Origin of the sequence: Lysinibacillus sp. NPDC059133 (assembly GCF_042755925.1) — a bacterium.
Lineage (GTDB): Bacteria > Bacillota > Bacilli > Bacillales_A > Planococcaceae > Lysinibacillus.
Genome location: NZ_JBHZDH010000016.1, coordinates 1 through 57671 on the forward strand (window position 1 = coordinate 1; position 57671 = coordinate 57671).

At 35.1% G+C, this 57671-nt stretch carries 55 protein-coding genes and 4 pseudogenes; 17 read left to right on the forward strand and 42 right to left on the reverse strand.

The window, feature by feature from the left end; genetic code table 11:
- Positions 1-48: 48 nt before the first annotated feature.
- From ACFXN8_RS10735 to ACFXN8_RS10750, 4 genes are all read right to left on the reverse strand, one after another.
- Entirely contained in the window at positions 49-711 is a 663-nt protein-coding gene (locus ACFXN8_RS10735) for a DUF2785 domain-containing protein (RefSeq protein ID WP_376078893.1), read from the reverse strand.
- 26 nt (positions 712-737) lie between these two features.
- Positions 738-1394, reverse strand: a complete 657-nt coding sequence (locus tag ACFXN8_RS10740) for a hypothetical protein (protein WP_386844949.1) — start codon at positions 1392-1394, stop codon at positions 738-740.
- A gap of 356 nt (positions 1395-1750) precedes the next feature.
- Positions 1751-1873 (reverse strand): sigma factor, encoded by a 123-nt coding sequence (locus tag ACFXN8_RS10745; RefSeq protein WP_386845109.1) that lies wholly within the window; start codon positions 1871-1873, stop codon positions 1751-1753.
- A 305-nt stretch (positions 1874-2178) separates the two neighbouring features.
- Complete coding sequence (locus ACFXN8_RS10750; RefSeq protein WP_386844951.1) at positions 2179-2622, reverse strand: Lrp/AsnC family transcriptional regulator; 444 nt, start codon at positions 2620-2622, stop codon at positions 2179-2181.
- A 140-nt stretch (positions 2623-2762) separates the two neighbouring features.
- Here ACFXN8_RS10750 and ACFXN8_RS10755 point away from each other — a divergent pair, with 140 nt between their 5' ends.
- A complete protein-coding gene (locus ACFXN8_RS10755; RefSeq protein ID WP_386844953.1) occupies positions 2763-3347 on the forward strand; it encodes a DJ-1/PfpI family protein in 585 nt (194 codons plus the stop codon).
- Between the two features lie 48 nt (positions 3348-3395).
- Here ACFXN8_RS10755 and ACFXN8_RS10760 read toward each other — a convergent pair whose 3' ends face one another.
- Positions 3396-4247: a LysR family transcriptional regulator gene (locus tag ACFXN8_RS10760; protein ID WP_386844955.1), complete on the reverse strand. Its 852-nt coding sequence runs from the start codon at positions 4245-4247 to the stop codon at positions 3396-3398.
- Positions 4248-4404: 157 nt separating this feature from the next.
- On the opposite strand from ACFXN8_RS10760, the gene ACFXN8_RS10765 reads away from it, so the two are divergent.
- Positions 4405-5547: an MFS transporter gene (locus ACFXN8_RS10765; RefSeq protein WP_386844957.1), complete on the forward strand. Its 1143-nt coding sequence runs from the start codon at positions 4405-4407 to the stop codon at positions 5545-5547.
- A 606-nt stretch (positions 5548-6153) separates the two neighbouring features.
- Here ACFXN8_RS10765 and ACFXN8_RS10770 read toward each other — a convergent pair.
- The 11 genes and pseudogenes from ACFXN8_RS10770 to ACFXN8_RS10820 form a co-directional block, all read right to left on the reverse strand.
- Complete coding sequence (locus tag ACFXN8_RS10770; protein WP_386844959.1) at positions 6154-6297, reverse strand: hypothetical protein; 144 nt, start codon at positions 6295-6297, stop codon at positions 6154-6156.
- Between the two features lie 39 nt (positions 6298-6336).
- Positions 6337-9042, reverse strand: a complete 2706-nt coding sequence (acnA, locus tag ACFXN8_RS10775) for an aconitate hydratase AcnA (RefSeq protein ID WP_376078876.1) — start codon at positions 9040-9042, stop codon at positions 6337-6339.
- Between the two features lie 586 nt (positions 9043-9628).
- Complete coding sequence (locus ACFXN8_RS10780) at positions 9629-11704, reverse strand: serine hydrolase domain-containing protein (protein WP_386844962.1); 2076 nt, start codon at positions 11702-11704, stop codon at positions 9629-9631.
- 409 nt (positions 11705-12113) lie between these two features.
- Entirely contained in the window at positions 12114-13124 is a 1011-nt protein-coding gene (locus ACFXN8_RS10785) for a serine hydrolase domain-containing protein (protein WP_386844964.1), read from the reverse strand.
- 84 nt (positions 13125-13208) lie between these two features.
- A complete protein-coding gene (locus tag ACFXN8_RS10790; RefSeq protein WP_376078657.1) occupies positions 13209-13775 on the reverse strand; it encodes a MarR family winged helix-turn-helix transcriptional regulator in 567 nt (188 codons plus the stop codon).
- A 778-nt stretch (positions 13776-14553) separates the two neighbouring features.
- Complete coding sequence (locus ACFXN8_RS10795) at positions 14554-14607, reverse strand: hypothetical protein (protein ID WP_386845111.1); 54 nt, start codon at positions 14605-14607, stop codon at positions 14554-14556.
- 444 nt (positions 14608-15051) lie between these two features.
- Complete coding sequence (locus tag ACFXN8_RS10800; RefSeq protein ID WP_386844966.1) at positions 15052-15501, reverse strand: HTH domain-containing protein; 450 nt, start codon at positions 15499-15501, stop codon at positions 15052-15054.
- A gap of 200 nt (positions 15502-15701) precedes the next feature.
- Positions 15702-15833 (reverse strand): annotated as a pseudogene (locus ACFXN8_RS10805) (PBSX family phage terminase large subunit); the annotation flags it as partial.
- A gap of 61 nt (positions 15834-15894) precedes the next feature.
- A complete protein-coding gene (locus ACFXN8_RS10810) occupies positions 15895-16008 on the reverse strand; it encodes a hypothetical protein (RefSeq protein WP_386845113.1) in 114 nt (37 codons plus the stop codon).
- A complete protein-coding gene (locus ACFXN8_RS10815; RefSeq protein WP_386845115.1) occupies positions 15996-16121 on the reverse strand; it encodes a hypothetical protein in 126 nt (41 codons plus the stop codon). The genes ACFXN8_RS10810 and ACFXN8_RS10815 overlap by 13 nt, the downstream gene beginning before the upstream one ends.
- A gap of 334 nt (positions 16122-16455) precedes the next feature.
- Positions 16456-16774: pseudogene (locus ACFXN8_RS10820) on the reverse strand (cytochrome C biogenesis protein).
- A 1633-nt stretch (positions 16775-18407) separates the two neighbouring features.
- On the opposite strand from ACFXN8_RS10820, the gene ACFXN8_RS10825 reads away from it, so the two are divergent.
- Both ACFXN8_RS10825 and ACFXN8_RS10830 read left to right on the forward strand, forming a co-directional pair.
- Complete coding sequence (locus ACFXN8_RS10825; RefSeq protein ID WP_386844968.1) at positions 18408-19124, forward strand: copper amine oxidase N-terminal domain-containing protein; 717 nt, start codon at positions 18408-18410, stop codon at positions 19122-19124.
- Positions 19125-19820: 696 nt separating this feature from the next.
- Positions 19821-20756, forward strand: coding sequence for a bile acid:sodium symporter family protein (locus ACFXN8_RS10830; protein ID WP_376078664.1), 936 nt, complete (start codon positions 19821-19823; stop codon positions 20754-20756).
- 120 nt (positions 20757-20876) lie between these two features.
- Here the strand turns inward: ACFXN8_RS10830 and ACFXN8_RS10835 are convergent.
- The 5 genes and pseudogenes from ACFXN8_RS10835 to ACFXN8_RS10855 all read right to left on the reverse strand — a co-directional run.
- Positions 20877-20993 (reverse strand): annotated as a pseudogene (locus ACFXN8_RS10835) (IS6 family transposase); the annotation flags it as partial.
- Between the two features lie 27 nt (positions 20994-21020).
- Entirely contained in the window at positions 21021-22319 is a 1299-nt protein-coding gene (locus tag ACFXN8_RS10840) for an MFS transporter (RefSeq protein ID WP_386844970.1), read from the reverse strand.
- Between the two features lie 797 nt (positions 22320-23116).
- Positions 23117-23815, reverse strand: coding sequence for an SRPBCC domain-containing protein (locus tag ACFXN8_RS10845; protein WP_386844972.1), 699 nt, complete (start codon positions 23813-23815; stop codon positions 23117-23119).
- Entirely contained in the window at positions 23802-24128 is a 327-nt protein-coding gene (locus tag ACFXN8_RS10850) for a metalloregulator ArsR/SmtB family transcription factor (RefSeq protein ID WP_386844974.1), read from the reverse strand. Before ACFXN8_RS10850 ends, ACFXN8_RS10845 begins: the two co-directional genes overlap by 14 nt.
- A gap of 738 nt (positions 24129-24866) precedes the next feature.
- Entirely contained in the window at positions 24867-25079 is a 213-nt protein-coding gene (locus tag ACFXN8_RS10855; RefSeq protein ID WP_386845117.1) for a hypothetical protein, read from the reverse strand.
- Between the two features lie 429 nt (positions 25080-25508).
- On the opposite strand from ACFXN8_RS10855, the gene ACFXN8_RS10860 reads away from it, so the two are divergent.
- The gene (locus ACFXN8_RS10860; protein ID WP_386844976.1) at positions 25509-26753 is read left to right on the forward strand and encodes a nucleoside permease; all 1245 of its coding nucleotides are present in this window, start codon (positions 25509-25511) and stop codon (positions 26751-26753) included.
- A gap of 260 nt (positions 26754-27013) precedes the next feature.
- Positions 27014-27970, forward strand: a complete 957-nt coding sequence (locus ACFXN8_RS10865) for an MBL fold metallo-hydrolase (RefSeq protein WP_386844978.1) — start codon at positions 27014-27016, stop codon at positions 27968-27970.
- A 248-nt stretch (positions 27971-28218) separates the two neighbouring features.
- On the opposite strand, the gene ACFXN8_RS10870 is transcribed toward ACFXN8_RS10865, so the two are convergent.
- The 4 genes from ACFXN8_RS10870 to ACFXN8_RS10885 all read right to left on the reverse strand — a co-directional run bounded on the left by ACFXN8_RS10870 (position 28219) and on the right by ACFXN8_RS10885 (position 31936).
- A complete protein-coding gene (locus ACFXN8_RS10870; protein ID WP_376078672.1) occupies positions 28219-28662 on the reverse strand; it encodes a PH domain-containing protein in 444 nt (147 codons plus the stop codon).
- 151 nt (positions 28663-28813) lie between these two features.
- Positions 28814-29275, reverse strand: a complete 462-nt coding sequence (locus ACFXN8_RS10875; RefSeq protein WP_386844981.1) for a hypothetical protein — start codon at positions 29273-29275, stop codon at positions 28814-28816.
- A gap of 20 nt (positions 29276-29295) precedes the next feature.
- Complete coding sequence (locus ACFXN8_RS10880; protein ID WP_386844983.1) at positions 29296-29859, reverse strand: TetR/AcrR family transcriptional regulator; 564 nt, start codon at positions 29857-29859, stop codon at positions 29296-29298.
- 253 nt (positions 29860-30112) lie between these two features.
- On the reverse strand, positions 30113-31936 hold the full coding sequence (locus ACFXN8_RS10885; protein WP_386844985.1) for a DNA ligase D: 1824 nt from the start codon (positions 31934-31936) through the stop codon (positions 30113-30115).
- Positions 31937-32040: 104 nt separating this feature from the next.
- Here ACFXN8_RS10885 and ku point away from each other — a divergent pair, with 104 nt between their 5' ends.
- Positions 32041-32859: a non-homologous end joining protein Ku gene (gene ku / locus ACFXN8_RS10890; RefSeq protein ID WP_386844987.1), complete on the forward strand. Its 819-nt coding sequence runs from the start codon at positions 32041-32043 to the stop codon at positions 32857-32859.
- Between the two features lie 30 nt (positions 32860-32889).
- On the opposite strand, the gene ACFXN8_RS10895 is transcribed toward ku, so the two are convergent.
- A complete protein-coding gene (locus ACFXN8_RS10895; protein ID WP_386844989.1) occupies positions 32890-33411 on the reverse strand; it encodes an AAA family ATPase in 522 nt (173 codons plus the stop codon).
- Between the two features lie 340 nt (positions 33412-33751).
- Between ACFXN8_RS10895 and ACFXN8_RS10900 the strand changes: the two genes are divergently transcribed.
- The gene (locus ACFXN8_RS10900; RefSeq protein WP_386844991.1) at positions 33752-34507 is read left to right on the forward strand and encodes a class I SAM-dependent methyltransferase; all 756 of its coding nucleotides are present in this window, start codon (positions 33752-33754) and stop codon (positions 34505-34507) included.
- A 68-nt stretch (positions 34508-34575) separates the two neighbouring features.
- Entirely contained in the window at positions 34576-35598 is a 1023-nt protein-coding gene (locus tag ACFXN8_RS10905; protein WP_386844993.1) for a serine hydrolase domain-containing protein, read from the forward strand.
- A 430-nt stretch (positions 35599-36028) separates the two neighbouring features.
- On the opposite strand, the gene ACFXN8_RS10910 is transcribed toward ACFXN8_RS10905, so the two are convergent.
- Positions 36029-36559, reverse strand: a complete 531-nt coding sequence (locus ACFXN8_RS10910; protein ID WP_386844995.1) for a dihydrofolate reductase family protein — start codon at positions 36557-36559, stop codon at positions 36029-36031.
- Between the two features lie 101 nt (positions 36560-36660).
- On the opposite strand from ACFXN8_RS10910, the gene ACFXN8_RS10915 reads away from it, so the two are divergent.
- Positions 36661-37605 (forward strand): helix-turn-helix transcriptional regulator, encoded by a 945-nt coding sequence (locus ACFXN8_RS10915; protein WP_386844997.1) that lies wholly within the window; start codon positions 36661-36663, stop codon positions 37603-37605.
- 93 nt (positions 37606-37698) lie between these two features.
- A complete protein-coding gene (locus ACFXN8_RS10920; protein ID WP_386844999.1) occupies positions 37699-38751 on the forward strand; it encodes a DUF418 domain-containing protein in 1053 nt (350 codons plus the stop codon).
- 250 nt (positions 38752-39001) lie between these two features.
- Here the strand turns inward: ACFXN8_RS10920 and ACFXN8_RS10925 are convergent, their stop codons facing one another.
- The 3 genes from ACFXN8_RS10925 to ACFXN8_RS10935 form a co-directional block, all read right to left on the reverse strand.
- Complete coding sequence (locus ACFXN8_RS10925; protein WP_386845001.1) at positions 39002-39394, reverse strand: RidA family protein; 393 nt, start codon at positions 39392-39394, stop codon at positions 39002-39004.
- Positions 39395-39590: 196 nt separating this feature from the next.
- Entirely contained in the window at positions 39591-41093 is a 1503-nt protein-coding gene (locus tag ACFXN8_RS10930) for a serine hydrolase domain-containing protein (protein ID WP_386845003.1), read from the reverse strand.
- 304 nt (positions 41094-41397) lie between these two features.
- Positions 41398-42090, reverse strand: coding sequence for an SDR family oxidoreductase (locus ACFXN8_RS10935; RefSeq protein ID WP_376078744.1), 693 nt, complete (start codon positions 42088-42090; stop codon positions 41398-41400).
- Positions 42091-42618: 528 nt separating this feature from the next.
- Between ACFXN8_RS10935 and ACFXN8_RS10940 the strand changes: the two genes are divergently transcribed.
- The 4 genes from ACFXN8_RS10940 (at position 42619) to ACFXN8_RS10955 (ending at position 45653) form a co-directional block, all read left to right on the forward strand.
- The gene (locus tag ACFXN8_RS10940; RefSeq protein ID WP_376078746.1) at positions 42619-43707 is read left to right on the forward strand and encodes a hypothetical protein; all 1089 of its coding nucleotides are present in this window, start codon (positions 42619-42621) and stop codon (positions 43705-43707) included.
- A gap of 5 nt (positions 43708-43712) precedes the next feature.
- Positions 43713-44102 (forward strand): hypothetical protein, encoded by a 390-nt coding sequence (locus ACFXN8_RS10945; RefSeq protein WP_386845006.1) that lies wholly within the window; start codon positions 43713-43715, stop codon positions 44100-44102.
- Between the two features lie 125 nt (positions 44103-44227).
- Positions 44228-44560, forward strand: a complete 333-nt coding sequence (locus ACFXN8_RS10950) for a hypothetical protein (protein WP_386845008.1) — start codon at positions 44228-44230, stop codon at positions 44558-44560.
- A gap of 793 nt (positions 44561-45353) precedes the next feature.
- Positions 45354-45653: a hypothetical protein gene (locus ACFXN8_RS10955; RefSeq protein ID WP_376078751.1), complete on the forward strand. Its 300-nt coding sequence runs from the start codon at positions 45354-45356 to the stop codon at positions 45651-45653.
- Between the two features lie 313 nt (positions 45654-45966).
- On the opposite strand, the gene ACFXN8_RS10960 is transcribed toward ACFXN8_RS10955, so the two are convergent.
- The 11 genes and pseudogenes from ACFXN8_RS10960 to ACFXN8_RS11010 form a co-directional block, all read right to left on the reverse strand.
- Positions 45967-46581: a hypothetical protein gene (locus ACFXN8_RS10960; protein WP_376078753.1), complete on the reverse strand. Its 615-nt coding sequence runs from the start codon at positions 46579-46581 to the stop codon at positions 45967-45969.
- 370 nt (positions 46582-46951) lie between these two features.
- A complete protein-coding gene (locus tag ACFXN8_RS10965; protein ID WP_386845011.1) occupies positions 46952-48157 on the reverse strand; it encodes an EAL domain-containing protein in 1206 nt (401 codons plus the stop codon).
- 689 nt (positions 48158-48846) lie between these two features.
- Entirely contained in the window at positions 48847-49953 is a 1107-nt protein-coding gene (locus ACFXN8_RS10970; RefSeq protein ID WP_386845013.1) for a TFIIB-type zinc ribbon-containing protein, read from the reverse strand.
- A gap of 11 nt (positions 49954-49964) precedes the next feature.
- Positions 49965-51281, reverse strand: a complete 1317-nt coding sequence (locus tag ACFXN8_RS10975; protein WP_376078756.1) for an SPFH domain-containing protein — start codon at positions 51279-51281, stop codon at positions 49965-49967.
- Positions 51282-51486: 205 nt separating this feature from the next.
- Positions 51487-51861 carry a DUF423 domain-containing protein gene (locus tag ACFXN8_RS10980; RefSeq protein ID WP_376078757.1) on the reverse strand — a complete coding sequence of 125 codons (375 nt, stop codon included), beginning with the start codon at positions 51859-51861 and terminating at the stop codon, positions 51487-51489.
- Positions 51862-51872: 11 nt separating this feature from the next.
- Positions 51873-52298, reverse strand: a complete 426-nt coding sequence (locus tag ACFXN8_RS10985) for an acyl-CoA thioesterase (protein ID WP_134024032.1) — start codon at positions 52296-52298, stop codon at positions 51873-51875.
- Between the two features lie 534 nt (positions 52299-52832).
- Positions 52833-52946, reverse strand: a complete 114-nt coding sequence (locus ACFXN8_RS10990; protein WP_376078760.1) for a phage terminase small subunit-related protein — start codon at positions 52944-52946, stop codon at positions 52833-52835.
- 105 nt (positions 52947-53051) lie between these two features.
- Entirely contained in the window at positions 53052-53276 is a 225-nt protein-coding gene (locus tag ACFXN8_RS10995) for a hypothetical protein (protein WP_386845017.1), read from the reverse strand.
- 768 nt (positions 53277-54044) lie between these two features.
- Positions 54045-54341: pseudogene (locus ACFXN8_RS11000) on the reverse strand (cytochrome C biogenesis protein); the annotation flags it as partial.
- A gap of 558 nt (positions 54342-54899) precedes the next feature.
- Positions 54900-55121 (reverse strand): hypothetical protein, encoded by a 222-nt coding sequence (locus tag ACFXN8_RS11005; protein ID WP_386845019.1) that lies wholly within the window; start codon positions 55119-55121, stop codon positions 54900-54902.
- A 117-nt stretch (positions 55122-55238) separates the two neighbouring features.
- Entirely contained in the window at positions 55239-55451 is a 213-nt protein-coding gene (locus tag ACFXN8_RS11010; RefSeq protein ID WP_376078766.1) for a hypothetical protein, read from the reverse strand.
- Between the two features lie 427 nt (positions 55452-55878).
- On the opposite strand from ACFXN8_RS11010, the gene ACFXN8_RS11015 reads away from it, so the two are divergent.
- Positions 55879-56526 carry a pentapeptide repeat-containing protein gene (locus ACFXN8_RS11015; protein WP_386845021.1) on the forward strand — a complete coding sequence of 216 codons (648 nt, stop codon included), beginning with the start codon at positions 55879-55881 and terminating at the stop codon, positions 56524-56526.
- A 248-nt stretch (positions 56527-56774) separates the two neighbouring features.
- On the opposite strand, the gene ACFXN8_RS11020 is transcribed toward ACFXN8_RS11015, so the two are convergent.
- Positions 56775-57110, reverse strand: coding sequence for a hypothetical protein (locus ACFXN8_RS11020; RefSeq protein ID WP_386845023.1), 336 nt, complete (start codon positions 57108-57110; stop codon positions 56775-56777).
- Positions 57111-57296: 186 nt separating this feature from the next.
- Here ACFXN8_RS11020 and ACFXN8_RS11025 point away from each other — a divergent pair, with 186 nt between their 5' ends.
- Positions 57297-57494 carry a hypothetical protein gene (locus ACFXN8_RS11025; protein ID WP_386845025.1) on the forward strand — a complete coding sequence of 66 codons (198 nt, stop codon included), beginning with the start codon at positions 57297-57299 and terminating at the stop codon, positions 57492-57494.
- The last annotated feature ends 177 nt before the right edge of the window (positions 57495-57671 follow it).

Genomic DNA, 57671 nt, shown 5'->3' on the forward strand with positions numbered 1-57671 from the left:
CCCCTTTCTTTTTTTGATTATTCACAATATACAACATAAACATATGTTCTATAAAGAAAAAAGCACTTCATTCCTCCCACCTCTGAAGAAGTGGGAGGAATGAAGCTCAATTCTGTGAATGAAAGCATAATTTTCTTGTAAAACGGCGTTGTATAATGCACTTGCAATTTCAATATAAGAGGCTTTATTTAATTTTTGATTTTTCACCAACTGTTCGATTGCATCAGCCATATGGGCAACACTATGAGCCCACCCTTTCCCTGGCACGTAGCCTCTTACATCCGTTTCAGCTGATAAATAAGCTAGTAATTGATCTTTACAATCATTTATTTTGTCCTCAGATAAAAAATCGTCTTCATGATCCCTATGTAAAATAAGTGCAATTAGAAGCGACGTAAATGTTCGAGTAAAAACTAAATCTGATTCGCTTTCAGTAATACCTTTAAAAAGCGGATTTTTCAGACTATAATCTAAAAGCTCCGTTAAAAGTGAATGCTCAAGTAAGTTTTTTTCTAAAATTAATTCATAAAACGACCCATATATTAAGTCATCTCTCAGTTCGCTATCTAATGAACCGATATGTAGCATCATTGACTGTATGATATATGTTCGGTCCTCTTGTTGCCAGTTTCTACCTCCACAATTTAATTCTCTGAGTATTTCTTTTAAGTCATCTTCCTTCAATAAGTTTTCATTTTGTAACATACGCATTGTTTTTCTCCTTTTCACAGTTGTTTTTATTCAGAATAATCAGAACTATTTTCATGATAAATACCATCAAGCTTCCATCCCTCATTAAACCGTACATAAGTAAACTCCTTCTGCTCGTTGTCCATTACAACAATTACTTTGCTTTTCCAAGGAAAGGTCGCCGCACGCACCTTTCCATTTCTAACCTCATTGATTTGGTCAGACAAAGAGAGCAGAGTAGATGGCGTAACACTATTTTGTATTAAATATTGCGGACGGTCAGAGCTATCTTCTAATTCCTTCATAACTTGTTCATGAAAGGAAATCACTTTTTGGTTAGTATCATACATACAAATCCCAAGTGAACTAATGCATAAAACGATTAAACTTCCCATTAAAATGACATGCTTTTTCTTTAACCCTATATAAAATCCCCATTTATCTTCCTTTTTGTATAAATAATAATATATACCTATACATATTGGCCAAACAAAAAGAAATTGCCACATTAACACCACCCAAAAGATATCACCAAAAGACACTAAATATCGAATCATATGATGATTTAAAAGCCAAATGGGCAAAGTCCAACGCCAAGCTGAATTTTCCTGGGATAGGCTTTTAAAATAGATAAGTATGAGTGGTAAAGATAGAATAAATGCTAACGCATTGTCCATTATTACAGTTATCAATGCTTTATTCACTCCCCAGTACCTATTTTTCGAGAAAATACCATCATACAAATAATTACAATAACTGTACCCTAATCCAAATATATAAAACAGCTAATAAAAAAGCTAGACATTCTTGAAATTTTTAACTGTCTAGCCTTGATTTATTTATACTCTTCTAGTATTTTTATGCTGTCTATATCCGCAAATCTTTAATAACAGGTATTTTCCTCAAAATAAAAATAAATAAGGACCTCACGCTGTTTTAATGGCAATGCTAAGATGGCATTTTCAACTAAGGTTTGTTCATCCAGCTGCACTAACATGTCCCTTTTCGTTACAGCCTGCTTGGCAAAAATCTTCTGTTGAATTTGTATTTTACGGTATGTTCAGCTACGTAAATAGTCTTTACTTTTGTTAATGACAAGCCTCGATAAATATACTCGTAATTCTCCTCTTTCCTCATAGTTTTGTTGATTATCGTAAAATTTAATAAATACATCTTGAACGATATCTTCAGCACTTTATAAATCTTTGACGTAATAAAAGGCAAGTCGGATGAGCCTTTCTGTATGCTGCTGCATTATTTCTTCGAGTTCTTTAATTTCAAGCAACATCTCTCCCCCCTCTCTGCTCTATAAACGACGCTCACAATATAGAGGTTTGCTTTTTGGGAAATTATCATTAGAAAATATCTGATTTAAGTTTTTCTTAATGGCCCTGTACGATAGAGAGCTTGGATTTTGAGGTTTCCTTTGAGATGTCTTTCTCCGTAAGCTATTCTCCTCTTTTCTCGAGTCGAGCAAATCCGGACTCATTATTCTATATTTTCATCAGAAAAAGGCGCAATGACCGATTTTTTATTTGAAGAAAGCACAATATTTGTTGAAGGCGTTCCATAAGGCATGGCCTCATCTATAAACTGCTCCAATGTTTCTACTGAATTAGTTGCAATTTTTACAATATAACTGATTTCACCCGCTACACGATAGCATTTGAGGACATCGGGATGTGCATTACAAAAATCTGAAAGACTTTTACAATCAATTGATTTAAATAAAATAATAGCTTGAATGTCACGATTGATCTTTTTTAAATTAACCCTAGCTCCGTAACCTTCAATAATCCTCTGCTCTTCCAGTTTTCTTACACGTTCAATAACAGCTGGAGAAGATAAATGAACCGTCGCTGCTAATTCCTTCATCGACATTTTTGCATTTTGTTGTAATTGCTGTAAAATTTCACGATCTATATGATCCATAAGTATCCACCTTTTTATATAAATTAGATTTAATAAAATTCCTTTTATTATAAAGCAAATCATCTAAAATACATTATACAGATTCTGTCATTGAATTGCCTTATTCATTACAATTAAACGATAAAGGAGGCATTAACAACATGAAAAAAATATTATTACTATTAGCAAATGGATTTGAGGCTGTTGAAGCGAGTGTTTTTACAGATGTACTTGGCTGGAATAAATGGGAGGGCGATGGCACAACAGAGGTCGTGACTGTAGGATTGCATCAGCAACTGCAATGTACATGGAATTTTAACGTAGCACCCGAAAAGTTGCTTCATGAAATATCATTAGAGGATTTTGATGCACTTGCGATTCCTGGAGGCTTTGAGGAAGCTGGATTTTATGAGGATGCCTTTAGCGAGGAATTCCAGGCGGTTGTTCGTCATTTCGATGAACACAAAAAACCGATTGCGACGATTTGTGTAGCTTCCCTCATTTTAGGTCATAGCGGCGTACTACAAAATCGAAAAGCTACTACTTATAATCACCCAACAAGTAAACGAATAGCACAACTTCAATCCTATGGTGCAGACATCATCAATGAACGAGTTGTTCAAACTGAACATATTATTACATCATCAAATCCTGGCACTGCATTCGACGTTGCATTTAGCTTATTAGAAATACTGACATCTGTGGAAAATACAAAAAAGGTAAAGGATTTTATGGGGTTTAATTAATTTAATGAAGCTGTCTCCACTAAACGCTTGGAGACAGCTTCATTCCATTTAATTTGATATTAATTGATATAATTTCGAACCTAACTCTTTATTTTTAGTAACCAATGAAATCGTTCTGGATCTTCCAAAATTATTAATCGGTAAGGCCAAAAGTTGAAGATGACCGATATTTTTAGCCATTAGCTCTGGTACAATCGTAATCCCCATTCCAGAAGTTACAGCTCCAAAGACAAAATCACCAAAGTTCACTTCACTTATAATATTTGGCGTGTAGCCAAGTGATTGTATTTGTTCTACTATATCCTTCCTTGAATCACAAGGAGCTTGATGAACAATAAGTGGCTCCTCACACAATTCTGCAAGCTCAACTTCTGTTCTTGAATTAAAACGATGATTCAAAGGTAACACAGCATAGTAAGGTTCCGTAAACAATTCTTTATTCCACAAAGATTTTCTCGTATATTTTGCATCTACAAAGACTGCATCAAGTCTACCTTTTTCCAAAGATTGTAGCAGTTCATTTGAAGTATTTTGAATCATTAATGTTATAGGTCGACCAAGTTGCTGAAGTTCTTTCATTTTGTTTGGCAAATAGTAAGTGGCTAAGCTAGGCAGACCACCGATTGCAACAGGGTTACTCTGACTAAATTGCTGTAATTCCTCTCGAATGGCGGCAATTTCAGTCATAACTGGTGTAATTCGAGTATAGAAACGTTCGCCAGCTTCTGTTAATTCAATGCCAATGGATGTTCTATGAAATAGCTCGATGCCAAGATTATTCTCTAAGTTTCGTATATGTTTACTTAGTGCAGGTTGGGAAAGATTCGTGATTTGAGCAGCTTTAGAAAAACTTTTTTGTTTGGCAGCAGCAATAAAACTGTGTAACCATTCTACATTCATTGTATTCCTCCATACCCTATAACGATTTGTTATACCCTTATAAAATAGTGATTGTTCCATATTCAACGTTTTTTAGTAACCTATTAAATATAGAAGGCGCTTCGATTATAACATAACGTTATAGGTTAGCATTTTTAATTTTATGGAGGTTCACTATATGAAAAATGTTTTATTATTATCCTTCGGCATGTTTGCCTTAGGTTTTGATGCTTATGTTATCGCAGGACTTCTCCCAGGAATTAGCGATACCTATCAAAAAAGTACATCGCAAGTTGGCCAAGCTGTGAGTATTTTTACTTTATTTTACGCTATATCAGCACCGTTATTTTCTTCTTTACTTGCAGGAAAACCAATCAAAAAAATCTTAATATGGTCAATGCTTATCTTCACAATAGCGAATAGTATTACAGCTTTAGCGCCCACTTTTTCTATTCTTCTTCTATCGAGAGCAATTGCGGGGACAGGGGCTGGTTTATTCTCACCTTTAGCTGTAGCAGCTTCTACAAAGTTCGTTTCTAGTGAAAAGAAAGGAAGAGCTCTAGGGTTAACTATAGGAGGAATGAGTATGGGAACAGTGCTTGGCGTTCCTTTAGGCATTTATATATCGAACTTATTCGATTGGAAAGTAACACTTTTGCTATTAGTCATGATCGGTGTCATTTCTGTTTTATGTATGTATATTTTTTTGCCCGATTTCCCAACAACGCCTCCCCCTGCACTTAACGAACGATTAAAAATGTTCCTGGATAAAAGAGTAACTATTACTGTATGTATAACATTCTTCGCGAGTATTGCTAGCCTAGGATTGTACACATATCTATTTCCCCTTTTAGAAGAAATGACAAGCTCTAGTAATTTAACAATGTACCTTTGGGCATGGGGATTCGGTGGCTTGGTGGGAAGTATAATGATTGGTTACATAATCGACTACTTCGGAAAACCAAAAACTTTAGTTACAATCATTTTATTCACTTTAACTTTATCCATTATTTGTATACCATTAATGATTAACTTACCTATAATAAAGTACTTACCATTCTTTGTCTGGGGAGCAATGGGTTGGGCAAGCCAAGCACCTCAACAACATATTTTACTCTCATATCAGCCCAACAACGGAAGCTCCGCAGTGGCCTTAAACAGTTCTGTAAATTATTTAGGCAGTGCAATCGGTGCAAGCTTAGGTGGCATTGTACTGTCCTTACAGATTGGAACAATAACATTGATTTATTTCGCGGTTATCTCTATGCTAATCGCCATTTGTTTACAGTTTTATAGTTTGAGGAAGAAATTTAGCGTTTAAAAAGTATAAATTTATATAATTGCGATTCTAACTGTTGATTTGATGATCTTATTCGTCATTTTGATGGCTAGAATGGCAAATTTGACTGGGTTACCTTCTTTTAGGATGGCGCTTTCCGTCGCTTTGACCGTTCTTTCCGTCGTTTCGATGGTTCCATCCGGCGCTCTGACGATTCTTTCCGTCACTTCGGCGGGACCTTCCGTCGTCGGAGATTCTTTCCGTCGCTTTGGCCGTTCTTTCCGTCGTTTCGATGGTTCCATCCGTCGCTGTGGCGATCCTTTCCGTCACTTTGGAGGGAACTTCCGTCGTCGGAGATTCTTTCCGTCGCTTTGGCCGTTCTTTCCGTCGTTTCGATGGTTCCATCCGTCGCTGTGGCGATTCTTTCCGTCGCTTTGACAGTTCTATCCGCCATTTCAAGGGTTCTATCCATCACTTTGACATTTCTATCCATTGTTTTGAGGTTCTATCCGCAATTTTGACCATCCTATCCACAATTCCGGAGGCTCTATCCACGATTTTGACGTTTCTATCCACGATTTCGAAGGTTCTATCCGTCACTTTGATATTTCTATCCATTGTTTTGAGCTATCCGCAATTTTGACGATCCTATCCGCCTCTTTCGTCTTCAGAATACTCTTCTATGATTAGCTCATAGTGACTTGGTAATGGAACAATGGATAAAGCTCGTTCTTTCAGTTCATCTTTTTGCAAACAAATGCCTCCAATACAATTTTTTCTATGTATAGACAAAAACCGACCTCCTAAGAGATCGGTTTTTTATTTAAATGATTATTGAGCAGCTTTTGCGCGAAGAACCATTTGTAGGATACCACCGTGACGGTAGTAGTCTACTTCTACTTCTGAGTCGAAACGAGCTAAAGCTTGGAAAGTTTTAACTGAACCGTCTTCAGATTTAGCAGTAACTGTTAAGATTTCACGTGGTTTCACGTTGTCAGTAATGTTAACAGAGATTTCTTCTTTACCAGTTAAGCCTAATGTATCAGCTGATTCACCTGGCATGAATTGAAGTGGAAGAACACCCATCATTACTAAGTTAGAACGGTGGATACGCTCGTAAGATTGTGCGATAACTGTTTTGATACCAAGTAAGTTAGTACCTTTAGCAGCCCAGTCACGAGAAGAACCCATACCGTAGTCGTTACCAGCAAGTACTACTAAGCCAGTACCTTGCTCTTGGTATTTCATACATGCGTCATAGATGTACTCTACTTCACCTGTTGGCCAGTAAGTAGTGAAACCACCTTCTGTACCTGGAGCAACTTGGTTACGGATACGGATGTTTGCAAATGTACCACGCATCATAACTTCGTGGTTACCACGACGAGAACCGTATGAGTTGAAGTCACGGATTGCAACACCGTTTTCGATTAAATATTTACCTGCAGGTGTTTCTTTACCGATTGCACCAGCTGGAGAAATATGGTCAGTTGTAATTGAGTCACCGAACTTCGCCATAATGCGTAAGCCTTCTAAGCCTTTGATAGCTTCTGGCTCTTTTGCAAGACCTTGGAAGAATGGTGGGTTTTGGATGTAAGTTGATTTGTCATCAAATGTGTATAGAGACTCAGTTGATGTTTCAATTGCATTCCATTTTTCGTTCGCTGTGAATACAGTTTCGTATTCTTTTTGGAATAATTCACGGTTAACTACAGTACCTAATACTGCGTTAACTTCTTCAGTTGTAGGCCAGATATCAGCGAAGAATACTTCGTTGCCATCTTTGTCTTTACCGAATGAATCTTTTTGTAGGTCAACATCCACAGTACCAGCAAGTGCATAAGCAACAACAAGTGGTGGTGAAGCTAAGTAGTTAGCTTTTACAAGTGGGTGTACACGACCTTCGAAGTTACGGTTACCAGAAAGAACTGAAGTTACGAATAAGTCGTTCTCTTTGATAGCGTCTTCGATTTCAGGAAGTAATGGACCTGAGTTACCGATACATGTTGTACAACCGTAACCTACAGTGTTGAAACCGATTTGGTCAAGGTAAGTTTGTAAACCTGAATCTTCAAGGTAACCAGTTACTACTTTAGAACCTGGTGCTAAAGAAGTTTTTACCCATTTAGGTACAGTTAGACCTTTTTCTACAGCTTTTTTCGCAACTAAGCCCGCAGCGATTAATACGTATGGGTTAGATGTATTTGTACAAGAAGTGATAGCAGCGATTGCTACAGCACCTGTTGGGATTTCTACATCACCTTCAGCGAATTTAGCTACAGAAGTTTTTGCGAATTCATCTTCAGTTAAACCGAAACCTTGTGTACCTTGTGGTGCCACTACTGCTTCTTTGTAACGAGAACGCATTTGAGATAGTGGAATTAAGTCTTGTGGACGTTTTGGACCAGAAAGGTTTGGTTCGATTTCATCTAAGTTTACTTCTAATACGTCAGTGTAAACTGGCTCTAAAGTTGGATCGAAGAACATGTGGTTAGCTTTTAAGTAAGATTCTACAACCGCGATGTGCTCTTCGTCACGACCAGTTAAACGCATGTAGTTTAATGATTCTTCGTCAATTGCGAAGAAACCACATGTAGCACCATATTCAGGAGCCATGTTAGAGATTGTCGCACGGTCAGCTAGTGGTAATTTAGTTACGCCAGGTCCGAAGAACTCAACGAATTTACCAACTACGCCACGTTGACGTAATACTTGAGTTACTTTTAATGCTAAGTCAGTAGCAGTAGTTCCGTTTGGAAGATCGCCAACTAATTTAACACCGATAACTTCTGGAATTGGGAAGTATGAAGGTTGACCAAGCATACCTGCTTCAGCTTCGATACCACCAACGCCCCATCCAAGAACGCCAATACCGTTGATCATTGTTGTATGTGAGTCAGTACCTACTACTGAATCTGGGAAAGTTTCGAATGTACCGTCAGCATTTTCGTTTACGTGTACAACTGGAGCTAAATACTCTAAGTTTACTTGGTGAACGATACCAGTTGCTGGTGGTACAGCACGGAAGTTATTGTAAGCAGTTTGAGCCCATTTTAAGAAGTTATAACGCTCAGCGTTACGTTCGAATTCTAGGTCCATGTTTGCTGCTAATGCAGATGCATTACCGTATTTGTCAACTTGTACTGAGTGGTCAATTACAAGGTCAACTGGAATAGCAGGGTTGATTTTGCTTGGGTCGCCGCCCATTTCTTTCATAGCAGAACGTAGAGAAGCAAGGTCAACTACTACTGGTACACCAGTGAAGTCTTGTAATACTACGCGTGAAGGTTTGAATGGTACTTCTGCTTCTGGATCTGCGCCGTTACCCCATTTTGATAATTCGTTTACGTGCTCTTCTTTGATAACATATGCATCATATTGACGTAAAACTGATTCTAATAATACTTTGATTGAGTAAGGAAGGTTTGAAACTTTTGCAACGCCAGCTTTTTCAATCGCAGCTAAGTCATAGTAATTATAAGTTTTACCATTAACTTCGAATGATGCGCGGCTGTTGTGTAAATTACCTTGTGCCATTTGCGGATCCCCCTAAATATCTTTTTGAAAAGGCCTATATAAATTTTAAAGCATCTTTTCTCCAATACCCATGATAGCGCATTTATATTCATAAGTAAATTACATTAATATTATCTTTTTCAATAAGTAATCCTTATGACATTGATTTCTATCCTTATGTTTTTAATTTTTTGATGTGCATAATATGAAGGTTTCGCTGAAACGGCATTTTTATACCTTTTTATCTGAAGTGTATAAAATGTTTTTAACTGGGGTACTTTCTGGGGGACTCGTAGTTTTTTTAAATGGTACCTCAACAAAAAAATTATATATTTATAAAAATCGTTTTGAGCAGGTACGTTTATAGTAGAAATTTTATCAAAGAAAATAATTTGCAAAAAAACTAGGTTTTATAACCTTTATTTCCATTTTATCTTAAAATAAAAAAGCCACTATGTGTAGTGAACCCCTAAAAGTTAGATTTTCGGTCTAACTTTTGGGGTATAGTTCATCTTTAGTGACTTTTGTTTATTAGTTTCTACATATTTCCGAGTTAAGAATACAATCGTGTCGTACTGGTTTTGTTGATGTCGTTCTTGAATTATAGTTAGTTCAACGTAATTGCAAATTCCGAATTCGGCTCGCCAGCAAATACAACCGTTCCGTTCTTCGGCAGTTTTACTTTGTTATTGTCGCTTACAACGGTAAAATTGATACATACTCCATTCTCATCATACACCGCGAACGAACTCTTTGATGGCAACGCCACGGTCATCGTTTTCCCTGCTGCCGCTTGTGGGATCGTAAACCATTTCGCATGCCCATTTGCTTGCAGCGTAACTTTGGATGATTGGCCTGCATCCAGCGATTTTACGTTGGATTCGCTAACGTATAAAAATCCGGACATCTCTATATATTCATCGCCGCCTTCTGTATAGAAACGGGCTTCTGTCGTATCACGGCCACCAGCCACAGGTATTTGGAGCTGATGCATCGCCGCGTTAGGGCCTGTAATTTTTAAGCTTTCCCAATAGCCCTCCATGCCTTCCTTGCTATTAATTTGTGAGGTAAGCATCATTAAATATTGCATTGAACTAAATTTCTCACTCACAAGATAGAACTTGACGCCTTCTCGCTTTGCCCATGCGGCAGCGGTTTCCTTCGATAGCACATTGTCTTCAAGTTTCTCGGCTACATATTGAGTATTCGCTACTTGCCCTAAACCTGGCGCCGATATATATGTGCTCTCCTTCAAATAAGTTCGTCCATTTTTCTCAGTAACGAAATTGAGCTTGGCGGTACCATTCTCATTAATAAAGCTTCCATTCGCAGTATATACATATTTCACTTGCGGATTAGATGATAAGATTAGTTCTCCAGTCTTCGTAATTTCTATTTTGAATTGACTTAAACTATTACCGTAAAAACCCGCTTTCTTCGCTACGTCTTGAGGCATTTTTGCTTTGATCGGCTTGCCAAAGGATTTGTTCGGCTTGATATCCTTAATTGTACCCTTCTCTTTAAGCGCGGCGAGCAGTAATTCATTCGCCATCAGTTGATTTATAATGCTGCTACCACCGGATGACAACACAGCCACTGCCATCTTCTGTTCCGGAAGCACGACTAGTGAAGCATGTTGCAGTATCGTGTCGCCGCCCTTAGCCAATCCCTTTATCCCATATCCACTGAATGGATATAGTTTCACACTGTCCCAGCCAAGACCATAGTTGATAATATTATCTCCATCCCCTGGCCACATCCCTTTTTTATATTCCTCTTGCTCCATCGCCTTGACTGCCTTTTCAGAGAGGATTCCTTTTCCCTGTCTCATAAATATTTGTGAGAATCGCACCAAATCTTCTGCTGTGGAAGAGATCCCTCCCGTACCAATCACATTCACTGATTCAGTAGGAAGCTGCCCTGGGTACATTGGAGAATAAAGTCCAGCCCGCTTATCATCTTCCCAATTGTCCTGCGACGTTTTCGTATGATTTAGCTTTAAGGGTTTTGTAAACTGTTGATGTATGAACTCGGTAAAGCCCATACCGCTGACTCTTTCCACCATAATCTCGGCTAGCGTAAAGCCATCGTTGCAGTATACCGAGAACGCACCAGGATCCGCCTTCAATTGCTGGTTGGACAATTGCTGCAACAAGTTATCATGGGCATAGGTATCATTATCTTTAAATAAAAATGAATTACTAAGCGTATTACCTTGCAAGCCGGAGGAGTGGTTCAACAGCATACGTGGCGTAATGCTTTTGTAACGCTCATCTTTCATTTTGAAATCAGGAACATAGTGGACGACAGGAGCATCCAAATCGACTTTTCCTTCGTCGACCAATTTCATTACAGCCGCTGTTACATACATTTTACTGACTGAACCAATCCCGTATAGGGTATCTTTGGTCAGTGGCTGTTTCCCTTCCATATCGTTCTTGCCTGTCTGACCCGACAAAATAAGTTTACCATTATCAATTAGTGCATACTGCACGCTAGTCGTCTCATAGGTCTTCGTAAGTAGAGTAGCCTTCTCTGCCGCAATCTTTTTCAGTTCTTGACTAGCTACTTCTTGGCTAGCTACAACCGTATTCTGACTGCTAGAAGACGCCATCGCCCCTGTTGGTAGGCTCACCGTTAACGCTAATGTAGCGGCTAACACCAAAGATAGTTTATTTTTCATTAAAGAAATACCTCCTTGATTTCTAGATATACACTTCCTAAAACAATAATGAATGCACAATTTTTGTTCACTTTAACACCTTGATTACCCCCTCAGCAAGAAATATTTCCCATAAATAGAATATCAAAGTTTTATTTTCTCGTAAATACAGTGATAGACTGATACCCTATCGAGCTTAAAACTTATGGTTGGATTATGAGAGTAAATTAAAAAGACCAGCTCGGCTAAATTTAGCTTTGCTGGTCATCTTCTATTGTGCAGCTACAATATTTGCAATTTGCGCAAGTTTAGCTGTTTTTATTTTATTAGCTCCTTCTTTGGATAGAGGAGTTCCTGTTTCTAAGGAACTTCCCCAAAAAAAGTTATCTTAATGAAGAAATCTATCTAATTAATATCAGATGTTTTAAACTTATAGACTTTCTAATAAGGAAATCCCTATCTTTTCATCATCATTTCTACCTAATCTATAATTGGCCAAAACTACTGAGGCAACTTTCTTTTCTTTATCAATCCCTAAAAATGAACTAAAGCATCCTGTTCCACCGCCATGTAACATTACATTATTGTTTTTCTTTAAAAGCCACCATCCAAGACCCATATCATACTTCTTTGTTCCATTTCCATGCTTTTTATGACAAAGAGACAAATATGGTTTATCTTCGTAAATATTTATTTTTGCATATTTAAGTAGATCCTCAGCAGTTGAACTTATTGCACCCGCAGGTGATATAAGATTTTCTTTGTTCCATTTCCAGTTGCCGCAATCATTATTTTTTCTGTCATAACCATGTAAATTATTATTGGATGTGCCTAAATAAGTATCGCTTAGTCCTAGCTCATTATGAAGAAAATCATTCATAGTGTCCCAAAATCCCCTGCCTGATACAGTCCCCAATCCATACCCAATAAGTGATATACCGAAATTTGAATATTTCCACGAATAATCCATTTCTTTCAATTTATTTTTTTCAATTAGAATTTTCATTTTGTTAAAATCCATATTTAATGGATTATTCTTATTCAAATTACCACCGCCAATGATCAAATCTAAAAATAGGCTCGAATATTCTCGTTTATTTAATGGCAGACCGGCTGAATATCCAGAAGAATGAGTAGCAAGACGGAGCAATGTAGGATAATACTCATCTTCCTTAAGTTCTTCTATATATTTTTGTATTGAATCGTTTAGTGATAACTTGTTCTCGAATACATATTTTGATAGTAATGATACAGTAAAAGTCTTTGTAATCGATCCAATTTCATAATGAAATTTTTCTGATGGATCAAGTTCACCGTTTTCATTATAAACTTTTATAACTGTATTATTGTCTGTTAAATAGCCTATAGTTAATTTTAAATCTTTTTTTCCTTTACAGGTCTTTTTAATTAATCTTAACGTTTCATCACTAATTTCAAACATAAATGATCGCTCCTCTTTATCCTTCATTTTAAAAAAATATTGATATTATTTTCTTCAGGATAATTAGCCTATACGATTTATTTTTCACATTTTATTTCCCTTATTAATTGCTTGAATTCTTCGTCTCTCAAATTCCTTCATTATTCTCGATTGTAATTCATCGTTATCTTCATCCATTTTTAAGTTACCCTCTTCTTCAAATCCATCTTGTTCATCACCGTCAAAACTATATAGTTTCTTCAAAAGGCCCCACATTGTTTCCAATTCTTCAGTTGAGAATTTTTTAAAAAGATCTTCCAAAAAGAAGATTCCTTTTTCTGCAACAACAAGCAATACCTCTTTTCCATTTTTAGTGATTATTACATTAACCGCACGTTTATCTTTTTTACTAGGAACTACGTTAACGTAACCCCTATTTTCCATGATTGTAATCAACTGTTTCGTACTCTGTTTTGTAGTACCTAATTTTCTAGCAATATTATTCAAAGTCGTTTCATCTTCAGGTAAATGCGCTATTGCCACCATTGCCATATACTGTCTTGATGTTAAAAGTTCAAGAAACTTGTCACCTTTTACCTGAATTTTATTGGCAAGAGAAAATAAAGTAGCGTAAGTTTGCTGCATTAAAAATATTTCTTTGTAAATATCCATAGTTACCCTCCACTTTAGACAGTTTACTGTCTAAATAAAGAGTATCACATAATCGATTTTAGTCAATATACTGTCTAATTATTTTGAAACAATGCTCCTTTAATTCAATAAGAAAACCTGAAGTGGATTATTGTGTGTTTGATGAAGTACAAAATTTTAAAAATGCTTAAACTAAGAGGTCCTATAATTAGGGGTTTGACATCGGAAGAGAATAAAAAAGGATAAAAAATTCACAGCAGATTTACCAGAAAAACTAGAACAAAAACAATATTGGAAAATGACAATCAAACAGGAACTCTTTATCAATCAATTTTAGAAGAAGTTAAAAAAGAAGTTAAAGAAGTCTAAAAAACTGACTAAACATAAACACAATCCTTATATGATGATAGGGAAACAAGCAATTATGCGGTCATCCAAGCCTTTATTTAAAGGAAGAAAAATTGAACAACTTTGCAGAACGTTCTAATAAAGTTGTGCTCGCTGAGGAATTAATTAGCTCCATTCTTGAGGTGAATGAAAGTGTTCTACATTTCACTCAATACGTTCAAGTCGGGAAAAGCTACAACAATATTTCTCAGAAACATTTATAAAGAAGTTTTATACTTGCACGGTGCAGCTTAAATCTTTTCCATGAGCTATAAAGAAAACTCTTTCCCTGAGTTATAGCTACACCCATGGATGCACTGTTTAACTAGAATATCTGTAGCCGATATCCAATTTCATCAAACACTTTTGCAATAAGCGTAACAAAACCTCTCTCCTGTCCAATAAGCACCCCTTAAACATTCTCGGCAATGATTATTTTAGGTTGAAGCTTCTCAGCAACATCAATAAAGTCAAAAAATAAATCATCTAACCTTTGCTTTGCTTGACCCTAACTAAAATGGTGAGCATCCCCCAACTTTTCTTCCCTTTTACCTGCAGTAGAAAAAACACTACAAGGTGGCGAGCTATCTAAAATATCTAAATTAAATAGCTTACTTGGGGGTTCACTATAAAGATATCTCTTTAAATTGTTGTATTCCCATTAAAAATGGGTATCTAGGATTATGATTTTTCTTATATATGCGTCATTTCCGGATCAATTTCAACGTTGCCAATAACATCATCTCCAGCTAATTTGTAACCCATTGATGAGCCGCCACCGCATGAATAACAACTAAAAACTTTCCAACCAATCTTCTAGACCAGCGTCATTTATTTATGAGAAAGAAGCAGCTTGAATAAACAAAAATAGCCCAGGCGCTCATTATTAGTGAGTACCTGGGCTTTAAATTTATTTATGTAAAGCAAAATTAAACATGATAATATTCACGCATATCTCAATTTCTATGTTCCTCTCTAGTAATTGATCTTCTTTAAAATCTATAAGTTCTTTTTCTGCTATATTTATAATTTTAGACAAGCTCTCTGTTGTTATCTCATATTCCGTTAACAAACTATTCAATATTGACTTTACTCTATCTTTAGCATTAAAACCATCAAAGCCAAAATTCAACATTGTTAATTTATACTCAATCTCTTCAAATTTTTCATCTGTGATTGTAATTGAACCTTTCATTAAATTGTCTATCTCATTTATGGGTATACCGAACATTTTAGAGAGATGTTGAAGCCCTAAATTAAATTTTTTAATTAAATCTTGAAATTGTTCTCTAAGGTAATCAGATTGAGTCGGTCCATTAGTGAGTAAAGATATTTCTACTTTTTTTCGATTTCCATCCATTATATTACACCCCTTACTTTATTTTGCTGAAAGTATTATTGTATTAATATAAATTGCGAGAAATACATATTATGGGAGCAAGAAATAGAAAAACTTTTCACACTTATTTTCACACTTCTATTATCTATTGGTTTTATGCAAACTAATAAAGCCAAAACTGAAGAACGTACAGAGGACTTTCAAACACAAACGTCAATTATGTAAGAGTAGTACCCCTTTACATCTTTATCACCCAAGTCTTGACGGATAAATGTAGCTGAAACAATATCGATGTCCTCAACTCCAGCGAATTCAGCCAGCTCCTCGCACCATAGCGCCATTACATAGCCCTTCATTTTACATAAGAGCAAATCGTAGCCCAGTTAAGCCCTTAGTCCTATCGCTATAGCCAATTTAACCGCGACTGGCTGCCTGCGCCAGCTCCGAGAGCAACTTTCCTCGATCTCCTTTGGTTTTGACAGCAATCTTCTTCAGCTTGTCCGGTCCGCCCCAGATTAAGTATACGATATGCTCAACCTCGTAATCCGAAGGCCACGAACCTGATTTAGCAGCATAAGATGCCTCTCATTTTCCATATCGGTTTTGATTTTCAGTTTCCTCGAATCCGTGCTATGCAGCATACACTTCACTAACGTAGGAATCGTTTCCGCGTTAACGCCATGCCACTCGGTGCATATAACAATTCCATTTTCTTGCGCCCAAAGAACCGCATTTTCGTACCAAGCTCCAGCTTTGATATCCTTAAATGTTCCACTCGCAGCGATATGGGCCAGCCAAGTTTGTCTTGCCCCGAACAAGTTTATTGGGCGCAGGTCGGTCAGTCCTGGTAATTAATTGTTTTTATACCCAGGGAGGAAAACCTTACCGGCCGTCCTTCTTCCGAGTTTACAATATCAATTGAATGATATGTTTGGAACATTTGTAACATTTTAATATCTAACTAAAATTAGGCTTTCAGTTTAATAAAGGAAATACATTTATAATAGGTTCCTCATAAGGATGAATTTCATTTATAACGTTTTTTACTTCTTCTAATTTTGAATACAGACACCTAAATTCTAACTTACATTCAGTTCCAAATGAAATTTCTCCTATTTCTCCACCATAAGGCACAGCTTTTCCAAGTGGCCTCCAATATCCTTTTGTAACAGTGTAAGAAACAACATGGTCATAATTACCAACTGTTAAAAACTTAATTTATTTAGCTCATCCTTAATTGTTCAATATATTCTTCTGGCAATAAGACTTCAACCTTTACAAATTTCATATCCATTTGACACCTCAATAATTTCGTGGTTTTCCAAATTATACGTAATTTTCCTGAAAAAATCCTTAAAAATCTTTTGCACTTATGGCTTTTTCTTTTGCTTGTTTGTCATTTGCCTTTGCTGTCTTAGCTGATTCAAAAATCAAAAAGTTAGAAAAACGTATCGAAGAACTTGAAAGAAACAAGTAATTATTTGAATACATAATAGGATTATAGAGCGATGTTTGAATCGCTCTATTTTCGATTAATACTACAGCGCATTAGATGGCATAGTTTTTACATAAATCCCCATATATGTTACATTTGAATAAGTTCAACTATTTTCAAAAAAATATACATAAAAAGGGTGCATTAGAGTGTCAAAATTTCCGATTTCTTTAGTGATTATCGGTAGTATTATTATACTTATTTCAATTTACTTTTTACAAGACCACCAATATTATCACTGGATAAAATGGACAGGTAGAATTTTGTTTTTGGGAGGATTTATATTAATCCAATTTGCTGATGAACCTAATAAAAGTGATGTTAAAACTAGGTAAATATTTTGAGGCAGGGACAAAACTAGTCAAAACCTAAAAAAGCGCGAGAAATCAATTTTAGAAACGTTGATTTTTCGCGCTTTTCTGATGTAAAATTTTTTGCTTTAAAAATATACTTATGTCCCAGCCTCAGCCTCTTTATCTTTGCCTAATGTTCTCGACTTCTTACACATTTTCTTTCTTATTGTACTTTAAAATAGTGTTAATTGCTCACTAGGTTCATCTGATAATCGACTCAATCTTATGGAGATAAGTCTATACTTTACCGTAAGAAACAATTCGAAGTCTTTTAGCTTACAGGAAAAAGTTTTTATCATCTGATGTCATTTTCTCAACCGCAAGAGGATTGTTCTATAGACGTATCTGAATTTTGCCATCTGAGCTCACCTCTCTTTTTGACGTAATAATCAAATCACAAATTTATTAACAAAAAACATATCCGAAGCCTCAACCACCGCATTATTTTATATCTGCTTTAAAAGCTATTTGGAAAAATAGTTACTCAGGTTAGGAAATAAGAAATAATTTCCCGGGTAAGCGCAAGAAATGACAAGTTTAGTCTTACATTCCAGCAACAAGCGACTGATTTTATCATTATTCTCCGCATTTCTGAAAATCCAGGCAGGGAATAAAACTCTGGTCTGTACATCATTCATCCAATTGCACACCTAATCTAGTAGATACTCAATTCCGAATGTACTTTCTAACTTCTTTGTAGCCCGACAGAAATCGCACTTATCTCGATGGTTCGGTAAATTAACATAGTTTTGCCCACCTATGTTTTATAATCCTGGTATCTGACTAGCCTAAATAGAAGGGCATAAACCAATTCTGAGCTGTAGTGTCTGACGACGTTGCGGCTTTTTCATATTCTTCAATGGTTCATTTGATTCAACAAAACTAATTTATAAACAAAGCAAACACTTAAAAATATTCCATATTTTTTAAAAAAATATTAAAACTTGCGGAAATTGTACGATACATTATAATTATATGAGTAAAAAGGTTCTTTAATCTCATTAACTAATAGTGAACAAAGAATCATTATACTTGAGCAATATGTCTCATTCAATTAGATTTATGGAGGAATAAAATTTATGAAGAAAAAATTAATCGGATTTTCAGTAGCAGGTGCGCTTCTATTAGGAAGTGCGGGTGTTTATGCTAGTTCTAACAGTCAAACACTCGAAGTTTTCTATAATATCAAAAATATAAAAATTAACCAAGTATCAAAGATGCCAGAAAATAAACCTTTTACATACAATGGTACTACTTATGTTCCTTTACGCTTCATTAGTGAGCAACTAGGAAATCCAGTGGAATGGGATAGCGCTAATCAAACAATAAATATAGGTAAAACGAGTGACAAATCTGCTTTTTACCCTGAAAGGGATTTAGAATATATGAACTTCCAAAACAGTGAAAATTATAGTAGTTTATATAGTTATTCATTTAACCAAAAAACAATTTCAGATAATATTGGAAATGATTATAGCAATTACATTACAATTTCAACTCATTCCTGGGATAATCAATGGTCATTGATTGAATTTCCTTTGAATGGTCAATACAACACTTTTAAAACTACGTTAGGATTGACTGAAGAAGGTAAAAATATAACAAAAGAATTAAAATTAGAAGTATTTCTTGACGAGAAATCAATTGAAACCTATACAATTTCTGCTGGCGATATGCCAAAGGATATTGAGTTGAAACTCAAAGGTGCCAATAAAATTGGCTTTAAATTAAGTAAAAAAGAATCTTCAAATATTAGTGCCCAGATCGGTTTATTTGAATCAAGATTTTACAAGTAAGAGTGATTGAGGGAGGCGAATAAACCTCCCTTTAATTTTTTTTGTACGCTTTAGCTCTTTCCATCATTTAAATAATCCCAAAATATTAGGAGGAATCTTTCGAACCTCCACTTAGCCCACCTACGCAAATTACAAATCTGCTCAAGCTCTTTCCCTATGCTCCGTTGCTCCCTGAAAACCTTGCAACCGCTGCATTTCTTAGTAGGGTCATAGGGCAGTACGTTTCGAGCACCCTTTAGACTTTAGAAAAGTTATTTGGTCCCGCTGATTGCTTAACCTTTTACAGTTCTACCAGAAGCGTGTATTTGCTATAAACTTACTCGTTCATTTTCTATATTAAATTCCTTTACCATTTGAAACGGTCGCGGATCTTAAGAAATGAAATTCATCCTACTAGCTACATTCCCACTTCCCTCTGTAACATCTGCAACCAATCGTTCTAACTCTCTTGATGTCCTAGCCTTTCATTCATTTCTATTATTTCTTATTCTTTTCTATCTTATAATAGGCTTTATTACTCTCATACCTAGTTCATATAAACTATCCAAAATAAGAGTCTAGGTATAATAACTTTATTTCCCTAAATATTATGAATATGGAATCAAATTTTATTAATTAATTATTCTAACTATTGATTAAATTCTGTATTCAATATATAGTTTTCTATGTTAGTAAAATATTACATAGAGGTGTTAAATGAAAGGTTTAGAACGTTTTAGTCAATTTGTTAGCAACACATTTGCAATTTGGGTGCTTCTTTTTGCAGCACTTGCCTTTTTTATTCCTAGCGGATTTTCTTGGATTGGGGCGTATATCACGACATTACTAGGTATTGTGATGTTTGGTATGGGATTAACCATAACAGTTGCGGACTTTAAAGAAGTCTTAACTAGACCGAAAGATGTGGCAGTTGGTGTAGTTGGTCAATTTCTAATCATGCCAACTTTAGCTTTTTTATTGGTGAAACTATTCAATCTTCAACCGGAAATTGCAATTGGTGTTATATTGGTAGGTTGCTGCCCAGGGGGTACATCTTCAAATGTCATGACATTCCTTTCCAAAGGAGATGTGGCATTATCGGTGACAGTTACATCTATCACAACTTTATTAGCTCCGATCATCACACCTGGACTTATTTATTTATTCGCAAGTGAGTACATTGATGTAGCACCTAGTGCACTTTTCATGTCGATCGTCAAAGTAATTATTATTCCGATTGCATTAGGCTTCATTGTACAAAAGCTCTTTAACAAGCAAGCCAAAGCAAGTGTGAAAGTGATGCCACTTGTTTCTGTAGTAGCCATCGTTGCTATTGTGGCTGCTGTTGTTGCGGGCAATCAACAAAAGATTGCTGAAACTGGTTTAATTATCTTCGCTGTTGTTGTTTTACATAATTGTTTAGGCTATTTAATCGGGTATTTATTTGGAAAGATCTTCGGTATGAACTTAGCAAAAAAGAAGGCTATTGCAATTGAAGTCGGAATGCAAAATTCGGGCCTAGGTGCATCTTTAGCCGTTGCACATTTCTCTCCGTTAGCCGCGGTACCAAGTGCGATTTTCAGTGTATGGCATAATATATCAGGTCCTATATTGGCAACCATTTTTAGTCGTATGAAAGATAAAGATAAGTAGATTCAACACATAGCATTTAAATGTTCAAAAACTCTGGAAGCCTTGGATTTTCAGAGTTTTTTTAGTTTTACTCACTTAAAAAACTAATTATCTATGCATGCTTAAAACGAACGTTCTTGTAGGGAAAATTTGCTCATTTTTAAACTGTTCAATTGCCATAGGATAATCTTTATTCTTATCGACTGATATGCCACGAGGCTTAGAAACATAAATAGACCGCATTGCTTTCTTAAAGAAAACATTGCGGTCTATTTATCTCTTATTTTAAGGTTTTTGCACTAGAACCTCTTTTGCTAGCATCTCTTCTTCTCCTACCTCCCCCTCTTCTACTATTTCTCCTCTTGTATCGTTTTCAAACGTATCGTACATTTTTTCCTTAATGAATAGTGCAGGAATTAACCCCATAAATGCATAAGAAATACCTAACACAGCTAGTCCAAATCCAATTGATTGTGTAGTTGCGATAATTCCAATAAGGATAGGAGCTAAAGCTGCACCTATTCTTCCCGTATTGTAAGCCGCACCTACAGCGGTTCCTCTAATATGAGTTGGGAAGCTTTCACTTAAATAAGTAGCATTTACACCATACGGCGCTCCATATACGAAACCTAGAACCGTCATTAATATAATGATGTTTCCTGGTGATTGATAAAAATAGATGACTGGTAACATGACCGCTGTAGATAATCCTGCAATCACGAAAACCCCACGACGACCAATTACATTGGCAGCCCAACCAGCAAGGGCTTTACCAAGAATCGATGCTGTATATGTTCCAATTAAATATCCTGTCATTTCTTTGAAATTAAAGCCTAATTCTTTCACAATATACGTTGGCAGCCAAGTACCTACCCCGTAATATCCGAATTGCAATAGGGAAGAAGTTACTATCCATAATAGAAAGATTGTTAAAACTTTCTTATCCCTAAACAACCGAAGCCACTCATTTGATTTCTTAGCTTTAGAAGTTTTAGCTTGTTTTTTAGCCAATCTCCAGCCAGTAGGCTCAGGTACTTTTACACGAATATAGATGGCCACAACAACCGGGATGATTGAAATTAAGAATAATGGTCTCCAACCATAATCAGGAAGAATCGCGCCCGCTAATAAAACTGCGACTAAATATCCTAATGAATAGGAAGAACCTAATACCCCCATAATAGTTGCTCTATGTTTAATCTTTACATATTCAGCCATTACCATTGTGGCTAATGAATATTCAGCTCCCATACCAATTGCTGCTATGAAACGAACAATAATAAATTGTTCATATGTCTGTACAAAAGCTAAAAGAGCGGTTCCAACTGAGAATAATATCATCATATACGTCATCATTTTAACGCGGCCAAAGCGGTCAGATAACCAACCTCCTAAGATTCCACCAAGTGCCATCCCTAATAGAGAGAATGTACTGATCCAACCAGCAGCCTTAGTATCTAAGATGAACTCATCAATTAGGCTCGGCATCACCAATGACAACATTTGGATATCCATACCATCGACTGTTAAACCTATAAAACTAGCTATAAATACAATTTTCCATAGATTTGAGTTCTTTTCCATAACATATCTCCCTCCGCATTCCTAGGTTGTTTTGAAAGAAGTATCTACATGCAAAACGAGGAAACAGTATAGAATGTTTTGGTAAGAAAAGTTTAATAGTATGTTTTCTAGTATAAGAATATCAAGTAGAGGTAATTTACATAGAGGTGGAGGATTCTTATGAAGTTTGTTCATCTCCTACTTGTTTAACCGCGAATTATATTTTTTAATTTATTTTGAAACTAACGATTCCAAAACAATTTATACGGCCTTCATTACCTTCTTTTAAATGATTATACATTTTATTAAATTATTTTCAAACAATTCTAAATATTTTTTCGGAACGATAACAACCACTTTAATGCTATAAATAACGGGTTTTAAAATAGAGGAATTGCAACCGTGTTTAGTTCAGCAAACTGTAAAAGAAAGGGATTACTATTGGAAAACGAACACATTAGTTATAAAGATCATTGAATGAACTTCCGCATACAATTAAAGAGCTCTCAGACGAATCGAGACGGAGAATTACCCGTTAACTGGATTTTAATTACGTCTGATAGCCCTTCTATTAAGTGCCTGTTACATTTGATCATGCAGATTATGATTGTACCGAAGCGTCAATGTAACAAAATTTCACAATTTATATGCGCGTTGTATAATCAGGTCTATGCGTAGGTCAGTCCTAGGTCTGTGTCCTGGTAATTAATTGTTTTGTTAAATACCTATGGAGAGAATCCCTACCACACTGACCTACCACCGAGTTTACATCATTTTTTTCGACCACAAAACTTCCTATATGATTATTTCGTTGAATATTAATAAGGTACAGGATAAGCATCTACAAGACAGTTTACCTGTGATTTTTCATTTTTGCTTTCTATCGTTAAGGTAACATTGCCATTAACATTTTTTTTATTCAATGTTCTTTCAAAAGATTCATATCCTCCGATTTCTTCTCCATCTATCTCTAGAATAATATCTTCAGGTTTAATTCCAGCAGCTGCAGCTACCGAGCCTTCCTTCACTTGTAAAACTCTTGTACCTCTCTCCCCATCGTTTGTTGTATGGGCAATACCAATCCATGATTTCCAAAACTTTAAACGATTATCAGTGCCAGTTTCATAAACACTCTTTAGATTTTCTAAAAATTGACTTGTACCAAATAACATATTTTCCTTTGTAGATTGATTCATTTCACCAATAAAGGAAGCCTGATATTCAATACTCACTTTAACGCCATCGCTAAATTCCTCTAAAGTTGTAATGGTAGTAAAATCCCCATCAATGCTCTGGAGTACAAAGCTTTTCATTCTATCTATTTCTGTGAACACACCCTCAGAAGTAGCCCCCCAACCATGATTCATATAACCTTTTCCACCTATACGAAAATCTATGTCAGCATTTTTTGTATACCAATGGTTTAAATGCTCAGGCTTAGTCAATGCATCCCAAACTTTATTCAAAGGTGCGTTCACAACAATTTCTCGCTTTACAGAATCCTTATTTTTCTTCATCTCGAAACTCTCCTTTTTCAACATGATTTTTTAGACTTATGAGCTGATCATCAAGTAGTTCTCCGATGTATTGAAGCATTTCATGGTAGGCAATTTGGAGTATGTCGAGATTTATTGAATAAATACGATATTTCCCATTCAATGTCTCTGAAATAATTTTCTCCTCCAATAAAATATTCAAATGCTTCTTAATTGCTGGTTGAGAGATATTAAATGCTTCAACTATCTCCTTTTGGGTTTTGCTTCCTTGTTTAAGCATACTTAAAATATGGCGTCGTGTTGAATCACCTAATGCTCGATAAACATTTGGCATTATCATTTCCTCACTTTTCATATAACTGTTCGGTTATATTTAAAATATAAATATGAACAGAAATAATGTCAAGATTTTTCTGAAAAATTAAAATCATTATCCATAAGAAGTAACCTTTTTTATCTCAATAATAGGCGGATATTTTTGGATGAAAACGCTTAACTTACGTCTGTTCAATAATCTTCTATTGGTATTTTACTTATTACATCCATTACTACAGTTATTTTAGTTGTCCAAGTGAAATTTTTAGAGAAACTATATTAAACAGAAAAGGACCAGCTCAGCTAAATTGCTTTGCTAGTCCTAACTTCTATTTTGCTGTTCCACCATAACTTATTTTACCTTCCAGAATAGCACGTTCAGCAATTTGCCAGCTTCTAGCAAGGTGTTTCTAAAACGCCATCCTTTTATATTGAATTTGTCCTTGATCGCTCTGCATAGAAGAATGGTCGTTTATAGAACAACCAATAACCGACATGGCACTACATTAAATACTCTTTTTCCGTTCAAATATCATAAGAATGCAACACACCGAACTCTGTTTTTGTACATTTAACAGCATCGTTTGTTTGAAGACTCTCTGTTCATATTTTCCAATGGAATCCTTTTTCTTCGTTAATCTTATTTGCTACATTTAAAAATGTTGATAGCAGATCAGATAAAACAATATGTATGGAATAAATCTATTCTTGGTATGAAACCGCGCTGCTTTTTATTATGATTTATTTCTTAATAATTTCATTCAAATAAAGAGAGAATGGCTATAATCCATACACCTATCACAAGTATTAAAAACCACCAGCCGATAAACTTAACGTATTTTTTAAAAAATGATTTCTTAATGATTTTTTCTGAAAAGGAACTCATCTTTAAAAAATCATCAGGAAACTTTAACAGCATATAAGAAAAACTGCCAAAAATTAACGTAACCAATATTGCCATAATAAACATTTCCAAAGTACCTACTCCTAAACTAGACTAAACTAAACTTTAAATTTTACACAAAACGTCACTTACTAATTATATTCTTTTGTAACTAGATTGCCTATCAAAAAATCCCAGAGCTGTCCTAATAAACCACGTTCTAGAATCGAACTTCCTCAAAATCCTCCTTGTTGTATTCTTCACGTTCTTACCTTTTTCGTATAAAGCGTATATATTATCGCCATTTTCACCAAAACAATTCTTTTACTTTATACAAGACAATCCTTCAAAAGAAACTCCAATAAATTCGTATGATTCGGACATAAGGAGCAAATGCTGTAGTTATGTTCTAAAATCCAAAGTAGTGAATTACGAAAGAAATGCTTCTTATCTAGTACTTCTTTAAATGGCATTATTGCCTCAGAACAACTACATCACCTTCTATAGGAGGAAAAAATGAATATAAAATTACGGCTTAAAATAATGATTTTTCTTCAATTTTTTATTTGGGGATCTTGGCTCGTTACATTTGGTTCTTATATGATTAATACGTTGCATTTTACTGGCGCGCAAGTGGGAATCGTGTATAGTTCTAACGGTCTTGCAGCTATTATTATGCCAAGTCTTATAGGTATTATTGCCGATCGTTGGGTAAAAGCCAATGTTTTATACGGAATATTGCATTTCCTCGGAGCGATTACCCTATTTATAGCGGCTCAAATTTCAGATCCTACCATGATGTTTTGGATAATGCTCTTTAACTCAATCGTATATATGCCAACACTTGCATTATCGAATACGATTTCTTATTTTAGTCTGGAGAACAAAGGGTTTGATATTGTAAAGGACTTCCCTCCTATTCGTGTCTATGGGACAATTGGTTTTATTCTTGCGATGTGGATTATTAGTCTTGCCAAAATTGAATTAAGTAATATTCAGTTATTTATCGCTAGCGGCTCTTCGGTGGTACTTGCACTATACACAATTTCTCTTCCGGCATGCCCAACTTCCAATGAAATAAAGGACAAGTCATGGGTAAGCCTTTTGGGACTTGATGCTTTTGTTCTTTTTAAAGATAAAAAAATGGCTTTGTTTTTAATTTTTTCAATGCTATTAGGCGTTGCGCTTCAAATTACCAATACATTCGGTGATCCATTTTTACACGACTTCGCATTGAACCCTGATTATAAAAATAGCTTTGCTGTTAAATATCCAGCTATTTTATTATCAGTGTCACAAATTTCAGAGGTATTCTTCATTCTCACCATTCCATTTTTTTTAAGTAAGTATGGCATTAAAAAAGTAATACTCATCAGTATGGTGGGATGGACATTACGTTTTGTTTTCTTTGGGTATGGGAGCCCAATTGGTGGAGGATTTTTACTATTATTGTTATCAATGATCGTTTACGGTTGTGCCTTTGATTTCTTTAATATTTCGGGAGCCATTTTTGTAGAAAAAGAAGTCGACCATCGAATTCGCGGCAGTGCTCAAGGATTATTTAGTACGATGGTCAATGGAATAGGCGCCTATTTAGGGGCTGTCATTAGTGGAAAAGTAGTTGATTATTTTACAGTTGACGGCGTGCGAAATTGGCAAAATATTTGGTTGTTCTTTGGTGCCTATACGCTCGTTTTGGCCATCATTTTTGCCATCATTTTTAAATATAATCATGACAGCAATGCATTGAAAAATGGATAATCTTGCCCTGTAAAAGAAAAAGCCTTGCCGTTTTGGTTAAGGCTATTTTACTGGATTAAATGGTTGAACGCTTTCTCCACTCTTTAAGCGTAATCATTTTTAAATCTTCATCAACAAAATTAAGAGGTTGTTTCCCCAAAAAAAATGAATAGACACTCAGTATACTTTTCTATTATCATAAAGTATAAACACTACTTTTTGTAGATAAAAGACACACATAAGATAATATACCAACTTAGAAACAAAGGAGGCTAATTTAAATGGGGAGAGTCCAACAACTTGCACCAAATTTTTATTGTATTGATACACATGATTTAAATCGGGAACAGCGTACAGGCTCTTATTTGCTGATTGATGAAAAAATTGCCTTAATCGAGACTTCTGCCAGTCCGTCTATGCCATATATAATAGAAGGTTTAAATGAATTACATATTACACTAGAGGATATTCAATATGTAATTGTTACGCATATCCATTTAGACCATGCTGGAGGTGCAGGGTTATTTTTACAAAGCTGCCCAAATGCCACATTCGTTGTGCATCCACGAGGTGTATCTCATATGGTGGATCCTAGTCGTCTAATTGCAAGTGCAAAGAGTGTTTATGGAGCAGAATTCGATCGTCTATTTGATCCAATTGTCCCTATTGATGCTGAACGCATTATAGAAATTGGCCATGAGGAAGTCCTATCTTTAGGTCAACATCAGCTAACGTTTTATCATACAGAAGGTCATGCAAAACATCATGTATCCATACATTATTCTGCTACGAATGGATTGTTTGTTGGAGATACTACTGGTGTACGTTATCCAGAAATGGAGAGTGAATCAATCGATTTAATTATTCCCTCCACTTCACCGAATCAGTATGACCCACATACGATGGAGCAATCTATCCAGCTTTATGAAAAGTTAAAGGCTACTGAATTGTATTTCGGTCATTTCGGTGCATATAAAAATCCAACTGAAGCTTACAGACAAGTGCGCTACTGGACACCATTATTTCTAGCTGAAGGGAAAAAGGCGTTATTGGTATCTAGTGATTTTAAAGAACAAGTACAATTTTTAGATATCCGCTTAAAGGCTCTTTTGTACAACTATTTACAGGAAAATGGCATCGCAGAAAATCATCCGGTTTATCAAACAATCCCATTCGATACTATTGTTTCGTCAATGGGGATTCTGGATTACTTAGAGAAAAAGAATTCCCAAAATTAAAGCAAACTTAACTGGTGAGGAGTAATCCTCTCTGTTTCTTTTATGTTCTTTTTTCTTCAACGGTTACGATATGTTTGATTTCAGCAGGCAAGCAAGTGAGTTCTGATTTAAAGAACTCTGGGAATAGAAAGGCAAAGAGGGCGTAGTAATTTGGCCCTCTCTTACAGTCTTGTATATGACCCAAGACAGATTGAAAATCCTGCTCCTCCCTATCAATAAGGGATTACTGATAAAACAAATTTAACCAATTACTCGAATTGTTGATTTTGCGGAATTTGTGCATTAGGACATCGTTTTTTTAACTCTAAAATAAACTCCATTTTGTCTTTTGGTAAAATTTTTATACTCCCATGAGCTGCTGTTTCGTAAAATATTTCCAGTCCCTTATCAGATGATGAAATTTGATAACCAGTATACTTATCTGTCGTTGGAGAAACCCTTGTTATACTTTGATACGGAATCTTACTTTTGAATGGACCACCTTTAACTAAAAGATAATTTTCACAGAAAACAAACTTGATAGAATTTGCGTACCACCAAATAAAAACTAGTGAAACAATAAAGGCCGTTGACATAATAATAACCGTTAATAAAGATGTGATGATCGGAAGAAGTGATATAGCGCCAAATATCCAAACCAATAAAAACATCATTATTGCTAAATTAATATCTGTTTTTGCATGATAAACCATAAGAGTTATCCCACCATTCTTATTAATTTTCTCTAAAATTCAGTTACTATTATTAGAATCAATAGGCAATGGTTTCGCAAGTATAAGAACATTCTTTTAAGTGCTTTTAAATAATGGTGTTTTGATAAAAATCGAACTTTAATAATAACTTTTAGCCGATTTTGAAATAGAAAGCAAACGTCCAAGCAGTAATCGCCGACCCTAGAATAAGGGCATGGAGAATCATATGCTCCAGGTTGGGACGCGGATTATTTTTTATACGAGGAAGTATGGTAATGGTGTTCGAAAAAATCCTTTCGTATACTTGCTGCCATGTCTCGTTATTCGGCATTTTATAAACCATCACACCTGTCAAATAAGGCATCCACCAGCTAAAAATTGCCCCAATCAAAACAAGGGTCCATACAAATCCACTAATGCCGATCCATACGGACTCGCGGGTTAAAGAAAGCAAGATAGGGATCATCATAATTATGCCGTTCACCAACGCCTCATTGCGGCGCTCTTTGGCTGAGTAATGACGTACTCCGTTAAAAGGATAAAAATCAAACCATGTTGTAAGTTGATGATAAAGCAACGTTGCAACCTGCAATAGCAATAAATAAAAAAACATGGTTGTTCCTCCTGTCATTGTTATTCATACTTTTGTTTGAATCCATTGATCAATGCAGTAAGACCTACTTCGAACCATTGATTATAGTATTCCGGTGGCGCTGTGGGACGTTCAGGCCAATTACCTACCTCCGCAAGTGCATGACCAATAACAAAGACGGCGATCGACTGGATGATGAAAAGAACTTCTTCCGGACTTGCCTTTGTCTTTTCCATTGCAGCAATTAATGGGACAGCCAATTTAGCGCCCGTCTCTTCAGAAACGGAGTGAATGGCCACTAATGGAACCACCCCCGGATGCGCTTTCAATATGTTTCTGAAATTAGTTGCAAAAGCATGGAACGTCTGCGTCCATGGCAGCACAGTTGCTTCGTCAACAACAGCTTTTATGCTCACATCATCGATAACCTGTTGTATAAGTGCTTCTTTATTTGGTACATGATGATAAAGGGATGCCGCTTCTACATTCAATGTAGTGCCAAGACGACGCATAGATAATCCTGCAGCACCATACGAATCCAAAATATCCAACGTAGCCTGAATAATACGCTTGTTACTTAAAGGTTCTTTTTGTAATTTTGACAAAATTCATCTCTCCCCTCCTTAATCTAACACTGTTAGTTTAACGTCGTTAGATTGGAAATACAATTACATCAAAAGCCCATTTTTTCCACAATAACCAGGAACAGTCAGAATGGAGTTCTGTCGTAAAAGTAAATTGTATCGCTTTTTTAATACTGTTTGTTATTTTTTCTCCAACACCCGAAACACTGAAGCCGATGCTTTTTTGTTTAATCTATGCCCCCCATTCTCTTCTTTACTACACTTAGGAAGCACATCATTGCTCTTTTAAACGCTTTAAAGCTGATTGAAAATCCTGACTTTCCCCTACTTGACGGAAATTTTTAAATGGGTTGCTCACTTTTTTCATTCGCTCCAGTACAGCGGGAATTGTAAATTGATCAGGTGTTAAATGCTCATTAACCTCCTCCCAGTATAATGGTGTTGCCACCAAGCCCTTCTCATTACCACGAGTGGAATATGGTGCAATAATCGTCTTCCCTTCTGCATGCTGCACATAATCTAAATATAATTTTTGATGTCTATTCTTCTTTAAACGCTCGATTGTATACAATTCTGGTTTTTGCTCACATAAAAAACGACAGACAAATTCAGTAAATACTCGCACCTCTTCATAAGTAAAGGCATTTTCAGGTAATGGTATATATAGCTGTAATCCTTTGCCTCCCGATGTTTTCACAAAAGATTGGAGCTTAAAATAATCAATAATTCCCTTTAAATCTAGTGCCCCAGTAACGGCAAGCGAAAATTGATCGACAGAAGGAGGATCTAGATCAAAGACAATTTCAGTAGGATGTTCTGATTGTAAAGTTTGAAATGGAATATGCAGCTCAAGTGCAAGCTGATTGCCTAGCCACAATAATGTTTCAAGATTGTTGCATACAAGATAATGAATATCGTCCATCCATCCTGTTGAAGCAAATTCAGGTATTTTCTCAGGACTACTTTTTTGATAAAAGCTTTCACCCGGAACCCCATGAGGAAATCGAATTAAGGTAAGCGGTCGATTTCGCAAAAAAGGAAGTAAATATGGAGAAATCATTTGCAAATAGTGCAAATAACCATCCTTCGTAATACCGATTTCAGGCCAAACAGGCTTATCAGGATGCGTAATCTGAACAGTATCTGGAATCGGAAAAAGTTGACGTTGCATATGCTGCCAATGACAATCCTCTGGCAACATTTCCAGTCGAAATGCATGAAAACGCGGTTCTCGACATTTGCTGCCATCGAAATCAATACATGCTATATCAACACAAACGGATGGCTCCAACTCCCATGTTTCATTATTCCTCTGCCCATTTGCTTGAAAAAAAGCAGTAAGTATTTTTCGCTCTTCCTCTGACATTCCATGTTTAAAAATAACTACTTCAACTAGCTTCTCCAGTTGATAAATACTGCCATGAAAATAACCATTGCCATGATCATATCTCGTGACTATGACCGTTACATATCTCCAATTCTTTATTTTCAACCAATGTGTCGAGCGTGTATCACCGACCCATTTACTTGTTTTCTTCTTCGCTATCATGCCCTCTCCGTTGTAAACCTTAATAGCCTGCCAAAGAGACTCACTATGCTCCATACTGCTAATCGCTTGTAAAGGACATTGATCCTCATAATTGACAGACACCGGGAGCTTTAAAGTCGTAAAAAGCTTTGAAAGTTGCTGTTTGCGTGTTTTTAAATACTTACTTGTCAAGGATTCCCCTTTATAGGTTAGTAAATCAAAAGCAATATAATGACAAGGAAAAGCTTTTGCGTGCGTAGCAATAACTTCTTTGTTTTGCATCCTCCCTCTTTGTTGGACAAGCGAAAAATCACTGTTAAAGTTATTCTTTAAACAAACTAATTCACCATCAAATGTAAGTGGTAAATACTTTTTAACTTTATTAAATATACTCTTACAAAAATCGAGTATCTCTGGAAACAAGTGATTTAAGTTATTGCCATTTCTACTTATTAACATTGGCTGTTCGTCCCATACTAACATACATCTAAATCCATCATATTTTGTTTCGTACATCCATTCCTCACCAATAGGCGTTTCAAGCACTTCCGTTAAAAGCATTGGTTTCATAAGAATACCTACTTTTCTTTTTACCTTCAGTTTTTGACGATTTCACTTTAAGATACATAAAAATAAGCAAAATATATCATAGTAAGAAAAACGAGGTGATACAGATGCATACAGTTTGGAAAGGCAGTATCTCATTTGGTCTTGTCAATATACCGGTAAAACTTCATGCCGCTACTGAAAATAAAGACATTAAATTACGACAGCTCCATAAAGAATGTCATACCCCTATTAGCTATAAAAAGGTTTGTGAAGGCTGCGACCAAGAAGTAAAAGATGAAGATATTGTGAAGGCGTATGAATATGCCAAAAATAAGTTTGTCGTATTAGATCAAGAAGAGTTAGAGAACTTGCGGAAGGAAAATGAAGATAAGGCCGTTGAAATCATTGATTTTGTGAAATTAACTGAAATCGATCCTATTTATTTTGAACGCACTTATTTTTTATCCCCTGATTCGACTGGCGGAAAGGCTTATTCCCTATTACGTCAAACATTAGAGCAATCCGGAAAAATAGGCGTTGCTAAAATTATTATCCGTTCAAAAGAGCAATTAGCGATCGTCCGTGTTTATCAAAACGCTTTAGTTATGGAAACGATTCATTACCCAGATGAAGTAAGAAATGTAGGTGATGTTCCAAATGTTCCAAGCGAACCAAACATTGTTCCAAAAGAGTTAGAAACCGCACTGATGCTCGTCGATCAATTAACAACAGAATTTAATCCCGAAAAATATACGGACGATTATCGCAATTCATTAATGGAGCTTATTGAGGAGAAAAAAGCGACGAATACAATTTCAGCTAACGATAAACGCCCAGTCCCTGATAATGTCACGGACTTAATGACAGCTCTTCAAGCCTCCTTAGAGAAAACGAAAAAACCTGCAACGAGAAAACGAGCAACGAAAACGAAGAAAAATGCTTAAAAATCCACACATAAGAAGCGTATCCTTTATTTATTGGATATGCTTTTTTTTAAGAATCTCCCTTTTACTTTTTACGACTAATAGCTTGTCTCTATACATTCCATATTTGTGATAAAAATTAGGTTTGCCAATCTCCTCAAAATAACGATTCCATTTAAACATTTTAATGAATATCGCAAAAGTTGGTTTGTAATTCGACTTTTCCAAACCTAGTTTTTGTAAAATAAATCGTTTTGTTATTCGATAGACTCGTATGAAATAATGTGTATCTAAGAAAATAATTAAATCAGCATCCGAAAAGCTTTGTGCTACCCAGTCCTCATTATGAACGCCCTCAATAATCCAAGCTTTCGTCAGAATAATATCATTCAAATAATCCACTTTTTGTTGATCGGTCCTTCTAATATCCCCAGAATTTTGTCTGATCCAAACAACATTATCTAATTCATAATAAGGAATATTTAATTTCTCGGATAATTCTTTCGCTAAAGTTGTTTTCCCACTCCCAACAGAGCCAATGATATGTATTTTACGCGGAAGTTTCTTGTTCAAACGAACACTCCTATTCTTTATAGTTTGTTAATTATGTTGCTCATCACCAATATTTAATGATGATAATTTGTTAAAAAAGTCATTATATACGTTGATTGGAGTGGAAGCTGGGCGCCTCCTTGGGGATTAGCGTCACAGATGAGACCTTGGAGCGCAGCGAAGCGGCTCATCGGACGCCCCAGGAAGCTCTGCTCTGCGCGAAAGCGAAGCGTCAGCGGCAAAGCGACCAGCCGGAACGGAAATCAACCCACATTTATGCTATTAGTCTAATTTGTAAGAATATTATATTTATTGTACAATATTCTTACAAATTAAGATGGAGTTGAAGGAGCTAAATTGTATGTATCAAAATGAATTCCATGGAAACCTAGAAAAATATAAAGACCCTATTGAATATGATAAACTTCATGAAAATTACAACGTGGATTTACATTATATTGAGAATCTACTTAGTAAGAAAAGCGATACGATAATTGAATTAGCTTGTGGGACAGGTCGATTAGCTATTCCCCTTGCCAAGCAAGGATTTGAGGTTTATGCAGTTGATATTCACGAAGGGATGATTCAGCAGGCCATTGAAAAAGCGGAAAAGGAGAATGTTGATGTACATTTTACTTTGCAAGACTGCACGCAGCTTCATTTACCAATCACATCAAATTTTATTTATATGACAGGTAATTCATTTCAACATTTTTTAAGTAATGAAAGTCAAAATGCTTTATTCCAATCCGTTAAAAAGCACTTACATCCCGGAGGAGAATTTGTATTCGATACGCGAAATGCTATTTTAAGCGAACTATCTATCGTAGATGAATACGAAGATAGCCTAGTCAATAGCAAAGGTGAAACACTAACCATTCAACATCGTGAAGAATATGACCCTATCACACAAATCTTAACTTGCCGTTCTATAAATAAGCTAGAACACGCTACTTTCGAAGATTCAATTCGACTTCGCTATACATATCCAATGGAATTAAAAAGGTTATTAGAACAAAATGGGTTCGATTTGTTACACCTCTATGGATCATGGAACAAAAGTGAATTTACAGAAGAGAGCGTATCTATGATTGTACATGCACAATTGAAAAAATAAATACCTATTTCCAGAACACCAGTTCCCACCCTTCTGTTATAATGAAGAAAAAACTAGGAGCTCAATAGATGATAAACATTCGTGAACGTATGGAGCATTACCGTATAACAGGTTTAAGCATTGCAGCTATCGAAAAGGGAAAAATAAGTAAGGAGGATCACTTTGGTGTTTTAGAAGCAGGTACCGATAAAAAAATCAATAAGGAAACCATTTTTAATGCTTGCTCAATTAGTAAGTTTCTAACAAGCATGTTAGTGATGAAATTAGTGGCACAAGGGATTGTAGATTTAGATGAAGATGTTAATAAAAAACTAGTTTCATGGAAGGTTCCTGACAATACATTGACAAAACATAAAAAAGTTACATTACGCAACTTATTATGTCATCAATCTGGTATTGTGGACCCTGAGGGCAGTTTTAAGGAACTAGAATCTTTCAACGAAATACCGTCTATGGTAGAAATATTGAATGGTACAACTCCTTATTGCCCTACTACCATTGAAGTGACTTTTGAACCTGAAAGTGAATTTCACTATTCTGATGCAGGCTTTTGTCTTGTTCAATTATTACTAGAAGATATAACGCAAAAACCTTTTTCTCATCTCATGGACAATTTTATATTTAAGCCACTGCGTATGACGAACAGTACATTTTCTACCTCTCTTTCAACATCAAATTTAGATAATTTTGCATGTGGCCATGATCAAAATGGAGCGTTAATTCCAGGGAACTATTCTATTTATCCTTATCTTGCAGCTTGTGGTATATGGACTACGCCCAGCGATTTAACAAAATTATTACTGGATATTATGCATGCGGTCAAAGGGCAAAGTAAAATTGGCATTACTACAAAACAAGTAAAAGAACTTTTCCGCTCACAAGGATGTAAAGAATGGACAGGTCTCGGCGTATTTTTAGATGGCACGGACGACAAACTCGAGTTTTCCTCTCTTGGCTGGGGTGTTGGGTTTCAATGTATGCTAGTCGCCTATCCATACCTTGAACAAGGGATTGTTATGATGACCAATACTGATACAGGTATGCATCAAATGAAGGGAATCATGGGTGAAATCTATCATTCACTTTACTAATAACGGAAAAAGAGACTAAGCATCAAGCTTCTCCTAGCTTGTCGACAAAAGAATAAAGATAAAAAAAGTGTATCAATAATCAAAGGTTGCTTTTCACTCCGAGTTGACGCTTTCTGCGGGGTTTTCAGCTCAAGCTCATCCCGCAGGAGTCGCCACTCTCCGTGAAAAATCCACGGTTCCTCATCATTAGTATGAATAAACAATCCGAACTAAAATAGTATTATAACTACGATTAAATTAACAAAAAGATCCAACTTAAATTTCCAGGGAATATGTTTGATTATTTTTCCTCCATGGCAATACTCACCATAGAGGAAAACGAGACGGTTTCAAAGCTCCTCGCAAAATGCTAAATATCGGAGTCGTTTATATCACCATACAGCTTTATGCAATCAGAAGTAGTTTTTTCTAAAGTCTGAGAAAATGATCATCAAGCCTCTTTCTTCACCTTATAATGCATTTGCACCATTTGTCCATAGCGTTGTGTATTGACTAACTTCAAATCTTGATATGGGTTATGATCCTTAAACAGTGGAATTCCAGAGCCTAAAAGATGCGGTGTAATCGTAATAATTAATTCATCTATTAACTCTTCCTTCATGAAAGCATCGAGAATTCCTGCTCCGCCAACCATCCAAATTTTCGCACCTGCCTGTTCCCTTAATTTTTTCGTAAACGCTACAACATCTTCATTCACAAACTCAACATGTTCGTTTTTACCACTTTGTGATGCTGTGAATACATAACATTTCTTATCGGGATATGGAAAAGATTCAATATGGTCTACAATGTAATCGTACGTTCTTTTCCCCATAATAATGGTATCGATGGATTGATACATGTCGGAATAGCCAGCATCCCCTTCCCCCTCTGTTTCTTCTAACCATTGTAAATCATCATTCTCTTTCGCAATAAATCCATCCAAACTAGTCGCAATATATAAAATGATTTCTCGTGACATAAAGTCATCTCCTTTTCTCTTTTGTAAAACTCCTGAACAATATTTATACTAATCATAAAACATGACAACTACTGGCATGATTAAATGAAAAAGGTGAGAAAATGTCAAAAGCAAAACGTCTATTAGATATCCTTCTGTTTGTGAGTGCAAAAAAGAAATTTACAGCACAGGAAATTTCAGATGAATTCAATATATCGATTCGCACGGTTCATCGTTATATTTTAGATTTAAGTGATATGGGCTTGCCTATTTACGCAGAACAAGGACGAAATGGTGGCTATACTGTCCTAACGAGCAGACTACTCCCACCTATTTTATTTACAGAAGATGAGGCCGTTTCGATTTTCTTTGCGTTCCAATCACTTCTTTATTACCGTGATTTACCTTTTGATACGGAAATTAAATCCGCTTCTCTAAAGCTTTATAGCTCGCTACAAGAGGAAGCAAAGCGGAAAGTGGATAAACTTCAATCCTACATTGCGTTTTGGAATCCTAAACGGGCGATTGAAACCCCATTATTGAAATCCGTTTTAGAGGCAGCCATCGAAAACAAAAATCTTCATATTCACTATGAATCCAAATCAGGGACAACAACGAAACATATTCATCCAATTGGTGTTTATGCTCATGATGGGTTGTGGTATATGCCTGCCTTGGATTTCATAAAACAAAAAATATTATTGTTTCGTGTAGATCGTATTATTTCCATCATAGAAAGCGAAGAAAACAAAGAGGTATTTTTAAATTTGAAGGAGTGGTTTAGTAGCACATATGAAAATAAACAACCTATCCGTTTACATGTACTATTATCAAGTGAAGGTGTGCGACAATGCAAAAGCGAACCAAACCTTGAAGATTTTGTCGTTATAAAAGAAGATGGCACCGGTTATATTGATTCCATAATAGACAAAGGTGAGCTTAATTTTATTAGTCCCCTCTTCTATCGACTTGGTATGCATGCACAAATCGTAGAACCGAAAGAATTAGTCGATATTTTACGACAGCAGGCAAAAGACATTTTATCTATGTATCCAGAAAATGATTAATGTTATATGACGATTTTGTAAGATTGGCGTAACATTCATCGTTACTACTTTACGGACAACCTCTTTATACTTTGTGGTGAGGAGTGAGGAAAAATGCAACCAATTGAATTAAACAAACGAATTGATACATTAGACTATTTAAGAGGATTTGCTTTATTAGGAATTATTTTAGTCAATATTCCAGGATTAATGTTGATTAATCTACCAGACACATCTGTAGATATTGCATATGATAGGTTTTTAACACTTTTTGTGGAAGGTAAGTTTTTTACCATTTTTTCATTTTTATTTGGTGTAGGCTTTTATATTTTCATTTCCCGTGCAATGGCTAAAAATGAAAATGCCTACCGATTATTTATTAGAAGAATTATTATTTTATTGTTAATCGGACTTGTACACTTTTATTTCCAACCCGGAGAAGCATTAACCATCTATGCCATATTTGGGCTAATCGCGTTACCATTTTACAAAGTTCGTAAAGAAATAAACCTGACTATAGGGCTTATATTATTAGCGGTAACCGCTTATTTTGGCGTAAAAATTGTGATGCCGTTTCCGCTAATTTTACTGGGATTAGCTGCTGGGCAGTATCGAATTTTTGAAAAGATCCATGACAATCGTAAAAGAATAGCTATCATGACAGTTATTATGTTCTTTATTAGCATAGGGGGATTACTGCATCAATGGCATTATGTCCCTGACGCAATGGTGGACTTTAACAATATTACAGAAGATGAATATGCAAAACACGTGACAAACGTTGAACAATTTCCACTAATCGGGCTTCAATTTAGCCCATTTGTTTCGGCATTTTATGTAGGATTATTAATGCTTTTACTGCAACTTCCTATTTTCCAGATCTTGCTTTCACCATTAAAGGACTACGGCCGCATGGCATTAACAAACTATTTAGGACAAACGGCGCTAATCTTAATAATCGGCAACGCCTTTCATCTTATAGAGAATATCCGTCTCGTCCAATCTCTTTGGATTTGCATAGGCATTTACATTTTCCAATTACTATTTAGTAAGATTTGGTTAAAATTCTTTAAATTTGGTCCATTTGAGTGGTTCTGGCGCATGGGTACTTATTGGACAGTACCTTCCTTGCTGAAAACTTCTACTAGTTCTAAGAACCGCTCCTAAGATAAACAGGTATTATTTTTAGAAAGTGACAAAGACCTAACAGAAATCTTTTTTACTTCATAACATAGTAATGTACCTAATTCGCTTCCAACTTGCTCATTCCTTGGGCAAGAAACACACCCCCATTATTAAATCTTTCTTTGGTCACTTTCCGCTTAGGATAAGTGACCTTTTTTCATATCATTTACCCCAAAATTTACTTCATATAAAAAAACCGACAAAATCATTCAAGATCTTGTCGGTACTCTGCTTATTTAGCAGCCCAAATATCAATTTCTAATTTAATCTCAGGAAGTCCTAAAGCAGTAATATAAGCAATCGTCATAGATGGATATGGATTTCCAAACATCATTTCCCATTGTTGATAGAAGTCATCCCAATCTATTTCTTCTGTTGCCCAAATATTGGCCTTCACCACATTATCTGCGTTAAGTCCCTCTGCTTCTAATATTAATTGAATATTTTTTAATGTATTCTTAACCTGCTCTGTTTGAGAAGATGGCAATTCACCGCTAGCTCCTACTCCAATCTGTCCAGATAAAGCATACATTGTTGCATCCTTAGGAATTATTGTAAGATGGCTGTAATTGCCAACAGGGCTAGGTACTTGGATTGGATTTTTGCGTGTTATTTTAGTATTCATGTTAATCTCCTTTAGGTTTTTATTTTTCTAAAAAAGGGCAGACTCGCCCCTAAAAACTCCATTTTAGAAAAAAACAGCTGTTGAGAATCCGATACCCATACTTAAAAAACGTATTGATCTTTTTTTCATTTGGATTCTCCCCCTTCACCTAAAGTTATTTTCATATTACCATGTTTTTCATAAAATAATCAAATCTCTACATTTTTATTTCTTTTTCCTTTTTGGTGAATATCTTCACTAATCCCAATAAACAATAAATCACAGCTGACACTATAACACTATAAAATAACACAGTGATTGAGGTTGGACCCCATACTGTAATAAACTCCCAATTCGATCTCTCTGGTAATAGTTTCGGGAACATAATGATAAGTGCAAAAATTATTGCAACACTTAAAGAATGAAAGATTAATAAAAAAGTTCTTTTTATATTTAAAGATACTCTAATTCGTTGTTTTTTAACAATTTCCCTTAAGGTTGTAAGCAATAGAATACTTAAAAACATCCCCAAGCCTACAACAATAACACATATAAGTGAAATAATTTTATCCAAATTCTGAAAGATGTCAGTATGAATAGTATTTACCGTTTTCCCTTCCCACAAATCTATCACACCTTGCCCTATCACAGTTGTATAGCTCGAGTTCATATTGGATAATACGGCTATTCCTAATTGTTCATCGGGCTGCATGACGAAATAAGATGAGAATGTTGGATTTTCACCAGCATGGGATATATATTGTTCTTCTTTTCCCATAACTCCCCATCCACTTGCATAGTATGTGTCCTTATCGAAAGGCTCTACAGATTGATCTGGGATATGCGATTCTTGAATAATTTTATAATCAATCGAATCAATTTGGCTATTTCCTATCTGTAGCTTTAACCATTTTGCTATATCGCTTGTGTTACTTATTACATATCCTGCAGGTACATTTCCACGGTAGATTGGTGGTGTATATTCCTGCTCTCTCATCAGTCCTATTTTATATCCTGAGGCCATCTCATTTGATTTAACTTGATGAAGTCCAACAAATGTATTATTCATAGAGACTGGTTCTAATATTTGCTGTTTGATATACATATCAAAGGGTTGTTTTGAAACCTTTTCAATAACGAGTCCTAAAACATCATAATTGATTGTTGCGTATTCAAATGAGCTACCTGGCTGTCTATTTAATGGCTGATCAAGCAATTTTTTCACAGTCAACTCAAGAGCATTCGGTTCGTTGCTTTTTGGGATATTAGATATTGTGTTAGTAGCTATTCCACTTGTATGATACAGTAACTGATTAATAGTAATTGACTGAAGCTTTCCATTATATTTTAACTTTAACCATGGGATATACTTTCGGACATCATCAGAACGTTTTAGTAAGCCTTCCCTTTCCAATTGTAGAATGGCTAATCCTGTAAATGCTTTCGATGTCGATCCTAGTTCAAATAATGTATTAGAGGTAACTGGTGTTTTTGACTGAACATCGGCATATCCAAAGCCTTTTTCATAAACCGTTTTCCCCTTTTCTACAATTACTATCGATATCCCTGGAATTTTACTAATCGCCTTTTGCTCTTGAACAAATTGATCAATCTTTTGAGTTTTTTCATTTGCATCTGCGTTTACTATTGTTGGCATTAAACTATACAAGGCCACAATCATAACAATTATAAACATATAGATTTTTACTAGTGATTTCATTTTCATTTCTCCTTTAAGCACTCATTGCTGGTACAAGGTTATGAACTTTCTTAACAGCATCGTTAACTATACCAAGCAATTTGGACCACAACTATCGTTTCACATGACTAAAAACATCAGAACATGACAGTTTTGTAACGTACAGTGCTTTTTAAATCTTTTTAGACTTGAAATCTAAAATAGACATAAAAAGATCAGATTCTCATTCTAAAAAATAAGAACTGATCTTTTTTATGATATCCATTAGGATTTAAATATTGTTCTTTCTTCAACTTGTTGCTAAAAAGAAGAAAAAACTGTGTTGTTATCGTTTATTTTTAATGACAACCTCAGTTACAGCTAACGATTTTCTTGGTTTAATATTATTCAAGATAATATCCGCGATGTCATTAGGATCCATTAATGTTTTCGTTTTTTCCTCAGTAAATATCCCGTCCCAAAATTCTGTTCTCATACCACCCATGTATACAGCACATACATTAATAGCTGTTTCGCTTAGTTCTAATGCTAGACTCTCAGTAAATCCTCGTACACCAAATTTACTAGCACAATAAACAGATTCAGTTACTTTTCCATCTAATCCAGCTGTAGAAACAATATTAACAATTGTTCCTTCATTACGTTCTTTCATACCTTTTAGTACTGCTTGTGAACAAAAAATTGTTCCTTTTAAATTAATATCAATCATTTGATGAACTGAATCCTCACTCAAGTTTTCAGCATAATCAAAATAACCAACACCCGCATTATTAATTAGTAATGGAATGGATCCAAAATCATCTTGTATAGAATGAATGATTTGAGTAACCATTTGTTTTGAAGAAACATCCACCTCATAAATAGAATAGCCATTAGTTAAAGTTTTAGCCGTATTCTCAAGCTTTGATTTTGTTCTACCAAGTAAACAAATGTGATATCCTAAAGACGAATATTTTTTAGCAAGTGCTGCACCTAAACCACTGCCTGCCCCTGTTATAACAACGATATTTTTACTCATACTGATCATCCTCTCTCGTACATAATTATACCAAAATACGAGTTTCTATCAATAAGAAGAACATGACACTGTATCCTCACCACGCCTTATCGAGAAGCCGTAATAGGTACTGTTACACATCTAAGTTACTCATATAACGCCCAATATCCTCAATACCCGCAAAAGTAAAAATAAGGTAACACTCCTAAAATGCTAGAAAGTCATAGCTCATTCAATAGCTTACAGGTAAATCAATTGGGGTACATTTGAGAACAATCTACTCCTTTGTCCCCTAAGTCAAGTCACTCCATTTTTAATGAGTGATTTTTAATTTTAGGTTTACTACTGAATTGACGTTTTATAAAACCACTTTCACTTTTTGATAGTTCCCTCCTGAACTTTATCAATCATGGTCCATATATGTCCAACTTTTCTTGTCAACCAACATTATTTTGTCATTTTTTGGGTTTTCGATGCATATACTATTATATTTATTAATCAAAAGGCATACTTTCATCGAACACAGAATATAATTCTGGAGGGTGTTAAATGAACACTATTAAATCTTTAATTTTCCCCCAAGACTTGCATAGATTAAGCAAAACTCTACTTAAAGAGATTTGTAATAAATTGACTTTAGAATCCAACGGCAATGTAAATGAATTAGCTAGTAGAGTATGGGATGTTTTTGAGCATATTGAAGGCGATGTTCTTAAAATAATCAGCAATAATATTTTCTCTGGAGCAGTTTCTTTAGCTTGGTTCCAATCGACAAATAAAACTGATTTCACAGGATTTAAACAAAGTATTATTAATAAAATGCCATTTAACCCTTTCGAAACAGTGGTTACACCAAATAGCGAAAATGTTCCTATTGATCCTACCATTATTGCTGCTGCTGAAATCGAAGGTTCACAAATATATTATTTACGATTTATTCATAGAACTGGTGTTAATGTTGATTACTTTTTAGCAAACCGCAGAGAATACATTAAACATGAAATTACAACAGTTTACATTGATGAAGTTAAGGGAATAATTGAAGTACGAGCAAGTTCAGCTGTTGCCAAAAAAATAATTGCTTGGTTAACTAAAATAGTCGATGAAGAATACGAATTCAAACAGTATGATTTATTGGGTAATTATGGTGGAAATCTTGCGACTTTAGCGGATTCCCTTCAAGGAAGGCTGATTGATGCTACAGGAAGACCAGCAGGATTAGTCAATACATTTGAAGAAACGCAGGGTCAATCCATTGTGAGTATACTTTCTGCAATTGATGAATACTATACTAATGGTGAATTATCAGTTCTAGAGCAAAATTTAAATTGCGAACATATAACTGGTATTTTAGAAACAACACCTTTTACTTTGTTACTTTTAAGTGGTCTTGAAACGATAGGATTAGGTAGTATTAGAGAACTAAGAGGTTTACCCTTATACAATTATTTAGAACCTTATCTTTCCAAACAAAAAGGATCTATACTATTTGAACATAGTGTTGATGGCGTGAAACAAGAATATTCTGTTCGAATCGGTGTAAATACAAAGACATTTAAGTTCAATGTATTTGCGTCCGAACCTGTATTGGATTATATTAGAGAAAAATTGATTTACCAAATTTATTCTGCGAGGTAAAAGTATTGAGCAATTTAAAGCCATGGGAAATTTCTCAAAAAATAGATAATGCACTTGAGGCAATCGCTATAAGTAAAATCGGAAAATTTTACCATAGTTATATTGCAAAAATAACTAACTTACCTCTTGGATTAGTTATTGATCAACTATCTGAATTAGAAAAACAAGAAGCACTCGTTATAAAATTAGAATTTCAATGTGAGGAATGTAGTAGAAGTATTTTGACTGCTAGTAAATCCGAACTTGAAAATATCGATTCCATTACTTGCAAATATTGTGGTACAGAAAATTGTTTTGATCCTTTAAACGCTATTCCAATTATTGAATTAAGTGAGGATTTCAGACAAAGTTTTTCAAAAAAAAAATTAATAATAAAAAGGAAAATGTCGGGTTAAGTAAACACAATAAACCTGAGAGTTTAAGAGAAATTATAGATATTCTAGCAAAAGAAAATTCTGATCAAGTATTAGATAAAGTATCAAAACTTGGGAAAGTTACTATTATACTAGGAGATGGTTACATGGGTGAATCTAGTAAATATGGTGGTCTAACTTTTGGAGAAAACAAAGGTAATATAACTATTGAAAACAATGGTACACTCAGTCAAGGGATAGCTAGCCCTCCAAGTGACATTATCAATGCTTTACAACAACTTCACGAAGAAATTCAACACCTATCCGTTGAACAACGAGAAATTGCAGAAGCTCATTTTGAACTCCTTGAAACTCATATAAAAAATGGAGATAAAGAGAAAGCTAAAAAACCATTAGAGAAATTAAGTACTATAGTAGGTGTTATTAGCTCTATTGTATCTATCGCTTCAACCTTAGGACTTGGAATTCCTTTAAAATAATTAATATCAAATGTTTTTAGGCTAACATCATTTGCGAACTCCTTTACGATTTCCGTGACATCCGCGGAGGCTTTGGCCAACGTGATGTTGGTCACTCAGTCGTGTTGTTGCTGTCGCTTCGCTTTCGCACAGTTAAATTGCCTCAGTACATGGCGTTAATAGACTGAGTTCCTATATTTCAGAGGATGTCAGTGAGGTAGTCATTTACTGCTGCTTTTGGTGCATCATTAGTAAATTTCAGAATATCATTATCCTTTTTTGATTCTTCAATTTAATCCAAGTAGAATGTAATGACAACACAGATCTTAAATCAGAAGATCAATTATGGTAAAACTTTTTAATATTGTCTTTTAAAGGTGCTGTCTGTATATTACGAGGTACTGAAAAACATCCCGTTTTTAATGCAAAAAAACAAAAAGACCAATTTTTGCTCATGAAATTGAACAAAAATTGGTCTTGTTCTATTCTCCTTTACTATCTTTTTCTTCTAAAAGTGTAATGATTCGTTTCAAATTCACGTCGAATATGGCTGTTGTACTCTATTCTTAAATTCGCTTTTTTTGCTTCTATTTTATAATGAGTACATGCAAATTCCTTTATTCTCCCCTGTTTTGGAATACTTCTTGTTCTCCGTACTTATCTAAGAAAATTCAGATTTACGTTTTTTAATGATGGAGAGATGCGTTCTCAATATACAGATGCTGAATTGTATATAGAATTATGTTTAGTCCTTTCAAAATAGGGAAAAGAAAAAATATAGAGCCAGATTCAATATTTTGGGGAGGGATTAATAATGGCGAAACGAAGAACAGGTGTTGTAATTGCAGGGTTAGCTTTAATAGCATCTTATTTAAGAAAAAAAGAAAACCGTGATAAAGCATTAAGTTTGCTCGATAGTGCAAAATCTAAATTAGGATCCTATTTTAATACTGTGGAAATGGACAAAAACATATCCGAGCGGATAACTGCTCAAGCTGCGACACGAGCTGGAACATCTCCAACAAAAATAGCTTCAAACGAAATGGTTGCTGAAGGTGGAGGACATACAGGTATCCACTTTTTCAATGAAGAAATTCAGGGAAAAGAACAATAATAACACAAACCTTCTCAATCCACTTTAGACCACTGGATATAGTAACCAATTGAGTTTTTCAATTATATTAAGTATTAAAAGTCGATTTGTACCGAAAATTTTGGTATAAATCGACTTTTTCAGTGGCTTCCCCAACACAGATTGACATTTTAGTTTATTTTTTATTTAGCTACTAAAATTCTTTTTACTCAAATTTTGCGTAACTTATAAAAATATCCCCTTCAAAAAGGACATGTAATTGACTAGAATTATATAGTCATTTTATATGCCCTATTTAAAGAGGATCATCATTCCAAACTAAGTATTCTCCAGTTTATTTATCATTCAAATCATCAGGATAAACAACTTTGTTAATTACATCTCCATTTGCTTCATCTTTAAAAATTACTGTAACTTTAAACTTCTCCGGATCCATTCCACTGAAAAGTTGATAATACATACCCACTATAGCAAGTCCCATTGATGACATAGCATCAAAACTGTTTTCAAACTGTTCTTTATTTACAGTTAGGGTAAACTCCGTAAATGACTTGTTATAAGTTACATCTTTTATAGAAGAAAAATCATCACTAGTTTTAATTTCATCTACCGTTTTTAAAACACTTTCTTCCAGCTCTTTCAACATTTTTTTATGCACTGATTTAGGCATTTTGTATGTTACAGAGCCGTCACTATTTTTAATGACTTCTTTAACCCCTTCTTCTTTTGCTTCAGTAATCGCTGTGTCGATGTCCTGACCTTCCAAAAACGAAGCTGGTATTGTAACTTCAACGTTTAAAAGTCCTTTATCGACTTTTAATGATGTTTCCTCTGTTGTTTTATCAGCATTATCGGTTTTCTTACCACTATCGCTTTCTTTATCCTGGCTACATGCTACTAGCAAAATAACTAGTAGCAATGTTAGTGGTACTAAAAGTAATTTTTTCATTGTTCAAACTCCCTCCTCCATAAATATACATAAACGTATGGGAATTTACTATATCAATTTTTATCTTTTCCTCTTTCCTTTGCTATTCCCCTTCATTTAGCTTCTTTCTCAGTCTCAAAACTGCTGTGCTTTTTCATGCTTGGTAGAGTTACATCATGAAAATGTTTTTGGCCATAAAAAGCATTCAATTGAATGCTTTTCTGCCTCTACACACTTTTATAAGTATTTTAATTGCAGAAGGTGTTGTTGTTACACAGTTGCCAAAATAATAATTTTTTCATCCAATAAAAATCAAAGGATTGTCTTCACACAAATTAGGGATACAAGTTATCCTTGTACCCCTTAAAAATCTATATAAGCATTTGTAGCACTATCTAAAGATATTATGTTCATACAGGTAATCATACGAAAGATCGACGAACAAATACTCATGCTCGTTAATAGCAATCGAAAATGTTCTTGTAATTTCCCCTGTCTCGATATCTCGATAAAGCTCTGAAATTTCTCCGCTTTGATCGTTGCGCATTTTAATGATTGTTTGTAGAAAGTATGGACGCCAACTCCAGTTTTTATTGATCGCTCTTGGCTGCAATTCCCACTGACCATCTATACGCATTACGTTTGGGGATAGTTGGAAACCATCTTCATTACAAATATATACTCGGAACGAATAACTATCCAACAGCTGCGCTAGATGCTCTAGATGTGTGATGTTGTCACTAGAAGGTTTAACACGATGGACTATCGCTTCTAGCTCCTCCCTCAACTTTTTTAACTCAAAATATTGCGCCTCAAGAATTTTCTTTTCAGAGGTAATAAATTGCTGACACTCCTCCTTAAAACGCTCCTTTAAAATATCCTTCTCTACGAATGTCAATGCAGAATTTGCCAAGTATCGGCCCTGATAAAATCGGCCTCCATTCTTCCAGGCAAATTGTAATTGATAAACAGTTTCGATTCCTTCAAATAAAAGATTTGCGCCAATTTTATAAGCGAGGCTACCTATTGCTGATATCATATCTGATTGTGCAGACCAAGAATCATAATTTAAGTCACGAATATTGACCTTTAAGATTTGTGGTGATAATAGAGCAATGTGTTCTAAATGACTCTCCGCTCCTACTTCCTGAATAGCAATTTTGACACCAAAAGTCGTAAAGTAACGTACTGCATGGTGCAACTTATGAATGTCACCTAAAAAACGATGCTCAGAAACAACTAATACAATACGATGTAAATCCTCTTCACTGATATATTGTTGAATAATATTAAAATGACTTTCACCGAAATCCTGCATCAGTAAGTTCGGGTTACTTGGAATATAAATATCAATATCCTGTCCGATTTCTTCTACTTTGGCTAGTGCAGCGTGTAAAATTTTATGTTCCATATCGATACGATATTCTTCTGGAATATCTTCGTTATTCACAAAATCTTTTAAATTAATTTGTTGACCCTCAATTTGTAACTGTCCGGAAATTTCGTAGGCAATCACCGTATGCGCATCCGCGCTAAATATCGGTTGAAAATACCCATGTATTTGATCTAAATTTGTTAACACTTCAATTGCATCCATTGTCGAAACCTCCATACATGATGTTATCCAAGAATAACATTACATTCACAGCTCATTTCATGAAAAAAAAGCTCTCTGACTGTATAATAATTTGTTTAAAGTAAATTGGCAACTTCACATGGCGTTATTTTATGGAATAAATTGTTCCGGAATTTAACTAACTCCACCAAAATGATGTATTCATCAAACGGATTAGCGTTTAATAATTTTTCTACACGCCTTCTGCTCATCACTTCTTGCAATAAAGGTCATAAAAAGTACCATAACTAAGACGAAAAAACATTTCTTTTTCATAACACATTCGTACACTAAAACATGTGCTTAGGTTTAAGTGCATTTTTCTGACAATTCATCATTCATAACGACTTTCCCATAAAATAGGTTCTTACTTACATATATTTTTATTTAGCGTCACTCTAACACATGGATTCGCTTTTTGTAGTACAGTGCAAAAATCCCCTCAGAATTTCTTTCTATTATAACTTATGCAACAATCGGAAGTGGAAGCCGTGATAACTAGAGGTTTTCATCCTATTTCCTATCATTATTCAGCCGTTCACCCATTTATTTTTTGTGCTGATGCATTCCCTATTAGTTAGAGCAATTATGCCTTGGCATAATTGCATGAAAGAAGTTAAAAAGCAGTATTCCAACGTATGGATTATACCCTACAGGAATACTGCTCATAACTATTCTGACATAAAGAAATACCAAATAATCGCAATCGTAATTAATGCTAGAATGACTGCAAATGTTACACGTAGTGGTGAAATCGGGGCATCTCCACCTACTCGACCTGTCTGTCCATTCACCATAAATCGATAAACCTTTTCTTTGTAGCGGAATGAAGAAAGCCAAATTGGTAACATTAGATATTTATATGTAATATCATCATGTATTGTTGAGAAATGTAAACCGGATACTACATCCGCATGATGTTCCCAACGTATTTTTGAAGTAATTTGTGCATCCAGATGATTTGAAATTTCTCGCTTCGCTTGACTCCATCCATCCTGTAAACCAATACTGTAGCGCTCTGATAAAAAGCCTGATACATATTCTGGTTTATAGGCTTTATTGTTGAGTAAATTAAAGGGTTCTACTTTTCGCATCATATTTCGATCATAACGGGCTGTCGCACTGATTAAATGATCATCAATAAATTCTTGATAAAAACCACTTGTGGAATACCAATCCGTTTCAGTTCGAGTATTCCCCTCTTTATCTGTAACTGTTCGATGTCTACCGTATCTTGCGGAATACCTTGAACTTGTTTTAGTATCAAAAGTCCAATATGGAAGATAAACGCCTTTAAATGAATCCGGCTTAGCACTATCTTTTGCTGCCCTCGGTGTAAACCATTTTCCCTTAATCCAACTTTGGAAGTTCTCTCCTGCTTGCTTATCTGTTATTTCAAACGCGCATACCCCATTCGGTGCTAGTGTATTTTTAGCACTAGCCTCCATAACCTGATTGGAACCACAATATGGGCAACTATCGGCTACCTGTAACGCATCGTAAATTGTTTCTGCCGCACAGGATTTACAAATAACTGTTTTTTTCTCAACACCCCAGTTAAAATTCCCACGTTCTTCAGCCTTTGCAAAATCCATTTCCTGGGCAACTTTTTCTTCTCGCTTCTCCGGGGCTGCAATTTCAGTCTCATAGCCACAATATGGACACGTTAGCTTTCCCGTTGCTGGGTTAAATTCAATAGATGCACTACATGATGGACACTCAGCGTCAAAATCAAGCTTTACTTGTTTTAAATTTTCAGCATCTTGCGTTGGCATCATTAGTCATCTCCTTACTTAACATCATTCTCATCAAAGACATCGCCACACTCCGGACAGAACTTTGGTGGGTTCGCAGGGTCTTCTGGCTGCCATCCACATTTATCGCAAACGTATTGTAATGCTCCAGAAGGTTTTTTAGCACCACATTCACTACAGAATTTACCTTTGTTGACAGTACCACATGTACAAGTCCATCCTTCTTCTGCAGGTTTTGAGGTCCCACAATTTGAACAGAATTTACCAGTGTTTTCGTTGCCACATGCACATTTCCATGCACCTGGGTTCGTCGCTGATTGTTGTTGCTGGGCTACCTGTTTATTTTGCTCATTCATTTGGTAAAGCTGTCCTGCATTAACACCGCCTGCTTGTGTAGCCATGTTCATGCCCATAAATCCTGCCATTGCTCCACCATCATTTTTGGATGCTGCAATCATTGCTTCCGCCTGAGCACCCGTTAAATGAGCCGCAGCCATACCTGGATCACGCATTACTGCATTTCGTTGTAATTGTTTAATCATTGCTTCATCTTCTTCAGATGCTTTTAAAGAACTAATGCCAAAGGATACAACTGCTAAACCACGTGTTGCTAGCCATTTCTCTGATAACACTTTATTAAGGGCATCTGCTAGAGCAACGGTATGCGCCGGAATTTCGCTATAGCGAACCCCGCTTGCTGAAATATGTGCGAAAGCCGGCTGCAACGCAGTCATCAGCTCCGTTTTTAATTGGCTATCGATAGTATCTCTTGTAAATTCACGCTCTACGTTTCCGCAAACATTCGTATAGAATAATAATGGATCGACAATTTTATATGAATATTCCCCATGACAACGAATAGCAATATCAATATCTAAGCCGATATTACGGTCGATAACGCGGAAAGGAACTGGTGCTGGTGTCCCATATTTATTGCCTACGATTTCTTTTTTATTAAAATAGTACACACGCTGATCCTTTGCAGGTTCTCCTCCAAATGTGAAGCGTTTACCAATCTGCTTGAATGTTTCCATAATGCCTTCAGACAAATCATTGCCATACATAATCGAAGGCTCTGTTGATGTATCATAAACATACTCCCCAGACTCCGCAGAGAACTCTACTACTTTCCCTTGCTCGACAATCATCATACATTGTCCTTCATTTATAGCAATAATAGAGCCATTACTAATAATATTGTCATTACCTTTATTGGACCCTCGTTTAGAAGTACGTTTAACACCCTTTGCCACAAGAATATCTGCTGACAGTGATTCACAATAGAAATATTCACGCCATTGATCTTCTAAAACACCTGCTAATGCGCCAATCCCTGCTTTTAATAAACCCATATTTATTCCCACCTTCAACTATATACTTAAGACTTATTTTATCACTTAAAATAATCTAATCATTATGTAGTACGCATAAAAAGAACAATTTGTTTCATATTTTTTCAACTTCTTTAAAAAAAGAGGCAGCTCCATAGGAACTACCTCTCTCGTTTTAAGTACTAATAACTGCTACTATCACTTTTTCAGTGGATCTTAGCGTTTCTTAAGAAAATGCGGAAATAGCCACAAGCACCCAGGCAATGATAAATAACATACCACCGATTGGGGTAATCGCCCCAAGCTTTTTCACACCTGTAACAGCTAATACATATAAACTGCCAGAGAAAAACACAATACCAGCTAACATTAAATAGCCTGCCCAAGAAAGCATGCTAGAAGCTCCTAAAAGGGCATCACTCGATAAAATACCAAGCCCTAGTAAACCTAATGCATGGTACATATGATATTGCACCGCAGTTTCCCAAATGGCTGCGTAGTGCGGTGACGCAAATTTATCTTTTAGCGCATGTGCTCCAAAAGCGCCTAGTACGACACCAAGACAAGCCATAATTGCACCTATCGCTAATAATAGTTCCATATATGTTTCTCCTATTTCGTCTCACATGCAATTTCTTTGTATTTCGCATCCCATGCCGGATCAATTTTACTTAAGGATACCGGACGTAACGTATCTTTTTGGGCAAGAATATGTACGGACTGAGCAGTCGCTGCAATCGTGCCATCTTCATGTAAAATTTCATAGCCATATGTTGTACGTAGACGATCGTGCTTTTCCACCCATGTACGTACCGTTGCCACTTGGCCATAATGCATAGCTGCCTTATAAGAAATGGATAAATCCATCACTGGTGATACATAACCATCTTTTTCTAACTCCGCATACTCAAATCCTGCATCATTAACTAACTGAGAACGGCCTATCTCCATCCAAATGATATAGTTCGCATGATACACCACGCCCATTTGGTCAGTCTCAGCATATCGAATTTCAATTTGTTTCTCACTTACAAACATTTTCTTCACCTCGTCCTACATTATAGCGTAAAAATATTGATTTGGCGGGGTTTTTGTTTTTTTGATTTTTGTGAGGTGAAAATTAATGGCTCGAACAAGTGTGATGATTACTAAAAACAAATTTATTATATGTTTATTTATATTCCATATAAACTCGTATAAAATCTTTTAATTGGAGTACTTTCTGGGGTACTGGTTATTTTAAACATAAAATATAAAAGCATTGAGCAGGTGCAATATTATTAATACCTAATCAAAAAATCACTCATTATTTTCAGATGAGTGATTTTTTATTAATATCTATACTTAGTTTACACTTACAATACTTGCCATTATTGATACGATTTAATAGAACATATACATATAAAGGAGATTACTTACAAATAAAGAAAAAACTAATTTTTAGCGCAGCACTTGTACTGGTGCACCATGCCCCTTAGCGTTTCTGTTGCCTACTGGAGCACCTCGTGTTCGTTTAGTAACGTTACCTTTCAAATGGTCATCCCACTTATCTTGGTTCTTCCATTTTCCGATTTACGAATCGGATAATTCTAATTGTTCAGCACTATCCTTTAAAAGCATTTGCCCTTTGCTTTCAAGCCACATTTGAAACGCTTCATCACGTTTCGGATTCCTTGATCTAGCCAAATCTCATACACCACCACCTCCATCATTTGTTTTGTAATCACCCCATTATGCTAGTTGCTTAGAAAACAAAAAAGCTACACCTAGTATTAGGTATAGCTTAATTGATTATCGAGTTAAGAAGTCTCCATTACGATTCATTTGTGTACCATAGAAAGTTACATTACCACGACCATCTACATCTACAGCTTCCTTCTTTATAGTCATACCTACTAAAGTTACATACTCAGAAGTTAACATTAATTTTACATGTTCTATATCTACTTGAGTAGTATTAGAAACAGCACTTTGACCTTTATTATCAACTATAGTAACAGTTACAAAGTTCTGCATCAGTCCCACCTCCATTTCCTTTCTATAATAATCTAAGTTATGTAAATTATGTAATAATATTTTGACATAATTATTTCACTCTCAAAAGGCAAGTACCAACAAATCGAAGGGAAGGAAACTCTGTTCGATGCTCACTTTTGAGAGAAAAATAAAAACACCTTAATACTATCAGGGTGTTAGTAGATCAATTATTTCTTCATAATTAAAGCAATCACATTATGACCATCAAAAGATATTTTTATATCAACGATGGCTTTATGATTCAATAAGAAATTATTAATCGAGAGTTTTGACATTAGAATCTCTTAAAACTTCCACTTTCATCACTTACACCTCCAACCCAATCATAAACCAGAAGGTGAAAACTTTTCGCTCTCAAAACCACAGCAAACTTTGCCATCTTATCACAAAGCATTTTGGCTGTTTGATGCTGTTTTCAAAGCAAGAGAAAAAGCCTTCATCCTAAGATGAAAGCTTAAATTCATAAAATTGTTCTTTAATAGAACTCACTACCCATTGATTATTTCTTTTTATAAGTAAAACATCTTGTCCCAAAAATCCATTCTTTCCAGGTACCCCTTGACTGATAGTGATTTTCATATTCGTTTCATTTGGATAAGAATAACCACCTCTTTGTTTGGACATATCCGTAAAGCGTAAGTTCCCAATAATAATTAAATTAATCATTTCATCAGTGAAGTATGGCTTTAAATATTGTCTTTTTTGAGCGACACTCGCTACATTGTTTACTTTCTTAATGGCTTCACCTAGCAGCTCCTCCTCATAAGGATGAATAAGATTTATAACATTTTTCACTTCTTTAATTATTGAATATTGACATTTAAATTCCATCTTACATTCAGTTCCAAATGAAATTTCTCCTATTTTCCCATCATAAGGTACAGCTTTTTCTAGTGGCCTCCGATACCCTTTTGTAACTGTATAAGAAACAACATGATCATAATTACCGACTGTTAAAACCCCTAGTTTATTTAACTCATTCCTTAATTGTTCAATGTATTCTTCTGGCAATAAGACTTCAATTTTTACAAATTCTATATCCATTTGACACCTCGATAACTTTTGCTTTTTTCTAAATTAAACATAATTATTCTGAACAAACCCTTAAAAATCGAAAACTTATACCTCCAGCGATTTTGTAGGTTTTCTCTTTTAACATAGTTTTGCTCTCCTATGTCTCCTATATGATATAATTACATATCTGACTAGCCTAAATAGAAGGTCATAAACCAATTCGAGCTGTAGCGACTGCAAACGCTGCGGCTTTTTCTTTTACTCATAATGAAACTTTTATAACTCTCTTTCGTAAATACATAAATAACCAATTCAATGGAGGTGCCTAAATGAAAGATATTTTTAAAGGAATTCTAGCAGTACTCTTAGCCTTAGCTTTATGGGATGGAATTAAATACATATGGAATCTTTTAGTTTAAACACCGAGAAAACAGCCAATCTTTGGTTGTTTTTCTATTTGAACAAATGTTTACAAGCTTCTGCTGAACAATTTTCACTCTCAAAACCACAACAAACTTTGCCCCCACATCACATATAATTACGGCTATGTGATCCAGTTCTCAAAGCAAAACAAAAAGCCACACCTTGTTAGGCGCGACCTTCATTTCTCTTAATGACCTGTTTAGTTTTCCAATGTACTACAAAGCTTATAATCGACACTACGACAGCTACTACATATAATGTTGTTGTTAAATAATGAACTTGTTCAATTCCTTCTCTTAGGACAATCTTTATAAAAAAGAAAGTTGAGACTAACATAGCTATTACTGTAACCATATTAGAATATTTTGCTTTGTTTTTCACACTCATCTATTTCACCGCCTTCTACACTAATCATAATGCGCATGGAATTATATGTAACTACTGAAAATATGAAACGTAATGAAAAACCACTACTCATAATGAGTGTGCCTTTGAAAATCCTGATTATAATTCTTCTAAATAGATTGTCACTAAGATACTTCTTGGACTGTAAGTAAAAGCTCTTTCACTCACGGCCCTGTAATTATCATCAATATTAACTACATCACCAACGTTCGGAATCAAAGCTGATAAAGAATCGTTGATGTCATACGTCATAATTACATCTCCGTTTTGTTCACAAAAATTTATATTAATCTGTTCTAAATTACTACGCACCTTTTACCGCCACCTTCTAGATTAATCCTAGACTGGAAATAGATAATTGTGTAATAGAATTTTGATACATAATAAAAAGCCACGACTCATTAAGAGTGTGACTTAATACTGGATATTGCTCTACGGTTATAGCGATTGTTCTTAAATTATCTTTAAACGCTTCGGCACTTACGCCTATACGTTCAGCAAATTAAACAAATGTTTTCCTCCTATTTTTCTATGAAATTATCAAGTTCTTGTTCGTTCATCACTAACACCATATTTCTTCTTATTGTTCAGTAATATTTTCTTAAAATAGGAAATGTATAAAATCAAGCATTCATCATTGCACACACTTTTACTAAAAAATAAAGTCTTATATAAATAAGGCTTTTTATTTAAACTTATATTTTAATAGTAAATAACTGCATTTGAAAGGTGTGCTATTGTGGCAAAAGGTTTCAAACTTGAATTACCAAAATTACCATTACATTTAGAAAAAGCAAATTTTCAAGATATTTTTTATGAAGAAGAACCATATTTATCAAACTGCATGATCTCTAACACAGTAATTGATAATGAGGTTGTCGAAAGACTAGTTTTATCAAAAGTTATCTTTAAAAACGTAAGATTCATAGATGTTACTTTTAGAAAAATTGATTTGACTGATGTGATCTTTGAAAACTGTGATTTATCTAATTCTAGCTTTACTGAAGGCATAATACATCGAGTTAAATTTGAAAACTGTAAATTATTAGGATCAGATTTTTCAGAAGCTAATTTGGGAAACGTTTCTTTTGAAAATTGTATTGCAAATTTATGTGACTTTTCAGAAACTCGTTTAAAACATGTACTATTCGAAAGTTCAACTCTACAGGGTGCGAACTATTATGAATGCTCATTTAATAAGGTGATATTTTCTCAAAGTGATATTAATGATGTTGACTTTTCTCAAACGTCCCTAAAAGGAATTGATATTAGTACATGTAAATTTGAAAGACTTAATGTCACCTTGGAAAGTTTGAAAGGTTGTGAAGTATCCTCGGAACAAGCGGTTGGATTTGCTTCATTGTTAGGATTAAAGGTTATAACTTGATGAAAATCAAATATTTAAAGTAAAGTTTGTATAATTTTGTGAACACCGTTTATATGTTTAAACGGTGTTTTCCTCGTTCTTGTATACTGAATAGTTTCTTTCGATTATTCTGTATTTATCACCTTAATTCTTTAGAAGAATCGAAAAGTTCCATTAATGCTGGAATGCAGCTTTCAAAACAACATAAAAACACCCCTAAGGATGTCTTGTGAATTAATTAAATTCATTTTCTTAGGCAAATCATTCATTCATCTTCCTATAATAATCTCATCTCGATCGCTTGATAAATGAATCTGAACCTCATCCTTCTCATAGATAGTTAAAGTACCTTCTCTAACTACCTTTTCCCAACCATTTACCCATATGATAAGACGATAACTAATCGGAATACCATTTTCATCAGAAGACATTGACCACTCATATACAGAGTTATTCTCATTTTCCTTTGTTAGTCGGGCGCTTATAGGAACAGGGAAATCACTATATTTTTCCGATAGCTCATATTTAGAATTAGCAACAATACAATAGCTAATTCCTAATAAAATAAATAATACAACAGCGAGAATAATTTTTTTATATTTCATATATAACCTCCTCGTATATAGTGGAATTAAATAGAATGGCAAATACCAATTCTTGTAGAGTGTAACAACGCTACTGCTTATTCCCAATCACTTATACCACGAGCTATTCCTCTAATGATCAAAAAACAAAATATTTAGGTTATTTGTGTTACAATTAAATTTGTAAATTATAAGGAGGTTTTACAAATGCAAAAAAATAAAAGATTCGCCTTAATTGCTTCTTTATTTACATTAATAGGCTTACCTATTATTTTTCTAACAGTATCCTTGTACACAGGTGTGTGGCGGTTTTTTATATATAGTATTGCACCTGCATTAACTGCTGGTTTAACAGGACTAATTTTTACAATGCAGGAAATCAGAAAAGATAAGCGAGTGGCTTAAAGGTTTTTGTACTACCCATAGTCCTTGGGATAAAACCTTTAGAAACGACGTTATTGTTATAATTTCACAAATACAGTATAACCTGTTGGCCAGAAAACTTCATTTACATTGGTACCAAAACTTTGAAACTTTGACCATTTCATATTGGCCTTTAAACTAATTTATCATTTTCACCAC

Coding starts and splice junctions, on each gene's coding strand:
- ACFXN8_RS10735 (WP_376078893.1), bottom strand. CDS start 711: ATGCGTATGTTACAAAATGAAAACTTATTGAAGGAAGATGACTTAAAA.
- ACFXN8_RS10750 (WP_386844951.1), bottom strand. CDS start 2,622: ATGGATCATATAGATCGTGAAATTTTACAGCAATTACAACAAAATGCA.
- ACFXN8_RS10755 (WP_386844953.1), top strand. CDS start 2,763: ATGAAAAAAATATTATTACTATTAGCAAATGGATTTGAGGCTGTTGAA.
- ACFXN8_RS10760 (WP_386844955.1), bottom strand. CDS start 4,247: ATGAATGTAGAATGGTTACACAGTTTTATTGCTGCTGCCAAACAAAAA.
- ACFXN8_RS10765 (WP_386844957.1), top strand. CDS start 4,405: ATGAAAAATGTTTTATTATTATCCTTCGGCATGTTTGCCTTAGGTTTT.
- acnA (WP_376078876.1), bottom strand. CDS start 9,042: ATGGCACAAGGTAATTTACACAACAGCCGCGCATCATTCGAAGTTAAT.
- ACFXN8_RS10780 (WP_386844962.1), bottom strand. CDS start 11,704: ATGAAAAATAAACTATCTTTGGTGTTAGCCGCTACATTAGCGTTAACG.
- ACFXN8_RS10785 (WP_386844964.1), bottom strand. CDS start 13,124: ATGTTTGAAATTAGTGATGAAACGTTAAGATTAATTAAAAAGACCTGT.
- ACFXN8_RS10790 (WP_376078657.1), bottom strand. CDS start 13,775: ATGGATATTTACAAAGAAATATTTTTAATGCAGCAAACTTACGCTACT.
- ACFXN8_RS10800 (WP_386844966.1), bottom strand. CDS start 15,501: ATGGATGGAAATCGAAAAAAAGTAGAAATATCTTTACTCACTAATGGA.
- ACFXN8_RS10815 (WP_386845115.1), bottom strand. CDS start 16,121: ATGCTGCATAGCACGGATTCGAGGAAACTGAAAATCAAAACCGATATG.
- ACFXN8_RS10825 (WP_386844968.1), top strand. CDS start 18,408: ATGAAGAAAAAATTAATCGGATTTTCAGTAGCAGGTGCGCTTCTATTA.
- ACFXN8_RS10830 (WP_376078664.1), top strand. CDS start 19,821: ATGAAAGGTTTAGAACGTTTTAGTCAATTTGTTAGCAACACATTTGCA.
- ACFXN8_RS10840 (WP_386844970.1), bottom strand. CDS start 22,319: ATGGAAAAGAACTCAAATCTATGGAAAATTGTATTTATAGCTAGTTTT.
- ACFXN8_RS10845 (WP_386844972.1), bottom strand. CDS start 23,815: ATGAAGAAAAATAAGGATTCTGTAAAGCGAGAAATTGTTGTGAACGCA.
- ACFXN8_RS10850 (WP_386844974.1), bottom strand. CDS start 24,128: ATGCCAAATGTTTATCGAGCATTAGGTGATTCAACACGACGCCATATT.
- ACFXN8_RS10855 (WP_386845117.1), bottom strand. CDS start 25,079: ATGTTTATTATGGCAATATTGGTTACGTTAATTTTTGGCAGTTTTTCT.
- ACFXN8_RS10860 (WP_386844976.1), top strand. CDS start 25,509: ATGAATATAAAATTACGGCTTAAAATAATGATTTTTCTTCAATTTTTT.
- ACFXN8_RS10865 (WP_386844978.1), top strand. CDS start 27,014: ATGGGGAGAGTCCAACAACTTGCACCAAATTTTTATTGTATTGATACA.
- ACFXN8_RS10870 (WP_376078672.1), bottom strand. CDS start 28,662: ATGGTTTATCATGCAAAAACAGATATTAATTTAGCAATAATGATGTTT.
- ACFXN8_RS10875 (WP_386844981.1), bottom strand. CDS start 29,275: ATGTTTTTTTATTTATTGCTATTGCAGGTTGCAACGTTGCTTTATCAT.
- ACFXN8_RS10885 (WP_386844985.1), bottom strand. CDS start 31,936: ATGAAACCAATGCTTTTAACGGAAGTGCTTGAAACGCCTATTGGTGAG.
- ku (WP_386844987.1), top strand. CDS start 32,041: ATGCATACAGTTTGGAAAGGCAGTATCTCATTTGGTCTTGTCAATATA.
- ACFXN8_RS10900 (WP_386844991.1), top strand. CDS start 33,752: ATGTATCAAAATGAATTCCATGGAAACCTAGAAAAATATAAAGACCCT.
- ACFXN8_RS10905 (WP_386844993.1), top strand. CDS start 34,576: ATGATAAACATTCGTGAACGTATGGAGCATTACCGTATAACAGGTTTA.
- ACFXN8_RS10910 (WP_386844995.1), bottom strand. CDS start 36,559: ATGTCACGAGAAATCATTTTATATATTGCGACTAGTTTGGATGGATTT.
- ACFXN8_RS10915 (WP_386844997.1), top strand. CDS start 36,661: ATGTCAAAAGCAAAACGTCTATTAGATATCCTTCTGTTTGTGAGTGCA.
- ACFXN8_RS10920 (WP_386844999.1), top strand. CDS start 37,699: ATGCAACCAATTGAATTAAACAAACGAATTGATACATTAGACTATTTA.
- ACFXN8_RS10925 (WP_386845001.1), bottom strand. CDS start 39,394: ATGAATACTAAAATAACACGCAAAAATCCAATCCAAGTACCTAGCCCT.
- ACFXN8_RS10930 (WP_386845003.1), bottom strand. CDS start 41,093: ATGAAATCACTAGTAAAAATCTATATGTTTATAATTGTTATGATTGTG.
- ACFXN8_RS10935 (WP_376078744.1), bottom strand. CDS start 42,090: ATGAGTAAAAATATCGTTGTTATAACAGGGGCAGGCAGTGGTTTAGGT.
- ACFXN8_RS10940 (WP_376078746.1), top strand. CDS start 42,619: ATGAACACTATTAAATCTTTAATTTTCCCCCAAGACTTGCATAGATTA.
- ACFXN8_RS10950 (WP_386845008.1), top strand. CDS start 44,228: ATGGGTGAATCTAGTAAATATGGTGGTCTAACTTTTGGAGAAAACAAA.
- ACFXN8_RS10955 (WP_376078751.1), top strand. CDS start 45,354: ATGGCGAAACGAAGAACAGGTGTTGTAATTGCAGGGTTAGCTTTAATA.
- ACFXN8_RS10960 (WP_376078753.1), bottom strand. CDS start 46,581: ATGAAAAAATTACTTTTAGTACCACTAACATTGCTACTAGTTATTTTG.
- ACFXN8_RS10965 (WP_386845011.1), bottom strand. CDS start 48,157: ATGGATGCAATTGAAGTGTTAACAAATTTAGATCAAATACATGGGTAT.
- ACFXN8_RS10970 (WP_386845013.1), bottom strand. CDS start 49,953: ATGATGCCAACGCAAGATGCTGAAAATTTAAAACAAGTAAAGCTTGAT.
- ACFXN8_RS10975 (WP_376078756.1), bottom strand. CDS start 51,281: ATGGGTTTATTAAAAGCAGGGATTGGCGCATTAGCAGGTGTTTTAGAA.
- ACFXN8_RS10980 (WP_376078757.1), bottom strand. CDS start 51,861: ATGGAACTATTATTAGCGATAGGTGCAATTATGGCTTGTCTTGGTGTC.
- ACFXN8_RS10985 (WP_134024032.1), bottom strand. CDS start 52,298: ATGTTTGTAAGTGAGAAACAAATTGAAATTCGATATGCTGAGACTGAC.
- ACFXN8_RS10995 (WP_386845017.1), bottom strand. CDS start 53,276: ATGCAGAACTTTGTAACTGTTACTATAGTTGATAATAAAGGTCAAAGT.
- ACFXN8_RS11005 (WP_386845019.1), bottom strand. CDS start 55,121: ATGAGTGTGAAAAACAAAGCAAAATATTCTAATATGGTTACAGTAATA.
- ACFXN8_RS11020 (WP_386845023.1), bottom strand. CDS start 57,110: ATGAAATATAAAAAAATTATTCTCGCTGTTGTATTATTTATTTTATTA.
- ACFXN8_RS11025 (WP_386845025.1), top strand. CDS start 57,297: ATGCAAAAAAATAAAAGATTCGCCTTAATTGCTTCTTTATTTACATTA.